At 64.3% G+C, this 56,313-nt stretch carries 54 protein-coding genes, 1 tRNA gene and 1 other RNA gene (2 of these 56 cut by a window edge); 22 read left to right on the top strand and 34 right to left on the bottom strand.

The window, feature by feature from the left end:
• From xacF to HAH_RS01375, 6 genes are all read left to right on the top strand, one after another.
• Nucleotides 1-5: the 3' end of a 2,5-dioxovalerate dehydrogenase gene (xacF, locus tag HAH_RS01400; protein ID WP_014039292.1), read on the top strand. The gene continues 1,441 nt to the left of window position 1, outside the view; 5 of the gene's 1,446 nt are visible here — the last part of the coding sequence; its start codon lies off the left edge, out of view; the stop codon is at nt 3-5.
• Nucleotides 6-730: 725 nt separating this feature from the next.
• Nucleotides 731-1,813 carry a D-xylose 1-dehydrogenase Gfo6 gene (gene gfo6 / locus HAH_RS01395; protein WP_014039291.1) on the top strand — a complete coding sequence of 361 codons (1,083 nt, stop codon included), beginning with the start codon at nt 731-733 and terminating at the stop codon, nt 1,811-1,813.
• 44 nt (nt 1,814-1,857) lie between these two features.
• Nucleotides 1,858-2,718, top strand: a complete 861-nt coding sequence (locus tag HAH_RS01390; RefSeq protein WP_014039290.1) for an MBL fold metallo-hydrolase — start codon at nt 1,858-1,860, stop codon at nt 2,716-2,718.
• A 183-nt stretch (nt 2,719-2,901) separates the two neighbouring features.
• Nucleotides 2,902-4,077, top strand: coding sequence for a mandelate racemase family protein (locus HAH_RS01385; protein WP_014039289.1), 1,176 nt, complete (start codon nt 2,902-2,904; stop codon nt 4,075-4,077).
• 152 nt (nt 4,078-4,229) lie between these two features.
• Complete coding sequence (locus HAH_RS01380) at nt 4,230-5,537, top strand: DUF7405 family protein (protein ID WP_014039288.1); 1,308 nt, start codon at nt 4,230-4,232, stop codon at nt 5,535-5,537.
• 87 nt (nt 5,538-5,624) lie between these two features.
• Nucleotides 5,625-6,782 carry an iron transporter gene (locus HAH_RS01375; protein ID WP_233425841.1) on the top strand — a complete coding sequence of 386 codons (1,158 nt, stop codon included), beginning with the start codon at nt 5,625-5,627 and terminating at the stop codon, nt 6,780-6,782.
• Between the two features lie 293 nt (nt 6,783-7,075).
• Here HAH_RS01375 and HAH_RS01370 read toward each other — a convergent pair whose 3' ends face one another.
• Complete coding sequence (locus HAH_RS01370) at nt 7,076-8,764, bottom strand: bifunctional metallophosphatase/5'-nucleotidase (protein ID WP_014039286.1); 1,689 nt, start codon at nt 8,762-8,764, stop codon at nt 7,076-7,078.
• 313 nt (nt 8,765-9,077) lie between these two features.
• On the bottom strand, nt 9,078-10,004 hold the full coding sequence (locus HAH_RS01365; protein ID WP_044951612.1) for a nucleoside hydrolase: 927 nt from the start codon (nt 10,002-10,004) through the stop codon (nt 9,078-9,080).
• 342 nt (nt 10,005-10,346) lie between these two features.
• Between HAH_RS01365 and HAH_RS01360 the strand changes: the two genes are divergently transcribed.
• Nucleotides 10,347-13,802: a CehA/McbA family metallohydrolase gene (locus HAH_RS01360; RefSeq protein WP_023843085.1), complete on the top strand. Its 3,456-nt coding sequence runs from the start codon at nt 10,347-10,349 to the stop codon at nt 13,800-13,802.
• A gap of 3 nt (nt 13,803-13,805) precedes the next feature.
• Nucleotides 13,806-14,525 carry a hypothetical protein gene (locus HAH_RS01355; protein ID WP_014039283.1) on the top strand — a complete coding sequence of 240 codons (720 nt, stop codon included), beginning with the start codon at nt 13,806-13,808 and terminating at the stop codon, nt 14,523-14,525.
• An 84-nt stretch (nt 14,526-14,609) separates the two neighbouring features.
• On the opposite strand, the gene HAH_RS01350 is transcribed toward HAH_RS01355, so the two are convergent.
• Nucleotides 14,610-14,804: a XapX domain-containing protein gene (locus HAH_RS01350; RefSeq protein ID WP_004518274.1), complete on the bottom strand. Its 195-nt coding sequence runs from the start codon at nt 14,802-14,804 to the stop codon at nt 14,610-14,612.
• 474 nt (nt 14,805-15,278) lie between these two features.
• On the opposite strand from HAH_RS01350, the gene HAH_RS01345 reads away from it, so the two are divergent.
• On the top strand, nt 15,279-16,319 hold the full coding sequence (locus HAH_RS01345) for a zinc-binding dehydrogenase (protein ID WP_044951606.1): 1,041 nt from the start codon (nt 15,279-15,281) through the stop codon (nt 16,317-16,319).
• 22 nt (nt 16,320-16,341) lie between these two features.
• Here HAH_RS01345 and HAH_RS01340 read toward each other — a convergent pair whose 3' ends face one another.
• Both HAH_RS01340 and HAH_RS01335 read right to left on the bottom strand, forming a co-directional pair.
• Nucleotides 16,342-17,553, bottom strand: a complete 1,212-nt coding sequence (locus tag HAH_RS01340) for a cation:proton antiporter (protein WP_014039281.1) — start codon at nt 17,551-17,553, stop codon at nt 16,342-16,344.
• 38 nt (nt 17,554-17,591) lie between these two features.
• Nucleotides 17,592-18,080, bottom strand: coding sequence for a cation:proton antiporter regulatory subunit (locus HAH_RS01335; protein WP_014039280.1), 489 nt, complete (start codon nt 18,078-18,080; stop codon nt 17,592-17,594).
• A 174-nt stretch (nt 18,081-18,254) separates the two neighbouring features.
• Between HAH_RS01335 and HAH_RS01330 the strand changes: the two genes are divergently transcribed.
• The gene (locus HAH_RS01330) at nt 18,255-19,028 is read left to right on the top strand and encodes a CbiX/SirB N-terminal domain-containing protein (protein ID WP_014039279.1); all 774 of its coding nucleotides are present in this window, start codon (nt 18,255-18,257) and stop codon (nt 19,026-19,028) included.
• A gap of 77 nt (nt 19,029-19,105) precedes the next feature.
• Complete coding sequence (locus HAH_RS01325) at nt 19,106-19,573, top strand: DUF2062 domain-containing protein (RefSeq protein WP_014039278.1); 468 nt, start codon at nt 19,106-19,108, stop codon at nt 19,571-19,573.
• Nucleotides 19,574-19,589: 16 nt separating this feature from the next.
• On the opposite strand, the gene HAH_RS01320 is transcribed toward HAH_RS01325, so the two are convergent.
• Genes HAH_RS01320 through cobN form a run of 3 tightly spaced genes read right to left on the bottom strand, consistent with a single transcriptional unit; the run spans nt 19,590 to nt 24,961 of the window.
• Complete coding sequence (locus HAH_RS01320) at nt 19,590-20,351, bottom strand: cobalt-precorrin-7 (C(5))-methyltransferase (protein WP_014039277.1); 762 nt, start codon at nt 20,349-20,351, stop codon at nt 19,590-19,592.
• On the bottom strand, nt 20,344-21,075 hold the full coding sequence (locus HAH_RS01315) for a precorrin-8X methylmutase (protein ID WP_014039276.1): 732 nt from the start codon (nt 21,073-21,075) through the stop codon (nt 20,344-20,346). The genes HAH_RS01320 and HAH_RS01315 overlap by 8 nt, the downstream gene beginning before the upstream one ends.
• A complete protein-coding gene (gene cobN, locus HAH_RS01310; protein ID WP_014039275.1) occupies nt 21,065-24,961 on the bottom strand; it encodes a cobaltochelatase subunit CobN in 3,897 nt (1,298 codons plus the stop codon). Before cobN ends, HAH_RS01315 begins: the two co-directional genes overlap by 11 nt.
• Nucleotides 24,962-24,996: 35 nt before the next feature.
• Between cobN and HAH_RS01305 the strand changes: the two genes are divergently transcribed.
• The 3 genes from HAH_RS01305 to HAH_RS01295 all read left to right on the top strand — a co-directional run bounded on the left by HAH_RS01305 (nt 24,997) and on the right by HAH_RS01295 (nt 28,148).
• Nucleotides 24,997-27,159 (top strand): VWA domain-containing protein, encoded by a 2,163-nt coding sequence (locus HAH_RS01305; RefSeq protein WP_014039274.1) that lies wholly within the window; start codon nt 24,997-24,999, stop codon nt 27,157-27,159.
• A gap of 69 nt (nt 27,160-27,228) precedes the next feature.
• A complete protein-coding gene (locus HAH_RS01300) occupies nt 27,229-27,435 on the top strand; it encodes a CbtB domain-containing protein (protein WP_014039273.1) in 207 nt (68 codons plus the stop codon).
• Nucleotides 27,435-28,148, top strand: coding sequence for a CbtA family protein (locus HAH_RS01295; RefSeq protein WP_014039272.1), 714 nt, complete (start codon nt 27,435-27,437; stop codon nt 28,146-28,148). The genes HAH_RS01300 and HAH_RS01295 overlap by 1 nt, the downstream gene beginning before the upstream one ends.
• A gap of 12 nt (nt 28,149-28,160) precedes the next feature.
• On the opposite strand, the gene HAH_RS01290 is transcribed toward HAH_RS01295, so the two are convergent.
• From HAH_RS01290 to HAH_RS01210, 18 genes are all read right to left on the bottom strand, one after another.
• A complete protein-coding gene (locus HAH_RS01290) occupies nt 28,161-28,829 on the bottom strand; it encodes an Rnase Y domain-containing protein (protein WP_014039271.1) in 669 nt (222 codons plus the stop codon).
• A gap of 149 nt (nt 28,830-28,978) precedes the next feature.
• Complete coding sequence (locus tag HAH_RS01285; RefSeq protein WP_014039270.1) at nt 28,979-30,250, bottom strand: outer membrane protein assembly factor BamB family protein; 1,272 nt, start codon at nt 30,248-30,250, stop codon at nt 28,979-28,981.
• Complete coding sequence (locus HAH_RS01280) at nt 30,243-30,614, bottom strand: DUF3209 family protein (RefSeq protein ID WP_014039269.1); 372 nt, start codon at nt 30,612-30,614, stop codon at nt 30,243-30,245. Before HAH_RS01280 ends, HAH_RS01285 begins: the two co-directional genes overlap by 8 nt.
• A 26-nt stretch (nt 30,615-30,640) precedes the next feature.
• On the bottom strand, nt 30,641-31,864 hold the full coding sequence (locus tag HAH_RS01275; protein ID WP_014039268.1) for a CbiX/SirB N-terminal domain-containing protein: 1,224 nt from the start codon (nt 31,862-31,864) through the stop codon (nt 30,641-30,643).
• Nucleotides 31,861-32,520, bottom strand: coding sequence for a hypothetical protein (locus HAH_RS01270; protein ID WP_011224564.1), 660 nt, complete (start codon nt 32,518-32,520; stop codon nt 31,861-31,863). The genes HAH_RS01275 and HAH_RS01270 overlap by 4 nt, the downstream gene beginning before the upstream one ends.
• On the bottom strand, nt 32,517-32,792 hold the full coding sequence (locus HAH_RS01265) for a ferredoxin (protein WP_014039267.1): 276 nt from the start codon (nt 32,790-32,792) through the stop codon (nt 32,517-32,519). The genes HAH_RS01270 and HAH_RS01265 overlap by 4 nt, the downstream gene beginning before the upstream one ends.
• The gene (gene cobJ / locus HAH_RS01260) at nt 32,792-33,871 is read right to left on the bottom strand and encodes a precorrin-3B C(17)-methyltransferase (protein WP_014039266.1); all 1,080 of its coding nucleotides are present in this window, start codon (nt 33,869-33,871) and stop codon (nt 32,792-32,794) included. The genes HAH_RS01265 and cobJ overlap by 1 nt, the downstream gene beginning before the upstream one ends.
• Before the next feature lie 2 nt (nt 33,872-33,873).
• Nucleotides 33,874-34,800 (bottom strand): precorrin-3B C(17)-methyltransferase, encoded by a 927-nt coding sequence (locus HAH_RS01255; protein ID WP_014039265.1) that lies wholly within the window; start codon nt 34,798-34,800, stop codon nt 33,874-33,876.
• 220 nt (nt 34,801-35,020) lie between these two features.
• Nucleotides 35,021-35,785, bottom strand: coding sequence for an SDR family oxidoreductase (locus HAH_RS01250; RefSeq protein ID WP_014039264.1), 765 nt, complete (start codon nt 35,783-35,785; stop codon nt 35,021-35,023).
• 158 nt (nt 35,786-35,943) lie between these two features.
• Nucleotides 35,944-36,915 (bottom strand): cobalt-precorrin 5A hydrolase, encoded by a 972-nt coding sequence (cbiG, locus tag HAH_RS01245; protein ID WP_014039263.1) that lies wholly within the window; start codon nt 36,913-36,915, stop codon nt 35,944-35,946.
• A gap of 363 nt (nt 36,916-37,278) precedes the next feature.
• Nucleotides 37,279-38,181 carry a cobalt-precorrin-4/precorrin-4 C(11)-methyltransferase gene (locus tag HAH_RS01240; RefSeq protein WP_014039262.1) on the bottom strand — a complete coding sequence of 301 codons (903 nt, stop codon included), beginning with the start codon at nt 38,179-38,181 and terminating at the stop codon, nt 37,279-37,281.
• On the bottom strand, nt 38,174-38,971 hold the full coding sequence (locus HAH_RS01235; protein WP_014039261.1) for a cobalt-factor II C(20)-methyltransferase: 798 nt from the start codon (nt 38,969-38,971) through the stop codon (nt 38,174-38,176). Before HAH_RS01235 ends, HAH_RS01240 begins: the two co-directional genes overlap by 8 nt.
• Nucleotides 38,968-39,573, bottom strand: coding sequence for a precorrin-6Y C5,15-methyltransferase (decarboxylating) subunit CbiT (gene cbiT, locus HAH_RS01230; protein WP_044951598.1), 606 nt, complete (start codon nt 39,571-39,573; stop codon nt 38,968-38,970). The genes HAH_RS01235 and cbiT overlap by 4 nt, the downstream gene beginning before the upstream one ends.
• 177 nt (nt 39,574-39,750) lie before the next feature.
• On the bottom strand, nt 39,751-41,811 hold the full coding sequence (gene uvrB, locus HAH_RS01225) for an excinuclease ABC subunit UvrB (protein ID WP_014039259.1): 2,061 nt from the start codon (nt 41,809-41,811) through the stop codon (nt 39,751-39,753).
• A gap of 49 nt (nt 41,812-41,860) precedes the next feature.
• Complete coding sequence (locus tag HAH_RS01220; protein WP_014039258.1) at nt 41,861-42,472, bottom strand: hypothetical protein; 612 nt, start codon at nt 42,470-42,472, stop codon at nt 41,861-41,863.
• 61 nt (nt 42,473-42,533) lie between these two features.
• An RNA gene (rnpB, locus tag HAH_RS15120) (RNase P RNA component) lies at nt 42,534-43,008 on the bottom strand.
• 327 nt (nt 43,009-43,335) lie between these two features.
• Entirely contained in the window at nt 43,336-45,099 is a 1,764-nt protein-coding gene (locus HAH_RS01215; RefSeq protein WP_014039257.1) for a nitrite/sulfite reductase, read from the bottom strand.
• A 92-nt stretch (nt 45,100-45,191) separates the two neighbouring features.
• Nucleotides 45,192-45,533: a hypothetical protein gene (locus HAH_RS01210; RefSeq protein ID WP_014039256.1), complete on the bottom strand. Its 342-nt coding sequence runs from the start codon at nt 45,531-45,533 to the stop codon at nt 45,192-45,194.
• 271 nt (nt 45,534-45,804) lie between these two features.
• Between HAH_RS01210 and HAH_RS19815 the strand changes: the two genes are divergently transcribed.
• The 4 genes from HAH_RS19815 (at nt 45,805) to HAH_RS01195 (ending at nt 47,291) form a co-directional block, all read left to right on the top strand.
• Nucleotides 45,805-45,951, top strand: a complete 147-nt coding sequence (locus HAH_RS19815) for a hypothetical protein (protein ID WP_008311379.1) — start codon at nt 45,805-45,807, stop codon at nt 45,949-45,951.
• Nucleotides 45,952-46,079: 128 nt separating this feature from the next.
• Nucleotides 46,080-46,757, top strand: coding sequence for a DUF7119 family protein (locus HAH_RS01205; protein ID WP_014039255.1), 678 nt, complete (start codon nt 46,080-46,082; stop codon nt 46,755-46,757).
• A 34-nt stretch (nt 46,758-46,791) separates the two neighbouring features.
• A tRNA-Lys gene (locus HAH_RS01200) sits at nt 46,792-46,865 on the top strand.
• A gap of 198 nt (nt 46,866-47,063) precedes the next feature.
• Nucleotides 47,064-47,291 (top strand): hypothetical protein, encoded by a 228-nt coding sequence (locus HAH_RS01195; protein WP_023843081.1) that lies wholly within the window; start codon nt 47,064-47,066, stop codon nt 47,289-47,291.
• 38 nt (nt 47,292-47,329) lie between these two features.
• On the opposite strand, the gene HAH_RS01190 is transcribed toward HAH_RS01195, so the two are convergent.
• The 4 genes from HAH_RS01190 to HAH_RS01175 all read right to left on the bottom strand — a co-directional run bounded on the left by HAH_RS01190 (nt 47,330) and on the right by HAH_RS01175 (nt 49,302).
• Nucleotides 47,330-48,199 (bottom strand): hypothetical protein, encoded by an 870-nt coding sequence (locus HAH_RS01190; RefSeq protein ID WP_014039253.1) that lies wholly within the window; start codon nt 48,197-48,199, stop codon nt 47,330-47,332.
• Nucleotides 48,200-48,310: 111 nt separating this feature from the next.
• Entirely contained in the window at nt 48,311-48,643 is a 333-nt protein-coding gene (locus HAH_RS01185; RefSeq protein ID WP_014039252.1) for a hypothetical protein, read from the bottom strand.
• A gap of 59 nt (nt 48,644-48,702) precedes the next feature.
• A complete protein-coding gene (locus tag HAH_RS01180) occupies nt 48,703-48,882 on the bottom strand; it encodes a hypothetical protein (RefSeq protein WP_014039251.1) in 180 nt (59 codons plus the stop codon).
• A gap of 111 nt (nt 48,883-48,993) precedes the next feature.
• Entirely contained in the window at nt 48,994-49,302 is a 309-nt protein-coding gene (locus HAH_RS01175) for a hypothetical protein (protein WP_014039250.1), read from the bottom strand.
• A gap of 79 nt (nt 49,303-49,381) precedes the next feature.
• Between HAH_RS01175 and HAH_RS01170 the strand changes: the two genes are divergently transcribed.
• A complete protein-coding gene (locus HAH_RS01170; protein WP_014039249.1) occupies nt 49,382-49,795 on the top strand; it encodes a hypothetical protein in 414 nt (137 codons plus the stop codon).
• A 175-nt stretch (nt 49,796-49,970) separates the two neighbouring features.
• Complete coding sequence (locus tag HAH_RS01165; RefSeq protein WP_014039248.1) at nt 49,971-51,116, top strand: signal peptidase I; 1,146 nt, start codon at nt 49,971-49,973, stop codon at nt 51,114-51,116.
• Between the two features lie 8 nt (nt 51,117-51,124).
• Here HAH_RS01165 and HAH_RS01160 read toward each other — a convergent pair whose 3' ends face one another.
• The 3 genes from HAH_RS01160 to HAH_RS01150 form a co-directional block, all read right to left on the bottom strand.
• Nucleotides 51,125-52,264, bottom strand: a complete 1,140-nt coding sequence (locus HAH_RS01160) for a LamG domain-containing protein (protein ID WP_014039247.1) — start codon at nt 52,262-52,264, stop codon at nt 51,125-51,127.
• Nucleotides 52,261-52,821, bottom strand: a complete 561-nt coding sequence (locus HAH_RS01155; protein WP_023843080.1) for a DUF7344 domain-containing protein — start codon at nt 52,819-52,821, stop codon at nt 52,261-52,263. Before HAH_RS01155 ends, HAH_RS01160 begins: the two co-directional genes overlap by 4 nt.
• A gap of 161 nt (nt 52,822-52,982) precedes the next feature.
• Nucleotides 52,983-53,609: a hypothetical protein gene (locus HAH_RS01150; protein ID WP_014039245.1), complete on the bottom strand. Its 627-nt coding sequence runs from the start codon at nt 53,607-53,609 to the stop codon at nt 52,983-52,985.
• Nucleotides 53,610-53,772: 163 nt separating this feature from the next.
• On the opposite strand from HAH_RS01150, the gene HAH_RS01145 reads away from it, so the two are divergent.
• Both HAH_RS01145 and HAH_RS01140 read left to right on the top strand, forming a co-directional pair.
• Entirely contained in the window at nt 53,773-54,300 is a 528-nt protein-coding gene (locus HAH_RS01145) for a hypothetical protein (RefSeq protein WP_014039244.1), read from the top strand.
• Nucleotides 54,301-54,392: 92 nt separating this feature from the next.
• Entirely contained in the window at nt 54,393-55,607 is a 1,215-nt protein-coding gene (locus HAH_RS01140; RefSeq protein WP_023843079.1) for a hypothetical protein, read from the top strand.
• A gap of 10 nt (nt 55,608-55,617) precedes the next feature.
• Here the strand turns inward: HAH_RS01140 and HAH_RS01135 are convergent, their stop codons facing one another.
• A protein-coding gene (locus HAH_RS01135) for a DUF5305 domain-containing protein (protein ID WP_044951588.1) crosses the window boundary here: on the bottom strand, nt 55,618-56,313 show its 3' portion. The gene runs 417 nt beyond the window's last position; the window shows 696 of its 1,113 coding nt (coding positions 418-1,113); its start codon lies beyond the right edge, outside the window — the gene reads right to left on this strand; it ends in the stop codon at nt 55,618-55,620.

The raw sequence follows: 56,313 nt of genomic DNA, 5'->3' as shown, positions 1-56,313 counted from the left end.
GCTAATCGAGGCGGCCACCGTCGCTGACGGTGTAGTTTCTGTTACAATAAAGTTATATAGTATTATTCTTAATATCCTGTTGCTCTTGTCCACCGCAAGAGCGAGCGTACAAAGTCATGGTCGTAGCCCAACCGGCCGACGATGGTGGAACGGTCCCAGCATCGACACTGTCTGTCCCGTACAGACGTTCCACTCTCGTTATTAGCGCCCCGGCATCCGAAGCAAGTTTCACTACCGCGAAGTGCCACTAGCCGGACCGGTCAGAATACGGCGAGAAACGGGACCGGTATCCGATTGGGCGCAGCGCCGTTCTGTCGTTGGCAGTCATTGTAGACACCCCGTGTGAACACAGCGAGCGGGGCGGAGCTTCGAAGCGGCCCCCTTGTCAAACGAACCGTGGCGCTCCGCCCTCGACAGTCCGTTCAGTATTATGGAATGTTCCCGTAACGGTTGTACTGTCGTTATTCTCGATACGGAAACCGGAGAGCGTAGACGAAGACAGTCCACAGACGGCCCGTGAAACAGTATTTTCCGCCCGGATTATCGACGGGTCGCTGTAGAATATATGCGGGTGAGACTGTCATATCGTTCCATAATACCAAACATCTATGTCATCTGCTGGGACTAGTTTACTCAACAGACGAACTACCATTCGCCACTCTGGAACAGCGGGAGCTGACACGGGCGTGCCAACACAAAAGATAATATCCAGCCAGTCGATGGCAGTGGCATGAACGTTGACGCGCTCACGGGAGGATTCGACCGTCGAGACTGGCAGGAACAGACAGAGACCAACGATCCAGTACGGTTCGCGATGATCGGCGTCGGCTGGTGGACCACCGAACAGGCGATGCCCGCCGTCGACGCGGGGGACCTCTGTGAAACGACTGTGCTGGTCAGCAGTGACCGCGAGAAGGCGGCCGATGTGGCCGCTGATTCGGAGACAGTCGAACACGCGATCACCTACGAGGAGTTCCACGACGGGGCTGCGAGCGACGCGTACGACGCCGTCTACATTGTCACCCCGAACGCGCTCCACCTCCCCTACGTCGAGACGGCGGCAGAACTGGGGAAGGCAATCCTCTGTGAGAAGCCGATGGAGGCCACCATCGAGCGCGCCGAGCGAATGGTCGAGGTCTGTGACGAACACGACGCGACGCTGATGATCGCCTACCGGATGCACACCGAGCCAGCCGTCCGGCGGGCGAAAGACCTCATCGACGAAGGGTACATCGGCGAACCGCTGTTCGTCCACGGGAATATGACCGAGCCCATCCTCGAACTCGTCCCCGACCCCGACCAGTGGCGGCTGGACGGGGAGCTTTCCGGCGGCTGTGCCGTGATGGATATCGGCCTCTATCCGCTGAACACGAGCCGATTCCTGCTGGATGCCGACCCCGTGGCCGTCCGGGGGACTGTCGCATCGGTACAGGAAGAGTTCGCCGACGTGCCAGACGAACACGGCGCGTTCCAGTTAGATTTCCCCGGCCACATGTACGCGATGTGTACAGCCAGCCAGAACGCCCATCTCGACAGTCACATCTCCGTACTCGGAACCGAGGGCAAGGTCCGCGTCGAACCGGCCTTCTATCCCTGGGACGACCGCGCGCTCCAGCTTTCTCACGAGGGAACGACGGTCGACATCGACTTCGAACAGATCGATCAGATGGAAGAAGAGTTCGAGTACTTCGCCCACTGTCTGCTGACCGACACTGAGCCCTACGCCGACGGTGAACACGGCCTCGTCGACATCAACACGATCAAGGCAATCTACGAGGCCTCCGAGACGGAGTCGACAGTCACACTCGACTGAATGCGGTACGAGATTTTTTGACCCGGCCAGGCGTAGTTCGGCGCATGGTTCAGTCAACGTGGGACGACTGGTTCGTCCACGACGAGATAGAGGCGACAGACCCCGGCGATGGCGTCGTAATCTGGTATCTCGGCTGTAACGGCTTCGTACTCCGGTCGCAGTCGACGACGCTGTACATCGACCCCTACTTCGGGACTGGCGACCCGCCGAACCTCATCCGCATGATTCCGGTACCGATGGACCCCGCCGACGCGACCCAGTGTGATGCCACGCTCGTCACACATGAACACATCGACCACATGCACCCGCCGTCGTACGGCCCGCTGGTCGAGGACCTCGGAGCGGACCTGTATGCGCCGTCGGCGTCGTACGACTCTCCGGACTACGACGGTGAGATGCGGGTGCCCGACGAGCAGCGCAACGAGATCGCCGTCGGCGACGAGTTCGCTGTCGGTGATTTCACCGTTCACGTTACTGGCACCAACGACCCCGACGCCATCGAACCGGTGGGGTACGTCATCAAGCACGACGCCGGGACGTTCTTCCACGCCGGCGATAGCCGGCCTGCCGAGGCGTTTGCCGACGTCGGCGAACAGTTCGACATCGACGTGGGCGCGCTGGCGTTTGGCACCGTCGGCTCTATCTACGAGCCCGAGCCGGACTGCGGTGTCAGAACGAAGTGGTACATGGACGAAAACGAGATTATCGAGGCCGCAAATCAGCTCCAGCTATCCCGGTTGCTCCCCTCACATCACGATATGTGGCAGGGCGAAGCCGGCGACCCGAAGGTGCTCCACGAGCACGCGGTGTCGTTCGACTACCCCCGAGTCATCGAGCCGCTGTACATCGGCTGTTCGGTTCGGCTGGGTGAGGCCGGTATTCGTCGTATTGACGCGCTGGACTGAGTGATACTGCCGGCTGTAACTATTTCAAGATATTCGCCACCCCGAGATGGCGAGATTCTTCACAGACTTACAGCTGGCAGTATGAGACCGTGGTTCCGGTGGCTGCTGTGTCGGCCGCTCAAACAGAGACGGCGTATCTGTCGCGGGGTAGCTTTAATATCCCCACCACAGTATGTCCGGCAAATGTCGCCAACGATAACGAGGATCGAAAGCCGAGAGTTCGAGTACCCCCTTAATGACGTCGGGACCGACAAGCACGGCTTCAATCTGGTCTATGCGCCGGGCGAGACAACCACGCGGAAACTGTTCGGCGTACAGATTCACACTGACGAGGGAATCACGGGCGAGTACGTCGGCGGGAACTCGCCGGCAGCCGCCCAGTACAACATCATCGCGAAGTACCTCATCGGCAAGGACCCGCTGAAACGCGAGAAACACTGGTCCGAATGCAAGCGCGCGCTCCGGAAGTACGACCGGATGGGCATCGGCCCAATCGACATCGCGCTGTGGGACTTCGCCGGCAAGTACTACGACGCACCGATTCACGAACTGCTGGGGACCTACCGCGAGCGTATCCCCACCTACGCGTCGACGTACCACGGCGACGACGCGGGCGGGCTGGACTCGCCCGAGGCCTTCGCCGACTTCGCCGAGGAGTGCCGCGACGAGGGCTTCGGCGGCTTCAAGATTCACGGCTGGGGCGGCGGCGACGACGCCCGAAGTCTCGACCGCGAAGTCGAGGCAGTCCACGCCGTCGGCGAAGCGGTCGGCGACGAGATGGACCTGATGCACGACCCCGCCTGCGAACTGGAGACGTTCGCCGACGCGCTGGAACTGGGCCGGGCGCTCGATGAACAGGGCTTCTTCTGGTACGAGGACCCGTTCCGCGACGGCGGTATCTCACAGCACGCCCACAAGAAGCTGGCACAGAAACTCGACACGCCGATCCTCCAGACTGAACACATCCGCGGACTGGAGATCAAATCCGACTTCGCCGCCAGCGAGGCAACCGACTTCCTCCGAGCCGACCCCGAGTACGATGCAGGCATCACCGGCGCGATCAAGGTGGCTCGCATGGCCGAAGCGTACGGCCTCGACGTGGAGTTCCACGCACCCGGCCCCGCCCAGCGCCACTGCATCGCCGCCTGCCGGAACTCGAACTACTACGAGATGGCGCTGGTCCACCCGGACTGCCAGAACACCCAGCCGCCAGTGTACGAGGGCGGCTACTCCGACCTGATGGACGCCGTCGACGACGACGGGACGGTCAGCGTCCCCGACGGCCCCGGCCTGGGCGTGGAGTACGACTGGGACTACATCGAGGACAACACCACCGGGAGCGTCCACATCTACGAATAGCGGCACTGTTTTTCCCGGTAAGCGCACTCCGTCCGTTTTGACTGCCGCAGTAGCGAGCCGTCTCGTCGTTCGCGGGGACAGGCCGCCGAGCGTCGTCCTGTTGGGTCCCAGGCGAATACTTATGCCGGAATCGTCCGAACGGATAGTAGTTGATGACAGACGGAGACAGGACCCTGACCCGCCGGGAAACGCTCCGCGCAGCCGTCGCCCTCGGAGGGTCGACAGGGCTCGCAGCCTGCCTCGACCTGGAGGGGCAGCCAACGGAGGCGGGAGGGACAGACCGCGGTACAGACCGGCCGGCTGGCACCGAATCGGAGGCTGAACTACCGAGTCGACAGCACGCGTGGAACGAGTTCTCTCGAACCGACGAGCACGGGAATCCGGTGCCGGCTCGGCACCATGTGTTGTTGCTGGCCGACTATGTTGGCGACGGACCGGTCAATGATGGCGACCGGACACAAGCGGAGAACGCGTTTCGCGAGCTAGAGGAGACGTATCGGTGGGGGTCTGACGGGCTTCTGTTTACTGTCGGCTACTCCCCAGCGTACTTCGACCGGTATGACGAACCGCTCTCCGAGTTGGTCGACCTGCCACAGCCAGCGGCGCTGGCCCCTTTCGAGGACCCGTCGTTCGATACCCCGGATCTCCTCGTTCATCTGGCAAGCGACCGCGCTTCGGCGGTGCTGGAGGCCAAGCAAGCGCTGTTCGGTGAGCTGGAGACCGCAAACGGGAGCGAAGTCACCGAAACCATAGACGGGACGGTCGATTTGATCGACCGACGGACAGGGTTTATCGGTGCGGGGCTCCCGGCGGAACACGACGACGTGGATGGCGTTCCGGACGGCGCGGTCCCCGAAGATGCACCGCTGTTCATGGGTTTCAAATCGGGGTTTCGACAGAATCAGGCGACGGAAGACAGCGTAACGATCGCGGAGGGGCCGTTCACGGGCGGGACCACGCAACACCTCTCACTGCTACACACGGAACTGGAACAGTGGTACAACCAAGACTCCCGGGAACAGCGCGTCGCCAAGATGTTCTCGGCGACGCACGCAGCGAAGAACCTGGTCGAGGGCGTGGGCGACAACCTCGGTGATTCGTCGCTCGTAGCGGAGACTGGCGTCGCTGACCGAGTCGAGGACGACGCATTTGAGAAGGGAGTGGTCGGGCACGCACAGAAACTCGCGCGTACACGAGATGAGGGCGGTGACCCACGGCTCCTCCGGCGCGATTTCGCGACGGTAGACGATGGCCAAACCGGAGTACACTTCCTCAGTCTTCAGGAGGGCATAACGGACTTTATCCGGACCCGGAACGCCATGAACGGCGACGACGTTGCGAATGTCGGCGGCGTCGGTACGAAGAACAACAACGGGATACTGCAATACGTTACGACGGTTCGACGCGGGAACTACTTGCTCCCGCCCCGCTCGAAACGCTCGTTCCCCCGTCCGTCGTGACCCAGCCGGCCCCACAGTCCGCCCGAACGACGGCGACGGTCTATCCCTGACAAGGTTTTTTATCCTTTCCGAGAGCAGAGGGATACCATGTCGCCCAGGAGAAACCCGACGCGCCGGGACTTCATCGCTACGAGCGGGGTAGCACTTGGGGTGAGTGTCGCCGGCTGTGCAACGGGGGATGACGCCGCGGACGAGACCCCGTCCGAGGCTGCACCTGGCGGTACCGAATCGACGCCCGAGGGAACCGAACAGGGACGGGGAAATGAGCTCCCGACAGCGTCTGCCCAGGAACGGCCATTAGTGCACATCCCGGCACATCAAGACGGGATGCGGATGGTCGGTATGGCGGAGGTAGGACCGTATATGGTGGCGATGTCCTATACACTGCTTCACGACTTCTGGATACTAACTGGCAAGGAGAAGAGTTACGTACAGATCGAGGACGGGCAGGGACTGCATCTCATGGCAACCGTGTGGGACCCGGAGTACAACCAGCGCATCCCGCTGGGTAGCCCGCCTGTCGAGGTTCGAGATGCCGCGAGCGGCGACAGTGTGACCGAAAAGTCGCTGTGGCCGATGCTGTCCCAGCAGATGGGCCCACACTTCGGGGACAACGTCGCGTTTCCGGAGGAGGGAGAGTACACGGTGCAACTCTCGTTTGACCCGGTCTCAGCGCGGCAGTTAGGGGAGTATCGCGGGCGGTTCACCGACGCGGTGGACGCCGAGTTCGACCTGCTGTTCAGAACCGACATCACGAACAACATTCGCGAGCGGTTCGTCGACGAGGCGGGACAAGCGGGGGCGCTCGAACCGATGGAGACGGATATGCAGCCCGACGGAAGGCTGGCGGATGCAGCGTCGCTACCGGGTGAACACGGCGGGATCATCGAAAGTGGTGCTGCGGAATTTGTGGTGCAGGTGCTGCGTAGGGCTCCGGCCGGAATCGACAGCTCTGGTCCGTATCTCGCCGTGTCCGCTCGAACGCCGTACAACCAGTATCCCCTCCCGTTCATGGGTCTCCGAGCAACTGTGGCCAACGCCGGCGAGGAGGTCCGCGAGCCACTGAAGGCAGCCATTCACCCCGAACTGGGGTATCATTACGGTGCCCCGTTCCCTGCTATCGCGATGGGTGACGACGTGACGCTTTCGGTCGGGGCCCCGCCACAGGTCGCGCGACATCGCGGCTACCAGACTGCGTTTCTGGAGTTCGACGACACGACGCTCACGCTCGGAGACGGGACGTAGGGGGCTACTCGGGGACACAGCGAGGAGATGACAGTTCTCACGCCAGACATGGCCTGGCCGTGTACTGTCAGCTACGATCGAGATGCAACTCCGGGCCAGAGTGCCACATCGGGAGAGAATCTGCTACCGCCGAGACGACGGAACCCGGCTACAACCATCGCACGGAAGGCGGGCGCTGGGATGCCAGACGACCGACGCCGAGAGAGCGCACGACGGCGATGCGGCCCAGTGTAGGACACGCCGCACACAGCGGCGAGACAATCATGGTCGGCCAAGCGAATCCATGTTCGTAGCTACTCTGTCTTGATTCGGCCTTCGACCGACGGCGAAATCGTCCCGTCCTCCTCGATTGCGTCCTCGACGATGACCGACAGCAGTTCGCCCTCGTTCGCGTCGATAATCCTCGGGGCGTCCTGGAACATCGTGTAGCTGTCGCCGCCTGTGGCGGTGAAGCCGTTCGTTGCGACGGTGTAGGTCGCTTCGGTGTCGAGTGGCTCACCACCGACTGTTACCTCCGTGACGCGGTCGCCCTTCGATTTGTCCGGGTCGTATGTGTAGCGCATACCGCTCACCTGCAGGAATCCGCCCCCGCCGGTCGAACTGAGCTCCAGTGCCTCGACCAGCGTTTCACCGGTGACCTCGATGGTCACCTGGTTGTTCCCGAACGGGAGGACGCTGTAGACCATTCGTCTCGTGATGTCCCCTTCGGGGTAGAGTTCGTCGGTCCGGATACCCCCACCGTTCTGGATTGCGACGTCCGCGTTGCCGTGGCTGCGGAGCGCATCGGCGATGTAATTCCCGAAGTTTGACTCCTCGGAACGCACAGTGTCCTCGCGGGCATCGAGTGGGACGGTTGTCTCTCCGATGACGACGTCGAGCTCGTCGCTGAGCTTGCTTTCGTAGCTTTCCGCGACTTCGAACACACCTGGGTGCGGTTCGACGCGGCCCTCATCAACCGCGGCAGCGGTGTCGTACACCGTCAGGCTGTGGTCGGTTCGCTCCCCGTCTTCGACAGTGAGCGTCAGTTCGCCGAGGTAGTCGTACTCGTCGTCAACAAAGGAAAGCACCGTGTCGTTCACGACTTGGGGCTCCTCGGAGAACGTCGCGGCGTGGTCGCCGACGATGGCGTCGATACCGTCGACAGACTCCGCGAGCTCGACGGCGGCCGGGCTTGCCACGTGGGACAGCACGACGACAAGATCAGCGCCGTCGTCCCGCATTTCGGTCACGACTTCCTCGACCGGGGCTTCGAGGCCCGGGACCTCCGTCGTCTCGCCCATGGTGGTGATCGTCGGCGCTTCGACGTTGATTATGCCCGTGAGCCCGACAGTCACATCGCCGGCCGAAACGAGTTCGTACTGGCTCGCTCCCTGTTCAGCGCCGAACACGTCGCCCGTTTGTGCGTTGCGGGCGTTCGCGCTCACCCACTGGAACTCGCTGTCGGAAATGCGGTCCCGCAACACGTCCGGCCCTCTGTCGAAGTCGTGGTTCCCGAACGTGTCGAACTCCAGCCCGCCCTCATTGAACGCGTCGACGATGTGTTTGCCGTCGAACTGTGCGGAGAGAATAGAGGTGGCCAGGTCGTCGCCGGATCCGACCTTTATTGAGTGGTCGTTGTTGTCCGCGATCTGATTCATCAGGTCGAAGTAGGTAGCGATGTTCGCCGCCTCTTCGAGGTCGCCATAACTGCCGTGGACGTGGGTGTCGTGGACGAGCGTCACCTCGCCCGTTGCAGGTTCAGATGTGCTCTCGGCCGTGCCAGATGAGGTCGTGGTCTCCTCAGCATCTGTAGATGCTTCGTCGGTCTGCTCGGTGCCGTTGTCGGAACTGGAAGCACAGCCGGCGATTCCCGCAACGCCGAGTGCAGCAGTAGCCGAGAGGAACTTCCGCCGGTCGACTGGTGTGTTCGTCGTATCGTTCTCCGATCGGTCCGCTGAAGCGGCTTCTAGGTCTTCTTTGTTGCTTCGTGACACAGCATACATTAGATTGAACGTTTATATAAAATGTTTGCTGGGTGCTAATTTGACGGAACTACAACAAATAATCCACACAGACGCTGGTGTGGTAATATTGCACAAAGTGAATCACAGACTTGTGCCATATTGGCATTCGGTCGGCAATAGCACAGTAGCGCAAGTTCGGACACACTCGTGCTGCAGCGGTGGAGCAGTCCGCGCCTCAGTGGTCTGGTTTCCGTGGCTTCAGGCTGTCGGCTCATCGGATTTTCGCCCCGAAGACAGTTTCACGGGTGTTATCAGGGCGTTGTAATAGCAGAACCGACACAGCAAGCGGTCGCTACTGCGTCGCGTAGGCTTGGAGGCCCGTCTCAAGGATGTCCCGGTATCGGTCGACGTCGATGTCGACAGCGACACGATTGTTGGGGTCGTTGTCGGTCGTGCCGTGCTCGTCACAGATGACGGCCCCGTGGCAGGGACCGCCGGTCGTGTCTACCTCAATGTGGTACTCCTCGAAGGTGAGTACCGATTCGTCGATGAGATCGGCGACGACGGCGGCGTCGTGGATAGCCGGTGCGTCGGCCAGCGGGTAGGTCCCGGAGTCGGGTCGGTAGTCGAGCCACTCGGCGATGGTTCCGCGGACGCCGTCGGCCGTGCGGAACTCCTCGATGAACTCGGGGGAGACGGTGGCGCGGTTGGTCACGTCCAGGCCGACCATCCGCGTGTTGGCGTCCTGCAGGACGCGGCTGGCCGCCGCGGGGTCGTTGTGGAAGTTGGCCTCGGCCATCGGCGTCACGTTCCCGGTCGTCATCGCCGCCCCACCCATGAGATAGATGTCCTCGACGAGGTCGGGTAACCGGGGCTCCTTGGCCAGTGCGATCGCCAGATTCGGAAGCGGACCGACGGCTGCGATCGTCAGTTCGTCCCCGTACTCGTGGGCGGCTTCGACGATTGCGTCGGCCCCGTGGATGTCCCGCGTGTCGCCGTCGGCGTCGGGGATGTCGCCGTGGAGCCCGTTCTCGCCGTGAATCCACTCGGCGGTCGTGAGATCGTCGACGAGCGGACGCCCACAGCCCCGGGACACCGGAACGTCGTAGCCACCGAGGCCCAGTATCGCGTGGGCGTTTCGCGTCGTGTTCTCGATAGTCGTGTTCCCGCAGACAGTCGAGAGACCGACAACGTCGATTGCATCGTGACCGAGCGCCATCGCCAGCATGACCGCGTCGTCGCAGCCAGGGTCCGTATCAAAGAAGACTTTGCGTGACATACCTCCGAAGTTCCGCCCATCGGGTCTTAAAAGCTGGTACGTACCGGTTGTGACACGGACACCGCCGGAGACAGACCTGTGGGCGATCTGTCGGGCCGTCGTCGCTACCACAATCCGTGTGTCGGAATGTGTGGCCGACAGACCAGGTGTGTCCGCCAAAGCCGTCTTATACTGCCCAAGCGGTGCGATACTGGGGGACAGCTGAGGGTTCATCCATCCCCGAAGTCCGGGCCACAGCTCAGGGGGAAAGTCGATCATTCGTTACGGAGAACAGTCAGTATCCGGCAACAGTGCGTCTATCATAAATTTTAACTATATAGTCACAATACCGTACAGGAAGTGATGGATAGAAATCACATACGGCCAGTACTACTCAGCGTACTACTCGTTTTGTCGGTTGTCAGCACCGGCTTCCTCGGAAGCGCCGCTGCTGCACCGAGCGAACAAAACGAGCTAGCAACGGCGAACAGTCAGACAGCAACACAGACGGCTTCGGCTGGTGGGGCGACCTGTCAGCTCGACGGGAGCTGTCCGGTTCCTGATGATTCCGTCGATCTCAACAACAGCGGTGCCGGCGTCGACGTGTTGATCGACGGGAGTCATCAGGGCTCGACGTTCACGAAGTTCGCAAACCGACTCAGCGAACGCGGGTACGACGTCGACACGAAACGGTCGACGACCGGCGGGCTGACCTCGTGGAACAGTTCGGCCGCGAACGGGCTGTCGGACTACGACGTGGTCATCATTCCCGTCCCCCAGACGGCCTATAGCGAGGCCGAGCAGGATGCAATCGACGAGTACGTCAGAAACGGCGGCAGCCTGTTCGTCGTCGGGGACTGGACCTCACCACTACAGGGCCACGCCGGCAAGCTCAACGACATCACCGACCCGTACGGCCTCCACTTCAACGGCGAGAGCGACAAGTGGCTCCGGAACGTTCAAGATCCGACCAACAAGACCGTCGAGGACTACGAGTGGCGGGTCATCCTGCACAACACGGGCCGCCATCCGATAATGAACAACGTCGACACCGTAGAGTACGACGGGGTCAGTCTCAACGTCACCGACACGGAAAACGGGACGCAGGCCCCGCTGCTGTACGGTGACAGCGATACCTACGAGTACACCTACTCCACGACAGAGAAAGAGTACCCCCGCGGCGAGCGCATCGTCGGTGCGGCCGCGACGTGGGACATCGGTGACAACGGCCGCGTCGTCGCCTTCGGCAGCCAGAAGTCGCTCACGACGTATCTCACCGACGAGTGGCAGGCCGAACACCAGCAGACCGATACGCGGCCGTTCCTCTTCCGAACGGTGAAGTGGCTGGCCTCGTCGGGCCACGTCGAGCGACCGGACAGGCCGGTCGCCGTCACCGGCGAGCAAATCAAGGGCGGCGAGACGCCGGCGAACGAGACCATCGTCCTGAAAAACAGCGAAGTCGCCGCCGCTATCGGCACTGAAACTAACGGTCCTTTCGGCACGTTGCCGGGCGGTATCTACGACGCCAACGCGTACGGGCTGACGACCGACCAGATCGGCGTCGCCGAGTTCGCGTTCAACAACTTCGGAACGTGGCCGAACTACGAGTCCTTCGAGCGCCAGAACGCAACCGGTCCGAACGACGCAGCAGTCGTCACCGCGACCGGCCACGTCAGTACGAACCCGAACGTTTCAGTCACGACGACGTACACGCTGCCGGCCAATTCCAGCCACATCTGGATCAACACCACGATGGAGAACGGCGGCGACCAGCGCCTTCCGGTCAATGATTCCGAGCGTCTCCAGAGCGGGGCAGCACTGAGTTCCGAGGGGCAGTCGACCTGGCTCCCCGGTTCGGGGAGAATCGAGGAGACGCGCTCGCCGCCAGTGAGTGCCGACACACTCGACCAGCCCTGGGCCGCGCTCACTGGTGACCGCGTGAGCTACGGCGTCTGGGGCGGGAACGGCTCCTTTACCTCGTACACGGGTTCCACGACCTGGATTGACCCGTGGCTCGAACACCGTCTCGACCCCGGCGAAACGCGGTCAGCGGAGTTCGCTCTCTTCGTCGGCGAGGATGGATCAAGTAGCGCGACCAGCGAGTACTACAACCAGCAGCAGGGAACCGAGACAGGGACGGTGACTGGCAGTATCGAAAGCACGGACAACGAGTCCGTCTCACAGGCCACAGTCACCGCCTCGAAGGGCGACCGCGCGTTCACCTACACCGTCGGGTCGGAGACCGGAACGTACGAACTCGAACTCCCCGCCGGTGAGTACACGCTGACGGCCGATGCCAGCGGGTTCGCAGCATCAGAGCCCAAGTCCGTCACCGTCAGCGGCGGCGAAACGACAACCGCCGACTTCGACTCGCTAGAAGGACCGGCTCCCGTCAACGTCACCGCAACGATAGACGACGAGGGCGAGGTCAGTCCCGCCGATGCCCGGATTACGGTGCTCGACGGCGGCACCGCGGTCCAGACCGTCTACACCCGGACGACGCCGGCCGGCACGGCCTCGTTCCAGCTTCCGCCCGGCAACTACACGCTGGTGTTCAACCACGGGACCGGCTACATCGCCGAACCAGTCGAGAAGAACATCTCGGTGACGCCCGGCGAGAAAGTCAGCGTCAACGCGACGTTCACCGAGGAGCTGGACCCCAGCGAACGCAACTGGGTCGGCATCGATCCCCACGCCCACAGCAGCGTCAGCTTCGACGGCAAGACGCCCATCGACAACTTCGTCGCCATCCAGAAATCGGCGGGCGTCGACGCGGTGTTCATTTCCGACCACAACGCCATCGGCGGCTGGGGCTCGATGGAGTCACAGGCCGCAGAGCGCGACATCATGTTCATCCGGAGCGAAGAGATAACCACCGGTGACCTCGGGCACTTCAACCCCTACCCGATGCACGGCGAGGAGATGGTCGACTCCGACGGGACCCTCGTGGAGTTCATCGAGGAGTCCCGGAACCGACACAACGCAACGGTGTTCCAGATCAACCATCCGGGTGACCGCTTTGTCAGCCTCGACAGTGCGCCCGGCCAACACGAGGAGTACCTTCCGATGGTCGACGCCATCGAGGCGTACAACGGTCCGTACGGCGAATCCGACGCTGCCAGCGTTCAGGGGCTGTTCACCCTCTGGAACGAGGGCTACGAGATCACGGCGACCGGTGTCAGCGACGACCACTGTTCGCAGTGCTTCCCGGCGAAATACGGCACCGCCCGCACGCGGGCATACGTTGAGGGACCCGTCACGCCTGAGAAGTGGGCCCAGTCCGTGAAAGACGGACATACGTACGCGACGTACGGTCCCGCCGTCGAGTTCACCGTCGACGACAGGATGCCTGGCGAGACCGTGAACACGACCGCCGGGTCGTCCGTAGAGGCGTCCGCAACGGTCCGGAACCTCGACGAACTGGCCTACGCCGAGGTCATCCGGAACGGCACGACGGTCTCGAACGTCACGCTCGACGGGACGAACGACACCATGAGCACTGACGTGGACATCGACGGGAACGCCTGGGTCGCCTTCCGCGTCGTCGACGAGGACGGCGACCGAGCGCTGACCAGCCCGGTCTGGATTTCGACCGACCAGCAGGCCGAATCCGGGACTGACGGCAACGGCGAATCCGGCGGCACTACGGGGACTGCGACGCCGGCGGACACCGAGGGCGAGTCAGCGGCAACAGCAGCGGATGACACTGCAACCGCGGAGTCGGAGACGACCGCCGCGTCCGGACCCGGGTTCACCGCCGTCGTCACACTGTTCGCGCTCATCGGCGCGGCGCTGCTCGCAACACGACGGAGGACCTGATCCATGCGGGACACCAGCCAGCGACGGAGTCGGCGTGGGTTCCTCGGAACCCTCGCGCTGGCTGCGGCGACCAGCGCAGGCTGTAGCAGCCTCGGCGGGACGCAGAACAGCCAGTCGGACGACATCGGGGCCGGCGGCTCGACGCCAACGCCCGCGCAGGGAGACGATGGGCCACATCACGACGAGGCGCACGGCCACACGCACACAGACGGCAGTCACGACCATGGCGAGGGACACAGCCACGGCAACGAACACGCAGGTAGCGACGACGAAGCCGACGGTACTGCCGACACCGAACTGGCCGCGTTCGAGTCCAACCTGCGGAAGTGGTTCGTCGACATCGACTCGCTCGCCGTCGAAGACAGCCGCGTCAGGCTGACGTACGTCACGAAGAGCACGCGCGGCCACGAACTCGCGGCCGGCATCGAGACGGTCGTCGTCTCGTTCATCCAGGCGTACACGGACGACTGGGGGGTCGAGGGCCTCGACGCGGAGGTGATCGAGCCGTCCGGCGACGTGATGGGCTACTGGCGAACCGAATCGCGGTGGGTCGAACCGGTCGTCGAGGGCCACGAGACGCGGACCGCGCTCCTCGAACGGACGCTCGACACGTACCACGGCCGCCTCACTCGCGATCACGATCACGGGGAGGCTGGAACCGACCACGGCGAGAACGAAAGCACTCACCAGCACCACAACGGAACCGAGCACGCGGACCACTGACGGCGGCAGTGTCGTCACTGCCGTCACTGTCGTTCTGGTAGCGAGAAGCTAGGACGCTCAGGTCCGAAAAGCGCTCTATCGTCGTCAGACCTTCAGCAACGACAGCAGGCTGACGCCGACGTCGAAGTACTCGATGAGGCGATAACCGACGAGGATTCCGAGGATACCCATGACACCGGCGAGATTCGGTGGGGCCGGAATGGGAACGTCAAGCAGTCCGAACACGACGCCGGTTGCGACGCCAGTCATCGTCGCGACGATAACGAGTGAGAGATTCATCGGTCGGTCACCGCTGTCCCACAGCGAGGAGCCACGCAGTCGCGTGTCGGAACGGCCCGAGAGCGACCAGTGGGTGTGTTTGATGTGTGTGTCATTGGTGCCGTAGAGAACGGGTTCGAGCGATAAGTATGCTCCTCATCGAGCCAGCAGTGGTGAGTAGTAGCACACACCAAGCCCAGACAGTGTTGCAAGGCCGAGAAGGACGCTCGGATATCTGAATTAGCGTCTTTTGTGTTTTTATCTCCAGATATCCACAGTATCCCAGGCTGATATGGCCGCATATACGATAGATAATAATAGAAGTCGGCTAGATAGAGAGAAGATGTGTATTCTGTAACCATACAGTGCATAGACAGAATAGAATAAGCAATAGACACAGATTGAGCGGCGCTGGTAGACCGAACACTGGCGACGACAACCAGAATAGCCTCCGGGAGGCTGGCGTTTATAAGCGAGCCACGGGAAGTGATGACGATGCAAGCCGTTCAGTTCGACAGTCACGGCGATCGTGATGTGCTCGAGTATGGCGAGTTTCCCGACCCCGAACCGGGCCGCGACGAGGTCGTCATCGACGTGAAGGCGGCCGCACTGAACCACCTCGACATCTGGACCCGTCGCGGGCTCCCCGGCATCGACCTCGATATGCCACACATCCCGGGGAGTGACGCCGCCGGGGTCGTCGACGAGGTGGGCGACGGCGTTTCGCGGTTCGAGCCGGGCGACCGCGTCGCCGTCCTCGCCGGCAAGAGCGGCGGTGGCGACGAGTTCACGCGGAAGGGCGACCCGACGCTCGCGCCTGATTTCCACATCATCGGCGAGCACGTCCGGGGTGTCCACAGCGAGTACGCCGCCGTGCCAGCGGAGAATCTCACGCCAGTCCCGGAGGGCGTCGACTGGGAGACGGCCGCCGCGTCGCCACTGGTGTTCCAGACCGCCTGGCGGATGCTCCGTGACCGCGGCGACCTGAAGGCCGGCGAGTCCGTTCTCGTTCTCGGTGCCTCCGGCGGTGTCGGCCACGCGGCCGTCCAGATAGCCGACCACGCCGGCGCTGAGGTGTTCGCCACTGCCAGCAGCCAGGAAAAGCTCGACTACGCCGAAGAACTGGGCGCGGACCACACCATCAACTACGAGGAGGCGGACTTCGCGAGCGAGATTCGGGACCTGACCGACGGCCGCGGCGTCGACATGGTTGTCGATCACATCGGCGCACAGACATGGCAGGACTCGCTCAAAAGCCTCGTCAAGGGCGGCCGGGTCGTCACCTGCGGCGCGACCACCGGCGGCAACCCGGAGACGGACATCAACCGCATCTTCTGGAACCAGTTGCAGGTCATCGGCTCGACGATGGCCACCCCGGGGCAGGCCGACGAAGTGCTTGATCTGGTCTGGCAAGGAGAGATGGAGCCGCGAGTCCGCGAGACGCTGCCGATGAGCGAGATCGCTCGGGCACACGAGATAATCGAGGACCGCGAAGGCTTCGGGAAGGTCGTCGTCGTTCCCGACAGCGAACTGTAGGGCCGCCCCCACATTTTTCTCGTTACTCCGCCCCGAAGCGGGCCGTTGCAAAGTCCTCGAAGGGAGCAGAGTACTGCATCAGCATCGTCCCGAGAATACTCATCACGAGCACGTAGGCGACAGTAAAGGAGTAGACGGCGTTGGCTAGCTCGGACGACAGCGACGTGCCTGCGCCGGTCAGTGCGACGGCGGCGATGATCAGAGAGAACTCGCCGCGAGTGACCATGCCGAGGCCGACGCGTATCGACCGACGGGGGTCGAGGTCGTACGCGCGGCCGCCCAGATAGCCCGACAGGATTTTCGTCGGCGTGGTGACGACGACAGCGGCGGCGACCAGCCCCGCGACGCTTGCGAACAATCGGGGGTCGGTCTCGACGCCGATCCAGAAGAAAAACACCGCCGCAAACGTGTCGCGGACAGGCTCCAACAGGTTCTCCAGTTTATGCGTGTGGGTGGTCGAGGCGAAGGCCATCCCGACGAAAAAGGCAGCGACAGCTTCGCTGACGCCGATAGCGAGGGCGATGCCGGAGACGAGAACCGTGATGCCGACGGCTCGTATCACTGTGAACTCATTCGAGTTCGTCTGCAGGGCCCGCTCGAACCACGGCGTCCCGTAGCGGGCCAGGAGCAGGAGCGCGACGATGAACGAGAGCGCGACGCCGACGGAGGTCACGGCGGCCCCCACGTCGGACCCGCCGGCGACGAGAGCGGCGGCTATCGTGAGATACACAGCGATGACCAGGTCCTCGAACACGAGCGTCCCGAGCAACGGGTCGGCCTCGTCGTTGGCGATCCAGCCGAGGTCGATGAGCGACTTCGTGATGATGGCCGACGAGGAGATGTAGACGATGCCGGCGACCAGAAAGGCCGCGAGCGGGTCGCGAAACAGCGCGAACCCGAGCAGGAGACCGGCACCGAAGTTGATGGCGAGGTCGATGGTCCCCGCTCTGGTGATGCGCTCCCAGCGGTCCAGCAGCCGGTCGAGATTGAACTCAAGCCCGAGGAAAAACAGCAGGAAGACGATACCGAGCTCCGCGCCGAGTTCGATGAACTCGGAGGACTCGACGACGGGGAGGCCGTAGCCGGCGACGGAGAATTGCCCCGCAACCGACGGCGACAGCACCATCCCGAAGACGATGTAGAACGGAATCACCGACTTGTTCAGCCACACGGCGACGAGGGTAGCGACCGCGACGGCGGCGAACAACACACCGATACCGAGCAGGTCAGCCACGGCGGTAGCCCCCCAACGAGCCGGCTACAGGCATCTGTCTACAGCTCTCCGCCAAGGAGCTGCTCGAACCGCTCACAGTTGTCGCGTTCGCCGATGACGACGATTGTGTCGCCGGCCTCGATTTCGGCGGTGGACGCGGGGGCGGCGATGACGTCGTCGTCGCGCTGTATCGCGACGACAGTGACGCCAGTCCGCTGACCGACATCAGCGCCGGCCAGCGTCTCACCGACCAGCGGTGAGTCGTCCTCGACTGCGTACCACTCGAGCAGCGTGCCCTCCGACAGCATCGTCTCGACATGATTGGATTCGACCGGCTGGAAGTACGCGCCTTCGAGTATCGTGCCGACTATCCGAGCCATCCGGTCAGAGAGTTCGAGCAACTTCACAGAGTCGGCGTCCTCGCTCTCTCTCAGATACAGTTCGCGAGTGCCCGTGTTGTGGGTCACGACGACCAGTTGTTGGCCACCGCCGATGTCCACCTCGTGTTTCTTTCCCACGCCGGGCAGGTCACTCTCGGTCACGTCCATAGCCCGAGATTGCGGTCCAGCATCCATAAGACCCGGTGCCCGCTGCGCTGCACAGACGGTCGTCGATAGCCGGTACGACGGGGGACCCAAAGGTATTAGTGGGTTCCTGCCAACGTTCAGGCAAGCCAACTTTCGCTAAAACAACTCAGCTTGTTTTAGCGTTAGGAGCTACCAATGCCACACGACACACTCCTGCTCATCGGTCGGGACACGTCACGCGCTACGCCCTACGAGACACACGCTCGCCGTCTGCGCGAGCGCGGGGTAGCCACCGACGTGAGGGTGCTGACCTACGACCACGAACCCCGTCGGGAGTTACGCGACGAACTGGTAGCCATCGATGCGGACCGGGTGTTTGCGCTCCCGATGACCGTCGCTCACGACCACACGACAGTCACGGACGTTCCGGCGGCGCTCGAGGAGGTCGACGCCGAGACGCATTACTGCGAACCGGTTGGGCGAAGCCCACTGCTGACCGAAGCGCTCCGTGATCGTGCCGCCGCTGCGGTACCGGAAGCTGCCGATTCGTCCGTCGCACTCGTTGCCTTCGGCTCCAGCGGCAAGCCGTATCAGCGGCAGGTGACGGAGTACCACGCCGAGCGCCTGCGCGAGCGGTCGGCCTTCGGCGAGGTCGAACCGTGCTATCTGCTGCAAAACCCCGCCGTCGAATGTGTCAGGTACAACCTCACCCACGACCACGCCGTCGCCGTGCCGCTCTTTCTCGCGCCGACCGACGCAACTGAGACGCAGATTCCCGCCAAGCTCGACCTCGACAGAGGCGGGCTCGCCTACACTGACACGCTGGGCGACCATCCGCTCGTCACCGAGGCCGTCGCAACCGCCGTCGAGACGGCACGGACGATGGCCGACACGCGCACGCCACAGACGTTCGAGGCGACGCTGGCCGCCACAAACCGGCCGATGGCGACCGACGGCGAGGGCGATTAGGGCTGTCGCGGCGGCAGTGCCGAGCTCCCGTCGACGAGAGGAAGCGATTTGTACCCACGGTACATTCTGGCACGTAGATGGTTCGCCGACGAGTAGCGCAGACGCGGGAACAGGTCAAAGAGAAGCTGGTGACCGCGCTGATAGAGGACCACTCTCCGCGAGAGGTCGCGATGAGCTTCAGCGTCGGTGTGTTCCTCACCGCGCTACCGACGCTTGGCACTGGGTTCATCGCCTTTCTCGTCCTCGCGTACCTGTTCAGACAGCTCAGCAAGGTCGCGCTGTTTGCCTCGGTGCTGATACTCAATCCGCCAGTCAAGTGGGGCGTGTACGCGTCGAGCTTCTGGCTCGGCAACCGGATTCTGGGGCCGATACCCGGGCTGTCATTCGACGGTGTGTCGATGTCGATGGGCGGCGACGTGCTGGTCCGACTGTGGACGGGGAACATTATCCTGGCCATCGTGTTCGCTGCTATCGGGTACGTGCTGGCGTTCCGTCTGATAAACGAATACAGGCGGCGGCAGCAAGAGCCCGCCGCAGTTAGCTGACCGCAGTAAAACGGCCTCAGTCTCGCCGCACGACGAACACCGACAGGTCCGAGAACCGCGTGTCGTCCCTGCCGCCACCGCCAGCATCTTTGGCAAGATCGCCGAGCGTCGTCGCGGTCCGCGCCTCGTCGTCGTGGGTGAGTCGCTCGTAGACCAGCGCCGGCAGCTCGGGGTCGCCGCCAGCGTCCAGCAGTTCGGCTGCGACGTCTTCGGGCATCAGGTCGAAGGGGCGCGGCAACACGAGCAGGTGTCGGTCGCCCACGTCGCTCCGGAGCCGGTCGAGGTCGGTGGAGAGGTCGCCGCTCTTGTGGAGCGTCACAAAGGTCGTGTCCTCCATTGGCGTCCGGGCGCGACTGGCAGCCAGTTGCAGCGAGGAGATGCCCGGCACGATACGAACCGGCCGGTCGACGGCACGCTGGACCTTCCCGACGAACTGGTAGCCCGAATGGTTCGGGTCACCCATCGCCACCGCAGTCCCACGCTCGCCGTCGGCCACGCGTTCGGCGAAAGTCTCCAGCGTGTCGAGTTCGTCCCGGTAGCCACAGGTCAGCAGGTCCGCGTCGGTCCGGTCGGCGACGAAGTCGACGACGGTTTCGAAGCCGACGACTACGTCAGCTTCGCGAATCGCCTGCTCACCGCGCGGCGTCAGGAAATCGAGGTTCCCCGGGCCGATGCCGACAGCGTGGACCGGCCGGTCGGCGTCGGGGTCCTCGGGCGCGCTCGCCGCGATGGCCGCTGGGTCCGGCCCGCTATCGAGGTCGTAGTCGTCGCTACTCATCGAGCGTGAGTTCCCCGTCTCGTACGTCTGAGGCTACGTGCACCAGTTCGTTCGTCAGCCCGGCGGCCAGTCCGCTCCCGCCGCGGCGGCCGACGTTCGTGATGGTCGGCACGCCGTGCTCGGCGGCGACCTCGCGGAGCCGCTCTCGGCTCTCGGCGGCCTTGACGAAGCCGACGGGCGTGGCGACGACGACCGCCGGGCGCGTGCCGTCCTCAATGCAGTCCGCCAGCGCGAGCGCGGCGGTCGGCGCGTTCCCGACGACGGCAATCGCCCCGTCGTAGACGCCCTGCTTGTCGAGTTCGAGCACTGACGCGGCCGTGCGGGTCATCCCGGTTTCGGCGGCCAGTTCCGCGCCGTTACCGATGGCCTTCTGGACCGGACAGTCGTGCCCGCGGCCGGTGATGCCGGCCTTGACCATCGTGATGTCGGTGACGATGGGTTGTTCATCGAGGACAGCGCGAGCCCCCGCACGGACCGGTTCGTCGTCGTCCGTCCCGGTGAACCGCATCAGATACTGGAACTCGGGGTCACCGGTCGCGTGGACGGACTTCTGGCGGATGCGGTCGGCCAACGTCTCGTCCGGCACGAGTTCGCGCACGCGGTCCATCGACGTCTCCGCGATATCCATCGCGTTCGAGGTGGTCGCGCCGAGGTCGGCGTACTCCTCGAAGTCGTCCTCGCTGTTCGTGTCGCCGTCTGTCGCGTCGTCTGTGTTAGTCGTCATCTGAGGTCACCTCTGTCGAATCGTTGCTGGAGCCAGCCCCGGCACGGGCCTCCAAATCACCGTCCACCTCCAGGTTCAGATCCCGCAGGCGGTCCTGCGTCTCGTCGTCGGCGTCCCAGAGCCCGCGGTCGATAGCTTCGAGTAGCGTGTCGGTGATCGAATCCAGCGCCCAGGGGTTCACGTCCCGGAGCCACTCCTGTCGGTCCGCGTCGAAGGCGTAGCGCTCGGCCACGTCCTCCCACAGCGTGTCGCTGACCACATCGGTCGTCGCGTCCCAGCCCAGCACCACGTCAACCGTCGTCGAGAGGTCCCCGGCTCCTTTGTAGCCGTGTTCCTCCATCGAGTCGAGCCACGAGGGGTTCAGAACGCGGGCGCGCATCGCCTTCCGGACCTTTTCCTCGTTGGTGTAGACGTCGACGTTGTCCGGATCCGAGGAGTCCCCGACGTAGGAATTGGGCTCCTCACCGGCGATTTCCGTGACTGCGGAGATGAAACCGCCGTGGAAGGCGTACCAGTCCGAGGAGTCGAACTCGTCCTGTTCGGCGGTGTCCTCGATTTTGACCGTCGCGTCGACCGAGGACAGGCGGCGCTCGAAGGCGTCGTGGGCGTCGCTGACCCGGCCCCGGGACCCCATCGCGTAGCCGCCCCACTGGACGTACACGTCGGCGAGGTCCGAGCGGTCGTCCCAGTTGCCCTCGTCGACGGCCTTGTTGGTCCCGGCACCGTAGCCGCCGGGGCGAGTGGTGAACACGCGGTGTTTCGCCGCGCTCTCGGCGTCGCCCTCGTCCATGCCGTCGGCCACGAGGTCTTCCGTTTCTTCCTCGACGTGTTTCTTCACGTAGTTCATCTCGTGGGGTTCGTCGAGGTCGACAACGGCGTCGACGGCGTCGTGGACGACCCCCGCTGCCGCCGGGAACGCATCGCGGAACAGCCCGGAGACCCGCGTCGTCACGTCGATGCGCGGGCGGCCGAGTTCCTCGAGCGGAATCGGCTCCACGTCCTCGACGCGGCCGGCGTCGGACCAGACCGGTTCGACGCCCATCAGCGCGAGCACCTGCGCAATTGTCTCGCCGCGGGTCCGAACCGTCGGCGTGCCCCAGACGACGACGCCGATTTCCTCGGGATACTCGCCCTCGTCGGTCTCGTGCCGTTCCAGCACGCCGTCGGCGACCTCGCTGCCCACGTCCCACGCCGTCTTGGCCGGGACCTTCCGCGGGTCCAGTGTGTAGAAGTTTCTGGCTGTGGGGAGCAGGTCGACACCGCCACGGGTCGGCGCGCCGGAGCCGCCGGGTGGGACGTACTCGCCAGCCAGAGCATCGGCGGTGCGGGGAATCTCGTCGGCTGCGCCGGCCACCCGGGGGGCCGCCTCCTCGCAGATGTAGGCCAGCGCCTCGCGGAGGTCCTCGTGTGCGCCAGACCGCACGCGGGCATCCCCGAGCGGTTCGATGTCGACCACGAGAAGGTTCATATTCACCTCCGAGGTGTTGTCTTCGAGTTCGCTCTCGGGCACGTCGAAGTCGTGCTCGGCCAGCGTCCGGACGAGGTCTTTGCTGGTCTCGTGGACGTGGTCGGCGGCCTCGGCGTAGGTCATCCCCAGCGCCTCGTCGTACTCGCCGGGGGCGTTGCGCAGTTTGTCGTAGTCGACGCCGAGCACGCCAGCGACGCTCTCGCGCAGGGACGGCGCGCCGGGGTTCTCGAGGCGCGTGAGCGCGACCAGGTAGTCGACCAGTCGGTCGTCGGCCGGCGGCTCGCCCATCGTGTGCAGCCCCTTCCGGATCTGCGTCGTCTTCACGTCGGTGAGGTACTCGTGGACCCGTTCGACGAGGGCGTCAATGTCGAGGTCGTCGCCAGCCACGTCACCCTCAGCGAGCGTCGACCCGGCTTCGTCAGGGCCACGTACGTCGGCCTTCTCGTCGATTTCGCCGGCGATGCCGAGTTCGACGGCGAGGTCCAGTTCGTCGACGGTCTGGCGGAGCTGCTCGGCGAGGTGCTCGCCGTCGTCGGTCCGGGCGTCTTCCATGCCGGCCTCGCGGTAGCGGTCGGCCAGCTCCTCCAGGTCGGCGAGGTCGTCGTACGTGCCGGCGTTGGCCATCACCGGGGTCAGGTAGTCGACAATGGCGGCGTAGGAGCGCCGCTTCGCCTGGGTCCCCTCGCCGGGGTTGTTGACGATGTACGGGTAGACGTTCGGGATGTCGTCGATGAGCTGGTCCGGTGCGCTCTCGCCGTCCAGCCCGACAGTCTTGCCCGGCAGCCACTCCAGACTGCCGTGGGTCCCGAGGTGAACGACAGCGTCCGTCTCGTAGCTGTTGCGGAGCCAGCGGTAGAACGCGACGTAGTCGTGGGGCGGCTGGAGGTCCGAGTCGTGGTACACTTTCGAGGGGTCCATGCCGAACCCGCGTGGGGGCTGGACCGTCACGAGCACGTTTCCGAACTCCACGCCGGGAATTGCGAACGGGCGCTCGGGCGGGTCGCCCCACTCCTCAACGACGTTCTCACGGAAGTCGTCGTCAAGCATCTCGAACCACTCGCCGTACTGGGTCGGCGAGACGGTGTCGACGCTCAGCTCGCGCACGTCCTCGGGCGCGACCCAGCGGTCGTCGAGGGTCAGTTGGGCGGTCAAGCGCTCGACAAGCGACTGGCCGCTCTCGGGCATCGTATCACCGAGGTCATACCCGCGAGCATCCAGTTCCTCCAGCAGATTCACTGTACTCTCGGGCGAATCCAGCCCGAAGGCGGTCCCGATACCGTCGTCGCTGGGCGGGTAGTTGTGCAGAACGACGGCGACCTGCTTCTCGTCGTTCGGGGTGTGGCGCAGTTCGGCCCAGTTGACCGCCAGCCGCGCGACGTGGTCGATGCGGTCGTCGATGGGGAAGTGCTGTTTCGGCGCGCTCCCGATATCGGCGTCGTCGTCGGTCCGCTCCTTACCCGAGATGGGGTGGGTGATGACGTTGCCGTCGAACTCCGGCAGCGCGACCGAAAGCGCGAGTTCGAAGCCCATCACGCCCGTATCGCTGCTGTCGTACCGGGACCGGGAGCGCATCGTCGTCACGGTCTGGATGACCGGGACGCCGAGTTTGTCGAGGAACACGTCCTCGGCGCTCTGGCCTTCGTCGTCGGCGCTGCGGCCGCGTTCGTCCATCGACAGCGAGAACATGAACGACGAGCAGACTGCATCGACCAGCGGGTTGCCGTCAGCATCGAGGAGCCACTCCTCAGTGACCTGTTCGGCGTTCCACTGGCCCTCGGCGTCGGTCGCCGGTTCACAGAATATCGGGAGCGCGTTCGCCCCTTGGGCCTCAATGGCCCGGACCTGCGCGTCGACGTAGCGGGTGTTCTCGTGGGTCCAGTGGGACTCGTAGAACCAGACGGCGACGGTCGGTTTCGCCGGGTCGAACGTCGCCCGCAGGTCGTCGATGCTCGCGCCCGGATGGTCGGGATGGTAGACGCCCTCCGTCGGCAGCGTCACCGGGTCGTCGTAGGATGGGTCGGCGTGCCCGTACTGCGCCACCAGGTAGCGCACGCAGTTGGCGACGTTGCTCGCCCCGCCCTTCTCGAGGTAGTCGTAGACTGTCTCGCGGTGCTCGTCAGGAACCGACGTGTCCTCGAAGGCGAAGGCGTCGCCCGTCGCTTTCACCACGAGCGGGACGCCGGCCTCGCGCAACCGCTCGACGGCCATCTCGTAGCCGGGCATGCTGTCCTCGGCTCCGTGGAGCCACAGGATTACGGCGTCGGCGTCTGTCAGTTCGTCGACGAACGCCTCGACCGCTGGCTCGTCGTCGAGGTCGCTCTCCGAGCGCACGACGAGGTCGGCGTCGACCTCGTCCGCGGCCCGCTGGACGGCCCCGAGTTCGTTCTCCGTCGCGGTGTAGAGTCCTAGCTGTGGCATAACGTTATTAAATCTCCGTTTGCACTAATACAAGTATGGTTGTACTCGGCGACGGCAAAAAAGCTTCGCAGGAGGCCTCCTTCGCAGCCGTGGTGGGCCAGCGGGACCTCAAAGACGGGTTGCTGGCCGTCGCGACAGACGACGACCTCGACGGCCTGCTCGTTCGCGGCGAGAAGGGGACGGCGAAATCGACGGCCGTGCGCGCCCTCGCCGACCTGCTGCCCGAGCAGCGCGCGGTCGCGGACTGTCCCTACGGCTGTCCACCGGACAGGCCGGAGGCCCAGTGTGACGACTGCCGGACGCGGGCGGACCCACCCGTCGAGACGCGGTCGGTGCCACTCGTCACGCTCCCGCTGGGCGCGACCCGGGACCGCGTCGTCGGGACGCTGTCGGTGGCCGACGCGCTCGACGGCGACCACGAGTTCGACCCCGGCTTGCTGGCCCGCGCGAACCGCGGCATCCTCTACGTGGACGAGGTGAACCTGCTGGACGACCACCTCGTCGACGTGCTGCTCGACGCTGCTGCGAGCGGCCAGAACCGGGTCGAGCGCGACGGCGTCACCGTTTCCCACCCCGCCGAGTTCACCCTCGTCGGGACGATGAACCCCGAGGAGGGCGACCTCCGCCCGCAGTTGCGGGACCGATTCGCCCTGCAGACCGAGGTGTCGGCCTGCGAGAACCTCGATGACCGTGTCGCTATCATCGACCAAGCACTGGGAGAGGACGGCGACGAGGAGATGCAGAGCGAACCCGACCGCGACCCGGGCGAGCGCCTGCGGACCGCCCGCGAACTGCTGCCCGAGGTCGCCCTCGCCCGCGAGTTCCGCGAGCAGATCGCCGAACTCTGTCGGGACGCCGGCCTCGACGGTCACCGCGGCGACATCGCCACCGCGCGGGCGGCCCGGACGTTCGCCGCGCTCGACGGGCGGACGACGGTTCTTGAATCAGACATCGAGCGCGCCGCCGAGTTCGCGCTCCCCCACCGGCTCACCTCCCGGCCCTTCGAGGACGCGCCGGACGTGGACGACGTGCTCGACGACCATTTCGAGGACGGCGAGGACGAATCCGAGGAGCAGTCCGACGACGACGGAGAAAACGGTGACGAGGAAGGTGACGCGGAAGACGATGGAGAGGAAGCGGGGGCCGGCGACGAGTCAGTAAACGACGGAGCCGATTCCGAAGGCGGTGAGGACGGAAGCGAACAGCAAGAACAGCGGCCGGACGACAGCGGTGACGCCGGCGAGGGCGGCGACGACGAGTCAGGCGAGCGCGGCGAGCAGCCAACGCCCACCTCGGCCGACAGCGACGGCGAGCGGCAGGAAGCAGAGGCCGGCGACGGCGAAGGAGCGGCCGGAGACGACGGTGGGGAGGGAGAGTCCAACCAGTCCGACGACCCGGAAAACGCCACCCCGCTGCTGCCGGGCCAGTCCCGCGCCACAGTCGGCGACAGCGGCGCACCCGACGTGGATGCCCCGTCGGTCGACACCGACGGTGGGAGCGCAAGCGGCCGTGCGAGCGCGACAGGGACGAAACGCGGTGCAACGGTCCGAACCGAGCGCGCCGGCCGGGACGATGAGGTCGACGCCGCAGCGTCGGTCCGGGCGGCGGCCAGTCGCGGGAGCGGCCATGTCGAGTCACGTGACCTTCGGAAGTCCGTTCGTGCAGGCGACGCCGAGACGCTGGTCGTGTTCGCCGTCGACGCAAGCGCGTCGATGCGCCCGGCGATGAAAGCCGCGAAGGGGACTGTGCTGGAACTGTTGAAGGACGCCTACCAAGCCCGCGACCAGGTCGCCTTTGTCACCTTCGCCGGCGAGGGCGCGGACGTGGTCCTCCCGCCGACCGAGAGCGTCTCGCTGGCGGCCCGACACCTGAAGGACCTCCCGACCGGCGACCGGACGCCGCTGCCGGACGGGCTGGCGGCCGCTCGGGAAGTGCTCGACCGGGCGGACCCGGACGCCGGCGTTGTCGTCGTCGTGACCGACGGCCGGGCGAACACCGCCGACGGGAGTCCGGTCGCAGCGACCAGAAACGCGGCGCGGACGCTCGGCGAAGCAGCCGACCGCACCGTCGTCGTGGATGCGGGCGAAGGGAGTCGCGCCGGTCTGCTCGACCTCGTTGCTGACGAAACGGACGCGTCGGTCGTCCCGCTGGACGCGCTGACCGCCGAGCGCGTCGACGCCGTCGCCAGCAAGCGATAACCCCCGGCCGGAGCTGTCTCAGGCGGAAGTTTTACAATCTTACTTGTTCTTAAGACAAACGAGATTTCAATGCAGGACGACACTGACACCGCACGCGCTACGGACAGCGTGCATGACCGTATCGAACGCGCCAGAGCGTCGCTGACCGGCCCGCAGATCGCCATTGCCGTCGCGCTGGTGGCGGCGCTCGGCTTCACGCTGCTGTTCGTGCAGGACCCGATGCTGCACGACTCGCTGCACAACTTCCGACACAGCGCCGGGATCACCTGCCACTGATGGCGACTGACTACCTCGAACGCGGCGCAGTGGCCGGCGTGGCCGGCGGGCTGGTCTACGGCCTGTTCGTCGCGACAGTCGGGAACAGCTTCACTGCCGGACTGGAGACGTTCGAACACGGGCACGGCCACGGCGGCGGCCCCGTCGTCTCCGGGCTCACGACGGCCGTCGCGAGCATCGGCGGCGGCGTCCTCTGGGGCCTGCTGTTCGGCGTCGCAGTGTTCGGGATGGTGTACTTCTTCCTCGAACCTGCAATCCCCGGCTCGGGCGCGACGAAGCGACTGGCGCTTGCGGGAGCCGGCTTTCTCACCGTCTCCGGCGCGCCGTGGCTCGTCTTGCCGCCACAGCCACCGGGCGTCGAGCAGGCGCTTGGGACAGAGACGCGCCTCGCCTGGTACGCCGGCCTGATGGCACTGGGGGCGCTGGTCGCAGTGCTCGCCGGGCTCGCGTATCAGCGGACAGCGCGCCACCACACCGCCATTCGACTCGGAGCCATGGCGCTGCCGCTCGCACTGCTCGCAGTTCCGGTCGCGCTCGCACCGGCAAACCCGGTCCACGGTGACGTGCCTGCCGCGCTCGTCGCGGCCTACCGCTGGACGGTCGTGTTCGGCCAGCTAGTGCTGTGGGCCACAATCGCAGGGGTTCACGCCTGGCTCGGGGACAGTGATACCCCAGCCGCGGACGACCTGGACTATCCCGCGACCGCGGACTAACGACGACGCGGCTCAGATTTTTCCGGCAACCGTTCCGAGATTCAGCGCCAGGCCGACGATAGCGACGACGGCGGCGATAGCGAGGTTCGTCGTCGTCCCGCCGACGCCGAACGACGCCGTACCGGCCGAGACCAGCGCGCCGAACCCGATCCCGGCAACGACGAGCGCGACACCGGTCAGCCCGACAAGCATCGTGCCGGTCGGACCGAACCGACCGGTCGACCGGCTCGCCTCGTACTGGTCGAGCGCGTCGTGCATCGTCTCCGTGACCGATTCCTCTACGTCCGTCATCTGCCCCGAAAGGTAGGTGTGCAGCGTCTTCTCGTGCTCGTCGAGTTCCGTGGCACGTTCTGACAACTGCGCATCGTACTCCGTCAGTTCGGCCTCGCGCTCGTCGAGGGCCGTCTCCCGGTCGTCGAGAGCGGCTTCGCGTTCATCAAGTCGGTACTCCCGCTCGTCCAGTTCCGCCTCTCGCCGGTCAAGCTCCTCCTCGCGGGCGTCATTCTTCTCTTCGCGCCGATCGAGTTCCGCGCTCCGCTGGTCGAGACCCATCTCCCGCTCGTTGAGCCGTCGCTGCATCTGCGCGAACTCCCGCTCACGCTCTGTAGGGTGATCGGCAGCGGCGCTGTCGTCTGCCTCCGACTGTGTCTCCTCGTGGTCCGGGTCTGTGTTATCGGCCATGCTGGGCACCCATACCGAGACGCTACGACTGTCGAATGGTTAGTTTGACACCACATAACACAGTAATCAGAGCCAAACCGGAGATATCACGTCTGAGCGAAAAGTCGTCCGAACGGGCCGTTACCGGCCCAAATCGCTACGTCGACGCGTCAGTGGCGCGAACGGGCCGTCTCGTTCTCCACCTCAACCCGATGCAGCCGGTACGCTCCGCGCTCGCGGCCCTCGTCGTGGTAGACGACCGGCTCCTCGACGGCGACAGCGGTCCCGTCCGCAACTGCGGCCGCCGTCACGACGCCGTCGGTGTCCAATGTGTCGATGGGGCCGTCTGCGACACCGAACAGCCGAAGCGCGTGGTCGTCGGCATCGCGGTCCCGGAAGTTCTGTGCACCGGGGACGGCCAGCAGCGAGCCATCGGTGCCAAGCCCGCTGGCGAAGCCGCCGACGGGCGCGTCCCAGCGACGGTCGCCATCGGGCGAGACGCCAACGGCAGTGTGCTCGGTCGGATGCCGTGCCTCTGTCTCGCGGCCCTCCTCGGGGTAGGTGTTGCCGGTCACAAACACCGCGCCCACCTCTGTCGCGTGAACGTGATTCGGGTACGCGTAGACGATGTCGCCGTCCACGTCGGTCGGCGTCGCCAGCGGGACACGCCAGCGCTCCCGGCCGCCGCTGTCGAGCCGGTAGCCACAGTAGTCGCCGTGGCTGGAGACGACAGCGCCGTCGTCCAGCAGGGCCACGTCACCGACACGCCGCTGGCCGTCGGTGCCGGGGTCCCACATCCAGCGCGGGTCACCGTCGGCGGCATCGAGGACGACGAGGCCGTGCTGGTGGTCGCCAGGACAGCGGTTGTAGGCGATTGCGACGCGGCCATCGTCGGCGTCGAGGGATATCGGCGAACCGTCGGTCCGGTACGTCCAGTCGACGGTGCCGTCGGGCGCGAACGCGTAGACGACGCTCTCGAAGTGGCGGAGGTCGTTCCCGTCGGCGTCAGTCCGTCGCTCGTACCGTCTGGCGGCGGCATAGAGCCGGTCACCGTCGGTTGCGAGGGACGCGACGAAGGGGAGTAGGAAGCGCGTCTCCTGCTGGGCCTCGCCGAGGTCCGTTCCGGTGTCGTAGCGCCAGCGCAGGTCCCCGTCGGCGTCGTGACAGCGGATCTCGCCGCGGACGCTACGCTCGCCGACGACGAGGCCGACGTCGAAGGGCACCGCCGCGACGACGCTGGGTTCCCCGTCCGTGTCGTACTGCCAGCACGGACGTGGGGGGCCGGAGTCCGCCGAGACGTCGAACGCCCGGAGGTCCCCGTCGGCGGTGCCGACGACCGCGAGCCCGTCGGTCAGCGTGACCGCCGAACGGCGGCCCTGATGCCGCGAGCGGGCCGGGGTCACGTCCCCGAGGTCAGCGGTCGGGGCGCGCTGGCTACTCATCGACCGGGAACGCCTCGTGGAGGACGTCGTGGGCCTCACCCAACCCGTCGAGGACGTCCTCGCCCTGCATGGTGATGCGCGACACCGCCCGCTCGGCGTCGCGGACCGCCACGAGTCGCCCCCGGAGGTAGTCGTACTCGGGGTCGTCTTCGGGGGTCGCGGCGATCTCCTCTTCGAGGTCCACGAGCGCGGCGTCGAGGTGGCGCTCGATGGCGGCCAGCGTCTCCGCGCCGGCGAGGGCCTCGATGGGGCCGGTCATGTGACCCTCCAGCTCCTGTTCGGCGTGCTGGCGGGCGTGGTCGTCTTCGGTACCGAGAACGTTCATGAGGCCCAGTCGGAGGGCCTCGATTTCGTAGCAGCTCATGGTTGTAGTGTTGTAAGGGTGTACTCTCAAAGCGTCTGGTCGACGAGTTCGCTCACGATGCGGTCGCGGTCAAGATGCGAGGAGACGATGTCGGCGGCGTCCTCGTCCTCGACGCCGCCGTACCAGACACCGTCCGGGTAGACGGCGACCATCGGCCCCTCGCCGCAGCGGCCGAGACACGACGACCGCGTGATGCGGGCGTCGCACTGGTCGCTGTCGCGGGCGGCCTGCCGCAGGCGTTCGAGGACCGCTGGCGCGCCGTCCTGCGCGCAGGTCTGGTTCGTGCAGACGGCGACGTGTTTTTCCGGGGCGTCGTGGACGTGCGGGTCGTCGTCGACGTTCTCGCGGTCGGCGTGTTCGGCCTGATGGGTCAGCGCCCGGAGCATCGCGCGAGCGCCGCCCTGGTCCTCCTCGTAGCCGTCCAGTTCGACCTTGTACTTGCAGGTGTCACAGGACATCTCGACGCTCCCGGTCCGGGCTTCCTGCCAGCGGTCGCCCAGCACGTCCAGCAGACGCGTGTCGGTCCCGAGCGGTTCGCCCGGCGCGGCGTCGACGTAGGGGTATTCCTCGTCGAACTCGCGTGCGCCGTCTTTGATGCGGCCGGTCAGCACGCCGTCCCCGAGCATGTACGGGATGACGACGACGGCATCGGGTCGCGTCTTGGCGATGTCGTGTAGCGTGTCATCGAGCAACGGCTCGGTGACGCCGATGAACGACGCCTCGACCCGCGAGAACTCGCGGCCCTCGTACAGCAGGCGAGCGAGCTTGTGCACGTCGGCGTTGGCGTCCGGGTCGCTGGAGCCACGGGCGCAGACGACGGCGGCCACATCGTCTTCCTCGCGGTCGACGCCCAGTTCGGCCTCGACGGCCGCCGCGCGGTCGTCCAGCAGGTCCAGCAGCGCCGGGTGGACGCCCAGGTGCGCGCCGTTGTTGATGGTCAGTTCAGGGTGGGCCTCACGGGCCTGCTCGACAGCCAGCGGCACGTCGTTTTTGACGTGACTGGCGGCAAACAGGGAGAGGTGGACCACCGATACCTGCGAGACGGCTCTGGCCAGCCCCGCGATGGCCTCGTCGATAGCCGGCTCGGCCAGTTCGAGAAAGGCCGCGTCGACCGGGATGCCGAGTCGGCCCTCCAGTTCGACCGCAAGGTCGCGGACCTGTTCGTTCGACTTCTCGCGCCGGGAGCCGTGGCCGACCAGCAGCACCGCTTCGTCGTCCAGCGTCTCCGGCGCGGTGATAGCTTCACTCATCGGACTCGTTCAATGCTTTTCTGGAGCTTGCGCCGGCGGCTCGGCGCGAACAGCCCCGTCTCTTCGCTGCCCTCGTACAGCCAGTCACCGAGGACAGGTGCCGCGTCGTCGGCCACACCGAACCAGTAGCCCGACGAGGTCTCCGAGAGCTCGTCGTAGGGCGCGTCGACCGGACAGCGGTCAAGCAGCGTCTGTATCGTCCGGAGGAGTCGTTCGTCTTCGTGGACGAAGGAGATACCGACCGCCTCGTCGTCGGACTTGAAACACACCGTGCCACAGCCTTCGAGCAGGCCGCGGAGGAGCTGGCGGTCGTAGTCGGCCAGCGCGTCGAAGCGGTAGCCGCCCGACTCGCCGTCGAACGGGAGGCCAAGCGCGGCGCTGGCACGGTCAGCGAGGCTGCCGACGACCTGCACCGTGAACTCCTCCTCCTGACGGGTAATCGAGGTGTCGTGGGCATACGCCCGCTCGACGATGCGGCGGTCGGCCCGCTCCGCACCGGCGATGGAGGCGAGCCGCCGAGCGGCCGTCTCGTCGTTCGTCCGGACAGTGATACAGCCGTCCTCGCACTCGCCGTCGCCGGTGACCCGGCCCCAGAAGTACGCCGTCTCGGGGTGGGCTGCGAGCATATCGTTTGGCGCACCGGTTTCAACGCTCATGGCTGGACCTCCTCGTGGTCGGTGCCGGCAGGTGTATCGGCGGCCCCGGCGTCCTCCTCGACGGATTCCACGTGAATCGCATCCAGCGGACAGGCCGCAGCGGCCTGCTCGGCATCGTCCCGCCGGTCGTCGTCGAAGGTGGCCTCGATTGCCGTCTGGTCGTCCGTCTCGATAGCCGCCAGTCCCTCGCTATCCTCGACGAAGCGGTCGTCGCGGACGAGACAGGCAAACACGCCGTCGCAGGCGTCGCGGTCGATAGTGATTCGGTACATTAGTAGTCGTACTTGGTTTCGTAGCCCCGCGGAGTCACCATCCGGTCGTCCCAGACGTAGGTGTCCTCGTTGCCCACGAGGAGGGTGGTGGTCATGTCCACGAGGTCAGTTTCGCCGAGTTCGGGCAGTTCGCCGAGTTCGACGATTTCGACCTGTTCGTCCTCGCGGCCAGCGGCGTGGACGACGCCAACGGGCGTCTCGGGGTCGCGGTGTTCCAGCAAGATCTCACAGCACTTCTCGTAGTTGTCCCGGCGCTTGCGGCTCCAGGGGTTGTAGATGGTGATGGTAAAGCCCTCCTTGGCGGCGGCGTGGAGCCGCGACTCGATGGTCGGCATGTCTGTGAGGTGGTCCGACAGCGAGATGGAGACGGTGTCGTTGACCAGCGGCGCGCCGACGCGGGCGGCACAGGACTGAGCTGCCGGGACGCCCGGAACCACGTCGAAGTCGAGCATCGTCGCCGTCGCGCCCTTGGACTCGATGATCTCCAGCGCGAGGCCGGCCAGCGCATACACGTTCGGGTCGCCGCTGCCGATGATGGCCACGTCGTTGCCCGCCAGCGCGCGGTCGATGGCCTCCTCCGTTCTGGACACTTCGCCACACATCGGCGTGTTGTAGATGTCGTCGGCTCCCTCAGTAATCTCGTCGGGCAGCAGTTCGACGTAGGTCGTGTAGCCGACGATGTGCTCGGCGTCCATGAGGGCGGAGCGGGCGCGGGCGGTCATTCCTTCAGGCTGGCCGGGGCCGAGGCCGACGGCGATGAGCCGGCCCGGTTCGGCGTCGAAGTCGTCAACCGTCGCGCCAACCTCCTCCTCGTCCGAGGAACCGGACGACGAGGACGCGCCACAGGAGCTACTGCTGGACGAGGACGACGATTCGGACGACGATGAGGCCCCGCACTTCGAGGCGGTGTCGTCGCCCGTGTCCGGACTCGTCTCTGTCGACGAACTCGCGCTCGCACCGCATTTCGAGGTGGTATCGGTCTCTACTTCGCTCGCGCTCTCGGAGGCGCTTCCCGCCTCGCTCGCCCCGCATTTCGATTCTGTCTCGGTACTTGCGTCAGTAGTGTTGTCAGTGCTCATTGTTAGAAATCGTCGACGTCACGCCCACCGCGCGGGGTGACGAGGAACTCCTGATAATCGTTGCGCCAGACTTCGGTCTCGTGAGTGCCGACGACGATGGACGAGCCCATGCCGCCGACCTTGTCGTCGTGCTCGGACAGTTCGCCGAGCGTCGTGATCGTCTCCGTCTCGTCGTCGAGGTTCCGGCCGGCCTCGCCGCGGCCAGAGTCGTTGACGATAGCGGCGGGCACGTCGTCCGCTCGTTCCTCCCGCAGAACATCGACGGCTCGCTCGTAGTCGCGCCAGCAGTTGTAGAGGACGACGACGAAGCCCGAGATAGCGGCCGCCCGGAGCTTCTCTTCGATTTCGTCCCAGCCGCGCCACTTGTCGGACAGCGAAATCGTACAGAAGTCGTTCGACAGCGGCGCTCCGAGGTTCGCCGCGCCGGACAGCGCCGCGGTCACGCCGGGGACGATTTCGATTGGCACGTCGTCGGCGTCGTCGGCGTCGGCCATCGTAAAGAGGAGGTCGGACTTCCCGTAGACGTTCGGGTCGCCGCCGGAGACGTGGGCGATGTCCTCGCCGGCCCGAACCCGCTCGAAGGCCTCGCGGGCGAGTTCGACCTGCTTCCCCATCGACGAGCGGATGAGCGTCTGCCGGCTGCCGTCGGGCCGCTCCAGCACAGTCCCCTCTTCGTCGGCGATCTCGCCGTCGTCGGATTTCCCATCGACCTCGGCGGACTGGGGCGGGAGCGTCCCGTCCTTCCGAAGGAACTCCTGGTAGAGGTTCGAGGCGATGATGCAGTCAGCGGTCTGGATGACGTCTTTCGCCCGCTGAGTCATGTCGTGGGGTAACCCCGGTCCGATGCCGACCACGTACAGCGTCCCGTAGTCAGCGGGACGCGTCGCCTCGGTCGCGGCCGTTGTCGACTGGCGTCCGTCGCTACTCATCCTCGGTCTCCGAGGGCCGCCGGTCGAATCTCGATACTGTGGCGCATGGTGAGTACAACGCCGCTTTCGCATAAAACAATTGTGCTTGTACTAGTCCAACCGAAGGTGTTGGGAAGGGGTAGTTTGGTTGTATACGAGCTCGGGGAAGAGTCGAGAGCGGTGGCTGTGCAACCGTACTCACGTCGACGAATCGCAGCGCAAACAGTTCGATATCCCCCGGTCAGGTGTTCGTCAGTCCTCCGTCGACTACAACGCTCTCGCCGTTGACGTAGGAGGCCATATCGCTGGCGAGGAACGTCGCCACGTCGGCTATCTCCTCGGGTTCGCCGAAGCGGCCCGAGGGGATGAGTTCCTTCAGCATCATCTTCGTCGTGTCGTCGATGCGCTCGTCCTCGAACATCTGGGTCTTGCTGTAGCCCGGATGAATGGCGTTGACCCGGATGTCGTAGTTGCTCAGGCGGTCCGCGAGCGCGTAGGTGAACAGTCTGACTGCGCCTTTCGAAGTGCAGTAGTTGACCAGCAGGCCGGTGCCGCGGATGCCGCCGGAGCTGGACATATTGATCACGGTGCCGCCGCCGTTCTCCCGCATCGCCTCGGTTGCGACCTGCGCGCCGAAGAATACACCCTTCGTGTTCACATCCATCAGCCGGTCGTAGTCCTCCTCCGTGGTCTCGTAGAAATCCGCTATCTCGGAGATGCCGGCGTTGTTGACCATGATGTCGATACCACCCAGTTCCTCGGCCGCGGTGACAGCCACCTCCAGGTCGTCGGGGTTGGTCACGTCGCACTCGACGAAGTGTGCTGTTTGGTCTGTCTCGGCTTCGACCAGTTCGTGGGTCGGTTCGCCGCCCTCGCGTGGTTCTTCCTGCAGGTCCGCGACAATAACGTCCGCGCCGTTCTCGGCGTACGTCTTGCAAATGGCCCGGCCGAACCCGCTCGCGCCGCCCGTGACGACCGCCGTCTTGTCTTCGAGTAGTGTTGTCATGCGACATTTGTCACCACAGGTCCACATAATAAATAAGTTTAGAGTTGTACAGCGGCAAGAACTCGGGACAGTTGTGGAGTCGCGGCCAGAGATGGTTCAGTAGCTGCTCGGTGACCGAAGACCGGAACTGAAACCGCAATGCCTGAGAAAAAGCGAGATTAGCGCCCGATAGCGACGGTCACAGCTTCGTCATAGCGGGTCTTCTCGGCCAGCAGATCGTGCTCGCTACCGGCGGCGATGGCCGACGCCTCGGCGATGCCCGGCCACCCGATGAGTTCCTTCGACCGCGAGGGGGTCGGTCCCTCGAACTCCTCCAACGTCTCCTTCTCGAAGGCAATGACACCCAGCCCCCACTCCTCAGCAGCGGCGAGCATGCCTTCCTCGTCGGCTTTTCGGGTGCCAGTCGCGATGAACTCCACGTCGTCGCGGTCGAGGTCGGCCTCGTCCAGCGCCTGTTCCCAGGCCGCGTGGAACTGCTCGACATCCGCGCCGGCGACGCTGCCACACCCGAGCACGACGCCGTCGTCCTTGTTGCGCTTGAGCACCGTCACGTCGTCGTCGACCAACACGGCCTTCGGGCCGTCGAGGCGCTCGATGGGGCCGAGTTCGTCGTCCAGCACGGCGAGGTTCGTCGCGACCGTCGAGTCCCCGTTGACGACGTGGGCGTCAAGCGCCTTGGCCTGCTTCTCGACGCCCTGCTTGTCGGCGGCCTCGCTCGCGGTCGTCATCGCCGGCACCGCGCCCATGCTTGCGAGGTCGTCGGCGACCTGATTCGCGCCGTGGTGGCCGCCGGTGATGGGGATGGCCCAGGTGAGCTCCTCGTCGACGACACAGATTGCGGGGTCGTCCCACTTGTCGTCGAGCAAGTGGGCCGTCTTGCGCATCGCGATGCCACTCGCCATCAGCCCGATAAAGCAGTCGTACTCGCCCCAGTGTTCCTCGAACACGTCGCCGTGGTATTCGAGGATGTCGATGGACTCGTAGCGGTCGCCGATGCCGTCGACGATGTCCTCGGCGGTGTCCATCTTCCGCTCGAACGCGACGATAGCGATATTCTCGGCTACTTCGCCGTCTGAATCGGGTGCTTTGCAACCGTGCGAACCGGAGTCGTCGTCTGTGTCAGTGCTCATGAGTTAGGTCCGGCCGGTGAAACTGCCCCAGGCGACCGGCCGGGCAGCCGCGTGGGTGATGTCTGTGAGTCAATACTCGACTGCGAGGTGACGCGAAACTGCTGTCGGCGCGCGCTGGCGCGCTCGGATGGCGCGCCGATGCTGTGCGAGGGACGAACGGCCGACGACAGTCGGGAGTGAGTCGGTTGGGGAGGCGTGTGGCTCGCGGTGCAGCGCGGTGCTGTCGGGTGGACTGAAAGGGGCCGGTCGCTCCGGAAAGACGGCCGAAGCAAGCACGCGAGCGAAGCGAGCGCGCACAGCGAGGCCCTCGACCGGAGCGACCGGGGGCTTTCGAATTGTGCTTGACCAATTTGACGAGTCATCCTAGTCGTCGGCTTCCTGCGTTCCGTCAGTCGAGTCACTTCCACGGTTCGCCCAGTCGCCATAGAGGAAGGAGCGCTCGTAGTCCTCACCACCAACAGCGTCCCCAATCACGACCATCGCGGAGGCGCGATACCCCGCGTCTTCCAGTTTCTCGCCAATGGTCGCAATCGTGCCTTCGATGACGTCCTCGTCGGGCCAGGAAGCGTGATAAATCGCCGCAACAGGCGTCTCTGGGTCGTGGCCGTCTTCGAGCAGACGGTCCATCGTCTCGCTGACGGCGTGGGTTCCCAGATAGATACAGGTCGTCACGTCGCCCATGCCGACGAACTCGGAGATGTGATCCTCGTCCTCGTCCAGTGTCTTGCCCTGCGGGCGGGTGAAGGCGACGTGGTTGGCGACCTCGTTCAGCGTCAACTGCGTGCGCATCGTCGCGCTGGCGGCGAACGCCGAGGTGACGCCGGGAACGATGTAGGTCGGGACCCCCTCGTGTTCGAGCGCATCCATCTGCTCCAGCGCGGCTCCATAAATCGCGGGGTCGCCGCTGTGGAGCCGGACGACGGTGTCGCCGGCCTCGTAGGCGTCGCGCATCAGCGGAATCAGCTCCTCCAAGTCCTTGCCGATAGAGGAGACCGTCTCGGCGTCGTCGCAGTACTCCTCCAGCAGTTCGCTGTTGACGAGCGAGCCGGCGTGGACCACGAGGTCGGCGTCGGCCAGCAGTTCGCGGCCGGCGACGGTCAGCAGCCGGGGGTTGCCCGGGCCGGCCCCGACGAATGGGATGCCCTCCTGCTCGTCGCCGGCGTTGTGCTCGTAGACGCGGTCGTCCCGGTTCCCGGCGACGGAGTCGATTGCCGTCTGTGGGTCCGTCTTGTCAGTCTCGCCAGCCTCGTTCGGTTCCTCAGTCATGCTGCACCTCGTCGCCACAGAGAGCGGCTTCGGAGCGCTCCTGTCGCACTACCGCCCCAGACCCGTTTTCGCCGCCGTCGGTCACGACGCCGCTCTCGTCGGCCGCTTCGAGGAAGGCGTCGGTCGCCTGCTCGACGCGGGTCTCGGGCTTCTCGGCGTAGGCCAGCGTGTAGTAGTCTCGCTCGTCGATTTCGCTTGGGTCGTCCGTGACAACTGTCTCGCCCTGTTCCATGAACAGCCGGCGGCCGTACACAACGTCGTAGCCGGCCTCGACCAGCCCCTCGTGGGTCGCCGGCGCGTCGGTCACCTTGAACAGGATCATCCGATCGGGGCCGGTCGGCGACGCGCCGCGGTCGGCCTCACGCAGCGCTAAGCTTGACCCCGCGGTGATTTCGACGCCGAGCGCCGTCGCGAACGCCGACATGGCGCTGACGCCGGGTACCACTTCGAGGTCGACCTCGGGGTGGAACGCCGCCAGCGTCCGCCGGAGATGGCCAAAGGTCGAGTAGACGTTCGGGTCCCCGAGCGTGACGAAAGCGGCGTCGCCGTCGCGGGCCGTCGGCGCGATTTCGGCGGCGGCGTCCTTCCAAGCCGCCCGGAGTTTCTCCTCGTCGCGTGTCATCGGGAAGTCGAGGTCGCCGATGCGCTCCTCGGGGACGTGTTCGGTCGCGACCGAGCGCGAGAGCCGCCCCGGCGAGTACACCACGTCGGCGGATTCGAGGGCGCGCTTCCCGCGGACGGTCACCAGGTCGGGCTGCCCGGGGCCGAGACCGATGCCGTAGAGCGTCATCGGTCGCCTCCGTCCTGCGCCGCAGATTCGGCCGGCGACCCGCCGTCGGCGGCAACGTCCTCGCTGGCGCTGCCGACGAGCATGTACACCGGGTTCTCCGAGTTGAAACTCGTCGCGCCGGCGAGTTCGTAGCCGTGGCTCACCTGGAACTGGACGACCTCCTCCAGAATGTCGCGCTCACGGAAGGCCTCCGTCGCCGCGCCAGCGACTTCGAGCCGCGAGACGTTCATCACGATTCGGTTGACGCCGGTCTCGACCGCGTGGTCGAGGATGGCCTCGTAGTTGCGCGACCCGCCGAGGAAGAGGGCGTCGGCGTCGTCCGGCAAGCCCTCCGGGGCCTCGGCCTCACGCAGTTCGACATCGGCGTCGACGTCGTTAGCGGCGAGGTTCTTGCGAGTCACGTCGAGTCGGTTCCCCTTGCGTTCGAGCGCAGTGACCCGCCCGGCCCGGCGCGCCGCCGTGATGGTGACGGCGCCGGTACAGGAACCGACCTCCGCGAAGTGGTCGGACCCGGTGAGAGCGAGTTTGCTAGCGAGAACGGCCCGGACCTCCGGCTTGGTGGGACCGGCCTTCGCATCGTGTGGGAGCGAGACGCGGGACATCACGCTATACAACTGCAGTAGCGCGTAAAACAATTTTGGTTGTATTAATCCAAGTCGAGATGACAGCGGCATCGGTGCCGGACAGGGGCGAGTCAGCGGGCCGATTGACAGCAGCGCGAGCGGGCAGTATCAGAGCGGTGCCCAGAACCCGGGTCAGACCAGAGTCTAGATTCCGGGTCAGAACTCCGGACCGGGTGCCGGCACGCCGTCGCTGTCGTCGCCGCCGTCCAGATCGAACTCCTCGCGCAGTTCGCGGATGCGGTCTCTGATGTCCGCGGCCAGTTCGAACTCCAGGTTGTCCGCGGCCTCCTGCATCCGTTCTTCCAGTTGCTCTATCTGGCGGGCGGCCTCGTCGGCGTCGCTCGCGCCGTCGCTGGAAATGCCGCCGGTGTCGGTCTTGCTCCCCGGCAGGTTCGTTTCGCCGACTTCCTTCTCGATAGTCGTCGGCTCGAAGCCGTGTTCCTCGTTGTACTGCTGCTGGATGCGCCGGCGGCGCTGGGTCTCCTGGATGGCTGCCTGCATGGCGTTGCTGCGCTCGTCGGCGTACAGCACGACCTCGCCGTTGACGTTCCGGGCGGCCCGGCCCATCGTCTGTACCAGCGTCGTCTCCGACCGGAGGAACCCCTCCTGGTCGGCGTCCAGAATCGCAACGAGCGACACCTCGGGGATGTCCAGCCCCTCCCGGAGGAGATTGATGCCGACCAGCACGTCGATGTCGCCAAGCCGGAGCGACCGGATGAGTTCGTGCCGTTCCAGCGTGTCCGTCTCGTCGTGCATGTAGGCGACGTTCACGCCGGACTCTTCGAGGTACTCCGTGAGGTCCTCGGCCATGCGTTTCGTGAGTGTGGTCACCAGCACCCGCTCGTCGCGTTCGACGCGCTCGTCGATTCGCTCCAGCAGGTCCTCAACCTGTCCCGTCGCCGATGCGATTTCGACGGCCGGGTCCACGAGGTGGGTGGGGCGGACAATCTGCTCAACCACCTGGTCGCTGTGTTCGCGCTCGTAGTCACCGGGCGTGGCGCTCACGTACAGCGTCTGGTCGGTCTTCTCCTCGAACTCCTCGAAGGTGAGCGGGCGGTTATCGAAGGCCGTCGGCAGGCGGAAGCCGTTCTCGACGAGGCTCTCCTTGCGGCTCTTGTCGCCCTCGAACTGGCCGCGGATCTGGGGGAGCGTCTGGTGGGACTCGTCGACGACGGTGAGGAAGTCGTCGGGGAAGTAATCCAGCAGGGTGTATGGGGCTTCGCCGGTCTCACGGTCCGAGAGGTGGACCGAGTAGTTCTCGATGCCCGAGCAGTAACCCGTCTCCTGCATCATCTCGATGTCGAACGTGGTCCGCTCCTCGATGCGCTGGGCGGCGACGTGGTCGCCCTGTCGCTCGAAGTAGCTGATACGCTGGTCCAGCAGTTCCTCGATTTCGTCGATGGCCCGCTGGAGCCGCTGTTCGGGAATCGAGTAGTGCTCCGCCGGGTGGAGCAGGGCGGCCGGTTCCTCGCTTTTGACCTCGCCCTCCAGCGGGTCGACCTTCAGCATCCGGTCGATCTCGTCGCCCCAGAACTCCACTCGGAGGGCGTAGCGGGCGTACATCGGGTAGATCTCCAGCGTGTCCCCGCGCACGCGGAAGGTCCCCTGCGTGAAGTCCACATCGTTGCGCTCGTAGTTCAGGTCGACCAGCCGACCGAGCAGGTCGTCGCGCTCGATCTCCTGGCCCACCTCGAGCGAGAGGGACATGTCGATGTAGTTTCGCGGGTCACCGAGCCCGTAGATGGCCGACACCGACGCGACGACGATGACGTCGTCCCGGGTGAGTAGCGAGCGCGTCGCGGAGTGGCGCAGCCGGTCGATCTCGTCGTTGATGGAGGCGTCCTTGTCGATGAAGGTGTCCGTCTGCTCGACGTAAGCCTCGGGCTGGTAGTAGTCGTAGTAGGAGACGAAGTACTCGACGGCGTTATCCGGGAACAGCTCGCGGAACTCCTCGTAGAGCTGGGCCGCGAGGGTCTTGTTGTGGGCGATAACGAGGGTCGGTTGCTGAATCTCCTCGACGACCCAGGAAACGGTGTTTGTCTTCCCGGAGCCAGTCACACCGAGCAGGGTCTGCCGGTCCATCCCCTGGCGATAGCCCGACGCGAGCCCTTCGATAGCCTCGGGCTGGTCGCCCGCCGGCTCGAACGGGGCGTCGACACGGAACTCGCGGTCGACATCTGGTCGGTCGATAGAGAGTGGTCCGCCGGTGTCGCTCATTACCCACACATCGGGCTGGACGGACTTGAGCCGCGTGGTTCGTGAAGCGTTAGCAGACCGGCTTCGGGTTCACGCCGAGATCTTCGAGCGTCTCGAAGTATTCGTCGTAAGCCGTCGAGATGACATCGATAGCAGCAGCCTCCGCGGCGTCCCAGTCGTCGTCGCTCTCACACACCGCATCGAGCAGTTCGGCGGCCTCGTCGCGGAGGTCCACCACGTCGCTGCCGGCGCTGCGGAACGTACTCGCCGTCTGTGGGTCCGCTTGGCCGGTGAAGAAGCCGGTGTACTGCTCTTTGACCTTCTTGTCGACGAGCGACCAGCCGACGAAGCCGCCGAGGCGTTCGACGGTCCCATCGAGGTCAGCGAGCACGCCGTGCATTGCCGGCGTCCGGTCGACCGGATCGGCGTCGATGCTATCGCGGCGCTCAGCCGTCTCGCCCGCCGCATCGGCGAACAGCACCGCCGCGTCGTCGTGGCCGTCGTCGCTCCAGGCGTCGAACGTGTCGTGAGCTGCCTGCTCGCGGGCGGCGGCCGCCGAAAGCACTACGTCCGGTTCCATCTCGCCGCGGGTGTCGGCGTACAGCGTCTTCGAGGAGCCAAGTCGGGAGAGTTCCGTCTGCTGGTCGTCACGAACGGCGTCGATAAGGTCGGCTGCGGTCATACACTGGCCTGCGGCCGGCGCGGGCTTGTAACCATCGGACCCGCCGCTCGAAGGCTCGTATGGCTGCGGGGAGTAAGCCCCCTTCTGTTCGGGCCAGCATTCGGCTGAGCGGCCACGTCCAGCGCTTGCGCGCGGCGTCGGACTACCTGTCGACGCGGCCTTGCACCGGTGAGGTTTCGCCGTTCCATCGGTCCGTCGCCGGAAGCGTGGGGCGTTTGCGGCCCACGGAATGCGTGGGGCGTCTGCGGCCCACGGGTGGAGCACGGATGTGGTCCACAACTGCGCGCCCCGGAGTCACCGGGTCGCGACTGCCCTCGGTGGGTTAACTCTCCCTCGCTTTGGCCGCGTGCCGCACCGTCTGGTGGGGCACGACCAGCCTCGCTCGGGATTCGCACACCTCATCGGTCCGGCGACGACGTGTCGTTGCTGTTCCAGAGCCGACGGTCTCCCGCCCCGGGCTTGCGCCCGGTCACCTGTCCGACAGGTGGGGGGACTTTCCTCATGGCTTGCGCCACGGGAGCCGGCCTCCCGCTGCCACTTACTGCTATGCCAGTGCGGCGAATAAGGCTTACCAACGACCTTTTTCTGCGTCGGGTTCGCGCGAAGCGCGAACCACTCCTTGAAAAACGTCGACGAAAAAGGCCGGACTCGCCACACCGCGGCGAGTCCGGGGAAACCGCTCGCTTCGCTCGCGGTATGTTCACGGTGACTTAAATTGTGTCTCATCCTCAGGCAGACCTGCCCTCCCCCGGGTCGCGCGACAGAGCGCGCTCCCGGCCACAGCGTCGGGAGAAACTGTGTGAGAAAGGCGGGTCACAGCGCAATTCGACAACAGTCGAGACGCGAATGCCCAGCAGTGCGCCTTAGTCGTCGGAGGGCAGGGGCTCACCAGAGCCGTCAGTCGGCGCAGGCGAGGACTGCATGTCGTCGTCCTCTGCGTAGGGGTACCACGTCATCTTCGTGTTGTGCATGTACGGGTCGTGGTAGTCCGTCTCTTCGGGCTCGACCATCTCGGCCAGCGTTTCCTCGTCGCGGTCCTCCACGAAGTCACGGAAGGTCTCGCCGCCCTCGCGGGCGTTCTTGAAGTTGTTGACGAGGTTCTTGATCGCGCCGGGGACTTCGTCGGCCGGGACGCGCATCTCCACCCAGTCGGCGAAGCGCGGGTCGTCGCCGAGGCCGCCGCCGAGACCGATGTCGAGCGCCTCGACCGGTTCGCCGTCCTTGCGGGTCTTCATGCCGCGCAGGGACACGTCGGCGATCTGGGGCTGGGCACAGGAGGCCGTACAGCCAGAGAGGTGGATGTGGAAGTCCTTGTGGTCCTCGGGCAGTTCGACGTTGTCCTTGAGCCAGCGGGCGTAGCGGACCTGGCGGTTCTTCGTCTCGACGATAGAGAGCGAGCAGTACTCCGTGCCCGTGCAGGCGATGGAGCCGCGCATGAACGGCGACGGCTCGGGGGAGTAGTTCTCAAGGAGGGGTTCGCTGGTGAACTCGTCGAGGTTCTCCTCGGGGACGTCAGTGACGATGATGTTCTGGCGCTGGGTCAAGCGGACCTCGCCGGAACCGTACTCGTCGGCGAGTTCCGCGAGTTCGAGCACGTCGTCGGCGCCCATGCGGCCGACCAGGACGTTCAGGCCGACGTAGTAGTTGCCGTCCTTCTGTTCGTGAATCCCGACGTGGTCGTTGTGCCCGTCCTGGGACCCGGTGTTGTAGCTGTACTGGTCGCGCATGTCCTCGCCGGCGGTCGGCAGTTCGAAGTCGACGTAGTCGTCCTGGAGGACCGAGCGCATCTTTTCCGGCCCCCACTCGTCCATGAGGAACTTGATGCGGGCGTTGAAGCGGTCCTCGCGGTCGCCGTGGTCGCGGAAGAGCGCGGACATGCCGTGGGCCACGTCGGCGGCCTGCTCCGGCGGCACCCACACGTCGATATCGCGGGCGAGGCGCGGTTCCTTGCGGGAGAGGCCCCCGCCGATACGGACGTTGAAGCCGAGTTCGCCGTCCTTCTCGGCGGGCTCGAAGGCGAGGTCGTTGATGTCGCCCTGGCCACAGCCTTCGTCACAGCCGGCGATGGCGACCTTCCACTTGCGCGGGAGGTTCGAGTAGTCGTCGTTGCCCTTGAACGTCTCGTGGAGGTCCTCGGCGACGGGCCAGGCGTCGACGTGCTCGTGTTTGTCCTTGCCGGCGACGGGACAGCCGACGATGTTCCGCCAGGAGTCACCGCAGGCCTGCTGGGTGCCCAAACCGACGGCTTCGAGCTTCTCGAAGATCTCCGGGATGTCCTCCAGTTTGATCCAGTGGAGCTGGATGCTCTGGCGGGTCGTCCAGTCACAGTAGGCCTCGCCGAACTCGGGGTTATCGACGGGGCCGGTCGCGTACTCCTTCGCGACTTCGCCGATGACTTCGAGCTGGCCGGGCTTGATGACGCCGTTTGGCGTCCCGATGCGCATCATGAAATACGACTCCTGGCCGGAACGCTGGTGGTACAGCCCCCACCATTTGAAGCGCTCGAACCAGGCGTCGTGCTCGTCTTCCGGAATGGCGTCCCAGCCCTTCTCTGCGAACTCCATCAGATGCTCTCGAATCTCGTTACCGTAGACCTCGTCCTTCCATTTCTCGACTTTACTGGGCATAGCTAATGTGTTCTTCCACAAGTCTCACAGACTTATACAACACACTTTGCCGTCAACCGTCGCCACCACTCCCCGAAACAAGAAATTGTTGCCTATTCATCGGGACGGGCAAGCCGGGTTCGCTTCTCCGGAAAATGGACGCTCTCGTGGACGACACCGTAGAATTCGCCGGAATCGGGGTCTACGACGCGGCCGACCGTCAGCCAGTCGGTAACACCGCTTTCACCGCAGGCGATACACTGACCGGCTATTCGCGCCTGAATATCCGGGTAATCCACGCCCACTTTTACGAACCCCTCGGCGAGGAAATCCGTCGTCTCACACCCACAGAAGTCGCTTCGAGCCAACAACCACAGGTCCGAGACGTTCACTTCCCGCGAGTCGTTGACGGAAATCCAGGCCCCGTCGTCGAGCTGGTGAACGTCGGTCGTCATTACATATCATTAGATTCCAGAGATACCTGAGAGCATCGGCGGTCACAAGTATCACCGGATCGGGTCGAATCCACCGCAGTCATGCGGTGAGTGTATCAGAACATAATGACCCACTATTTGGTGGGATCTGTACGAGATACAAACATATGTTGCCTGTAAGTCGCAGTGCGGGCCAAGCTTACAGGAGAGTCCGTGTTTAAGATAGTGGGGGCGTTACGAAGGAGTACGACACCACGCGGCGGCCACGCAGGTCGCTGCTGTGACAGAAACGATGACGAACGCACAACAGACCCACGACGACGACGCCGAACGCGAAGAGCCGACCACAGACCACCTCGACAACGTCGAGGATGGCTGCGGTTGCACAGAAATCTGGGAGCACATGAGCGAAGAGCGCGAGAGCGCCTCTGACGACTGATACAGACTGTTGTGACTGCGTATTAATTGCGCCGGCCCGGGTCGGCGAAATCCCGGAATGACTTACAATAGCCTGTATGACACCCCTGTACGGGATACTTTTGTGCGGTGCTCCCCAAGCACGTATCGATGCCTGAGGGGCCCGACAATTACGTTCCATCGACCGACCGTGAATCACCGGTCGGTAAACCGGTCATCCGCGGGGACCCGGCACTCACTGGCCAGCGGCCCGAGGAGGCCATCGAGTTCGATCCCGACGACTCCGAGAGCCTCGAGCTCGCCGCCAGAACGGTCGAGAAGTTCTCCGAGAACACCGCCGGCGCCGATGACAACGTGTTCATTCTGCGCGGCGCAGCCGCGTGTGCAGCCCTGGTCCGTGGTGAGGGGTCCTACAAGGCCGCTGCCGAACGGGCCGGTGGCGAAGCCTCGGTCTCGTTCATCCGGAAGTGGTCCCGCGTGCACGACCTCCCCCGGTCCGTCCGGATTCACGTCGCCAAGGGGGAAATTGCGCCGACGGCGGCCAAACACATCGCCAGAGTCTCCGGCGAGTCCCGCCTCCTGCTGGCGTGGGCCGCCCTCGACCACAACCTCACCGTCCGCCAGATCCGGTCCGTTGCCAGCAGTGTCAACGACGGCGCGTCCGTGGACGCGGCGCTCGCCAGAAACGGGTACGCGCTGGGCGAGTTGCGGACACAACTCGGCCGCGACGCCTACTGTCGACTCCGCCGGCAGGCCGCACTCGATGGGGCCTCCCCCGGAGAAGTCATCAGCGAGGCTATCGAATCGTACTTCGACGACGGACCGTAAGGTCTTAATCGCCGCTCCCCCGAGCGAATAGCGAGGGCCGGTAGCTCAGTTAGGCAGAGCGTCTGGCTTTTAACCAGATGGTCGGGGGTTCAACTCCCTCCCGGCCCGTGCAACGAACCGACAAGCACCGCGAGTCGGTGAGTGAACCGGCAGGAAGGAGTTGAACTACGGCACGAGCGAACGTAGTGAGCGAAGTGCAGGTGGTTCAACTCCTGCCCGGCCCGCTGTTCTGTGTACAAGAAGCAGCGCGACAGGACAGAGTTCGAGACCGGTTCATTTACCACCGAGACGGCGGATGGCACCAGTATGGACGGAAATACCGGTACAATTCAGCGCGCACTCGCGCAACCGCTGCGCCCGTTGGGCGTGACTGTGGGCGTACTGCTCGTCGTCGCCACGCTCGCTGCGATTGCCAGCACGCCGTGGCAGACGTACGCGTCGATGGGCGCGGTAATTATACAACTGGCGGCAGCGGTCGTGATGGGGTTGATCGGTGTCGGACTGGCGTACATCAGCTGGGCAGCCGACGCGTAAGTCAGTCGCCGAGAACAGAGCCGAAAACAGACGTCTTGTTATCCGCGGACGGGCATATACGCCATCCCTAGCATCAGCACGGCAGCGATGCCCGAGAGTATCGAGACGCCCCAGATGCCGTTCTTGCGCTCGTGGAAGTAGTCCTGCTGGTCGAGCGTCGTCTGGTACTGGTCGTACTGCTGAATCGGGACGATCTGGACGGTGCTATGGTCTGGGAAGTGCGTGAAGAACTGCTGCTCGTTCAGCGTGACGTTCCCACCCTCCGAAAGTTCGATTGTGTTCTCGCGCGGTGCGAACCATTCGAGGGTCGCGCCGTCGTCGGTCACTTCGGAGATCGTGGTCTCCTGGGTGCCGCTATCGGTCGCGTGCGGGTAGGTATCGCCGGTGGTGAACGACACCGTCTCCGGCTCTGGGAGCCATTCACTCAGCGGGACTTGCGTGTTGTTCGACCGGTAGACTACGTACTCGGTCCCGTTCTGGGTCGCCAGCGTGTTCTTGACCGAGGTGTCCTCGGCGAGGAGCGCACTGACGTTGAGTTCTTCTTCGAGGGTCACCGTACTCTCGTTGCTGTCAGTGTGCACGCGGTAGGTATCGTTCTGGTAGGTCGTCGTGGCGTTGTGCTCTAGCGTCGCTGTATACCGTGACGATTCGTTCGTCCAAGAGAGGTCAGCTGCCATGCTGCCACCGCCACCGCCGCCGTGGCCGCCACCGCCGCCGCCGGACATGTGGATGTTCGTGGCTGTGTATTCCGTTCCGTCGACAGTGAACGTACTCTCGTTGGTCAGTTCGGCGTCAGCGTCGAGCGACACCGCCGGCCGCTGACTCTCCGCGACGCCGATGTAGGCGTACGCAGCAACACTGATAACGAGGAAGAACGCGAAGTACGCCGCCGCGGCTCGTCGTTGCATATCAGGAGGGTCAGTCGCCGCGCCGTTTAATGATTACTTTTCGAGTGTCTTGATAGACGGGTGGTAGGGGCGTCTCGCCCCAGTAACGGCGGTGTCGATGTATCGCATCGATCAGGCTATATCGGACTCGCCAGCGAGAACGTCGTAGCTGTCGAGCGTCCCTGCCATCGACGGGGCATCCGGATCGTCTTTCCGCTGCGTACCGTAGTCCATCCACACGCCGCTCGTGTAACTGTACATTTCGAAGGCAGCCTCGGTCTCGACGACAATGTCGATGACTGCGTCCTCGGGGGCGTCATCGAGAACGACGGCCGACCGAACGTCGTTGTCGTGGTGCATCACCCAGACCGCGACAGCGCCATCGATGTCTTCCAGCAAGGCACTGGCTTCCGTCGGCGAGAATGGGCGGTGGGGCCAGTCGTCGACGGGTTCTGGTTTGTCCATACCAGTCGGACGGGCCGGAACGGCATCGGTGTTCCCCTGTTCAGAGAGTCGCCCGACCGTCAGTCGGCGAAGTAGCTGGTGAAAAAGCCGGACAGGAACGACGAAATAGCGACGGCCATGGCCATGTCAGTCAGGCTCCACGGCGCGTCCTCGTCGTCGGCCAGCCAGACAGTGATACCGACGCTGACGACCAGTGAGACGATCCCGTTGAGGAGGTGCTTGCTCTTGAGCAAACTCATACACCTATCCGTTGGTGCGGGGTTCGTATAGAGATTACCCACGAGCGACGTGTCGCTGACCGAAACGCGGCCGCTGAATTCGCGTGATGGGTAGTGCTGGCGCTGGGACAGTTAGCCGTCACAGCAAACCGTGTACCGAACCTCTGAGTGAACGAGCGATTCGACCTGCTCGACGACGCCGTCGACCGTCTCGAACGGTCCGAACTTGCTCACGACCGCCCCGTCCGCGCGTAACACGACTGTCCACCGGTACCCATCCAGGCTATCGTTCCGCTCGAACGCGAACTCGCGGTCGGGCAGTCGAGCGACGACTGGGCCGTCAGTAGTGACCGTCCACGACACGCTATCGGCAAGCGCGCTCTCCAGTACTGTTTCGAGTCGCCGGGCGAGTCTGGTCATCGGTTCGTCCCGTGCGTCCATACAGAAACGTAGAGGGACAGAAACATAAGCCGTTGTGACACTACACAACGTTCAAACGGCCCAAACCCGTACAGGGGGTGTGACTCAGTCGCTTCTCGTCTACGACGGCAGTACCGACCTGTTCCGGCGCGCTGCCGAGACGGTAACCCGCTGTGCCACGGACATCACGCCGGTCCCCTGGGAGTCCGACGCGATTCAGGCGTTTCTCCAGGCACAGTTCGACGACCTGCCGTTTGCGTTCATCCTGATTGAAGGCGAGTCCGTTCACGTCGGCGAAGCGGCTGTGAAGGAAGCGCTGGAAGGCCTCGATGTCGCGGCCCCTGTCGCCCGGTTGGCCGAGCAGGTGTATCCCACCGCCGCCGCGCCGTTCGGGCGTGTCGTCCACGGCCAGGTCCCGGCCGACATCCACGGGACCTTTCCACTGGACGAGGCGGCGAAAGCACACATCGCGCCGCTCCGGCAGGTCCACACGATCCCTGTCGAAACAGAGTGATCGAGACGGTCAGTGATATGGTCGACCAGAACTGGCCTGCCACGCGGTCGCCATACGACAGTGCGTCGCGCGCAGAGACCACATGCGCCGATTTCGTACGCTTCGGATAATGAGCGACTGCGTCGACTGCTCCGCTGTTCGGAGGGTTGAAAACCAGTGACCGGCTACTGCAGGTATGCTGCGGCAGGCCGTCGAGGACGCGTTCACCCTGCTTGCTGTCCTCGTCGTTCTCTCCCTCGTTATCGGGCAACTCCTCGGGCAGCCGATCCTGCTGGGGTACGTGACCTCAGGGAGTATGTCGCCGACGCTGAACACGGGCGACGCGTTCGTCGCCGTTCCTGCACCCGTCGCTGGCGAGATTGAGCCGGGGGACGTCATCGTGTTCGAAGCGGTCGAGCTACAGGGCGGCGGACTGACGACACACCGGGTCGTCGCGGAGACCGACGGCGGCTACATCACGAAAGGGGACAACAACCCCTTCAGAGACCAGAGCGGAGGTGAGCCGGTTGTCACGGACGACCGAGTCGTCGCGACAGCACTCCAGATCAACGGACAGGTCGTCCGACTCCCCGGTCTCGGCACCGCCATCAGCTCCGCTCGAACGGCGGCAGAAAGCGGCTTGGTATTGATTGGCGGGCCGGGCAACAGCGACCTGACGAGCGGGCAGGGCCTCAGTGGACTGTTCATCTCTATCGGGCTCGGGCTGTTTCTACTCGTCTTCGTCGACAGCTTCCGGGCCAGCGAGGAGCGGACCAGAGAACGGACTCGTTCGCGCGATGGGGACGCCATCAATGGCTGGACGGTTATACTCGCACTGGCAGTGTTGATTCTCGTCCCAGCCAACGCGGCGATGGTCGCTCCGAGCGGCACTCACAGCGTCACCATCGACAGCACCAGCGAGGATGTCACGCCCGGGGAGACCGTCGAAAGCGAGTTCACTGCCGAAAACGGCGGACTGGTAACGATGCTCATCATCCTCGAATCGTCGCACCCGGACGCGGCGATGGACCGTAACCGGCTTGTCGTCCAGCGCGGCGGGTCCGCGACGGCAACGCTGTCGGTGCCCGCCCCACCACCGGGCGAACAGGCGGTCGTGACCGTCGAAGAGCACCGGTACTTCCTGTTAGCACCGCCGGGCGTCATCGCGGGACTGCACCGAGTCCACCCGCTGGTGGCAATCGGGGCGTTCAATCTCCTGGTGTTAGGAAGCCTCACAGCGGCAGTTGGGGCGACCTTCGGGTTCGGAACAACGCGCGAGCGGAGCCGGGACCGGTCGGTCCCGCTGAAGCGACAGGTACGCCGCCTGCTTGGGCGTGAATGATCGCGGGTTCAGCCGGTGATATCGCCGCCGCCACCACCTGCGCTTGCCGTGCTTGAATTGTAGAGATTGCTCACCTGCTCGGCGGTGAGCGCGGCGTCGTACACCTTGGGTTCGTCCATGGCACCGTCGAATCCATAGATAGCGTTCCCGCCAGAATTGAGTCCTGTACCGATTCGAAGCGGTTGTTCGGACGCCTGCGCATCGGGGAGCGAAAACGTCGGCCCCTTTTGCGTCCCGTTGACGTACACCTTGTCCTGTGATCCGTGGGTCCACACGACGTGTGCCCATTGGTTCTTCGTCAGCGAAACACCCGTGAGTTTGTTATCGTCGGTGGTCTCGATGAGCAGTTCTCTGTCGTCCGAACCCTTCCAGCCACCACCGAAGCCGAACTGATAGCTATCGTCGCCACTGGAGTCCCATTTGCTGAACAGTCGTGTGAGGCCGCCTTGGATTCGAGGGAATACCCAGGCAGAGAGCGAGAAGTCGTCAGTCAGGTCAAGGGAATCGTCGTCAGGAACGGTGACAGCATCGTCACCATCGAAATCGAGCACTTCGCCGCGGCCCTGACTGGATGTCGCTAGGTCTGGTTCATAAAAGCGGTCGCGGTCCCTGTCAAAACTAAACTCCCGTTCGCCATCGTTGCCAGCGGCCCAGGAATCCGGGATATCCGTTCTGCTAACATCTTCGAAGTGCCACCACGACACCCTGGGGTCGCGACACTCGACTGAAACCGATCGGCTCAGTTCGATACGCTGGTCGTCGCCGGTAGCAGTGATATCAAGGTTGACAGTGGTACTCCCTTCTGAGTCACAGGCGAGCGTCGTTGTGACATCGCCGCTCTCGCCCGGCAGAAGCCTGTTCGGCGTCTGGACAGTTTCGAACGGTGGAGCGGGACCGGGGCTGACACGAACACTCGTAAGTTGCTGGTCGAAGTTGTTGGTGAGCGTTAGCAGTGTCACTTGCTGGCCGTCCATTCCACTGACTGGGCCGATGTCGATACCAAGCAGTGCATCGCTGCCGTCGGTCGCTTTCAGGTTACTGGACCGCTTTGCGTCGATGGTAGTGACACCGGCTGTTTCGGCAGCGAGCAGTCCTGCACCGCTGGCGATGAACGCGAGTGCACCACGTCGGGTCCACTTCTTGTTCATTCCGACAACTCCGGTGGCTTATCGGCTGCGCCGAGTTGCAGCCGGCGAGTCTCCGTGACGTGGTACGCCGCAGAGACGAGAAACAACAGCGTGATGACCGTCGGCCACACGAGCGACGGAACCGACGGTGGAAAGACACCGACCCAGACAGCGACGACGAGCGCTAACGAAACAGCGGCGAGTCCGAGATAGTACTCCGCCCACGGAATCGAATCCCCCGGGACGACATCAAGATACACGTCAAGGCTGTCAGCTGTATCGGTCATCGTAACTGTCCCGTTGTCGTGCGTGATGACGCCCGCGCGTTCAAGTGTCGGGAGGTGTGTCTGCTGCATTGACGTGTACACGCGGTGTCGCTCCGTGGACGTGATCTCCTGAATGCACTTGTCGTTTTCCCACGCAGCGACTTGCTCGGCAAGGTCAGAGAGTTCGGCGCACTCGTCCTCCTGTTTTATCGCGTGTAAAGCGTACCGGCGCCGTTGGTTGCTCAGTATGTCGTATACGTCATCACGCGATAGCTGTCGCTCTTCTGGCCGGCTAACCCCCACCTGTCCCATGTTTCTGTTTAGACTGCACTACTTGATAGATTTTTTGTTCGTATTTGATTGTAAATGGTAAGTAAATGTGTTTTCTACGCTAGATATCCACCGCCAGGGACAGGCGTCTGCCGGCAGCAGGGCATGGATAGATGAAGGAGTCGAACAGCAGAGCCAACCCGTTATACTTCAGTGATTGTGATTGTCAGGTCTTCGGTTTCCTGGGCGCTGTCGCCCGTTTCGAGGGTTGCAGAGAGGTCAGAAACCCCGCCCGCAGACACCTCTTCGCTGTGGGTATCGCCGCTCCCGTTGATATCGGAAAGAAGGCCGCTGCCGGTACTCAGCTCAACGTTGAACGCCGTCGAGTTTCCGTCGTCGTTGTTGACCAGTTTGAAGAACCCACTTTCATAGTCGTACGTACTGTTTGGCATCAGCCGTTCGTCGGTTCCACCGTCCTCGTATCCAAAGACGACAGATACGTCGTTCGCGATGAGGCTTACGTAGTCGGTCGAAACAGTCGTGGCGCCGTCGGTAGTAAGAGAGTCAGAACTCTTCGGAAACAGGGTCGTAGCGTCGGTAACGAGATCGTCGTTGCTATTCCGAAGCGCAACCTCATCGGCGGACGCGTCGACAAGCACGTCAGTAAATTCGGTTGCGATCTCGGAGCCGTTGCCGTCAGCGCCAACGACGTTGACTTCGACTTCACGCGTTGCGCTGACAGTGCTAAATGCACCAGAGCCGAACGCCGCGCCAGATCCGATACCGACTGTCCCGATGAGACCGAGTACGCTTCTACGGTTCAGTTTCATGTTCAGTTCGCTTATCGAGAGGGTACCACTTACTATTTTGTTGCATTAGCCCGGCTAAAGCACTCATTGAAGCCGCTAACGCTGTTCAGTACTAAGCCGCTATGCCGTGAACTAGCTTCCAATGAATCGGCGTGGCTTTCTCCTTAGTATTGGTGCAGCCAGTGTGGGGACGGGTGCGGTGTTTGGATCCGGTGCGTTCACCTCTATCGAAGCAGACCGGAACGTCAATCTCGAAGTCACCGGCGATACCGGATCGGCACAGGTGGGGTTCAGCCCGGGGAGCGGTGCCACGAGCATCGTCGGGACGGACACAAACGAGTCGGTTGATATCATCAACTTCGAACAGACGAATCTCAACGAACAAGCGAAGACCAGCTTCGAGAACGCTTTGGAGGTCGACAACAACAGCCAATCCAAGGTCAACCTCTATATTGATGACAGCACTACCGGGGTTGGGGATGACCCCACAAACGGTGAAGTTCTGGACTTCCGGGAGGGGTCCGCTGGCGTCTCGATTGTCGGCTCGGACCAGGCTATCACGCTCGACCCCGACGGCGGGAGTTCAGACGGCGGCTACAGCGACACCGTGGAACTGGACATCGTTGTCGACCTCCGAGATGACGGCGTCGATGGCGACGATCTCAGCGAGATCAGCGACGTGACCTTCGTCGTCGAGGCGGTCCAGCAGTAAGTGAAACGCGATTCCGGCGCTGGCCGCCGACCAACAGGCCCAGATACAGGCACACACGAAGATCCAACGCAGTCGGCACGACACAACCAACTATGAATCGCACTCTCATCGCTGTCATGGCAGCGGTCGTCCTCCTCGCAGGGACCGCTATGGCAACAGGTGCCTTCATCGACGGCGACGAGGTTGCACCCGACCGGAACTCCGGCGTCTACTTGGCTCCCGCTGACACGGTAAACGGGGACCAGTACGTCGAATACGACGAGACAGGGCAGCTACGCATCAGTCTTTCACCAGTGCTCCCGAACGGTCAGACCCGCGTCGATGACCTGTTCGTCGTCGGGTTTGCGGGCTACGAGGGGACTGATAGTGCCGCTACCGTCGAACTGGACAGCGAGCCGGAAACAGTTCGCATGTACCGGATGGACACCGGAGCACAAGTCGCCGGCGACACTGTCTCGCTGGAGCCCGACGAATCAGTGCGCTTTGGGCTGGCAGTGACGCCAGCGGAGCGCAACTTCACTGGCACGATATCGATCACCGCCCCTGTTCCCGAACAGCAGTCAACCGAAGGGGACGAGAGCAACGGTGGGAGCGGCGGTGGGTCAACCGGTGGCGGTGGTGGCGGTGTGCCACCCAGTAACGATGATGGGAGTGGTACGCAGGGCGGGGGCGATCCCACGACGCCGACGCCAACGCCGACGGACAGTAACTCGACGAACGAGACCGTAAACGATGACGGGAACGAGACTGAAACAGCCGCTGGCGGCGGAAGCGGTGGCAGCGGTACTGGTGTCGGGACGTCGACCGACGAACCGGCTGAGACGCCCACCACCAGCGAAGAAGAACCCGAAACCGTGGCCGGCGGTGGCGCTGAGCCCGTGCCGACGACACCCGAAAGTCAACAGTCAGCCGAACCGAACGGATTCACGCTCGGCTTCGAGCCGGCATTCGGAATTAGCTGGGGGCCGTGGGCGTTCATCGCTGGCCTGCTCGCCGTAGTGACGAACTACCTCGTGCAGACGCGATATCACGATGTCCTCCCGGTACTCCAGACGCAACCGAGTGACCGCCGTCGCCGGTTCCGGCGCGTCGCTGTCCGCGAGACCGCGATCGGTCTTGCCGGAATCGTACTCACGGTTCTTGTCGTGGCAGCTGCCTCAGGCGCTGGCTTCGGCCCAGTCTCGCAGCTGGTTGCGGCGCTCGCGTTCTCCGCTGCAGTCGGCACGGTGACCGGGTACCGGCTGGTCCCAGAACTCGATGCACTGCCCGAACTGCAAGCCGACGACGACGGCACCGAAAAGCAGTAAAACAATCCGGTCAGTCCGGTGTCTCAGCGTCACTGTTTCCCACAGTCGAATCAGTTCCGGGTTCTGGCGGAGGCGCGTACCGAAACAGTCGGTCACCAGTGTACACGATGAGTTCAGAATCGCTATCTGACTCGATGATACGTTCCTCGGTGTCTATTGCGACGTCCACGAGCCCGACGAGCGAATCAACTGAAGTCGTCCAGACGTCGTCGTCGACTGGATCAGCCCGGCCGACGGTTATCCAATCGTCAAACTCCTCACGGGCGGACTTGTATGCGAGCCATCGGCGCTCGGCGTCGGTCAGTGTGAGATAGTCGGTCGTGCGCCCGTAGACGAGGGCAGCAGCACCACTAAAGCTACCAAGCAGGAGCACTGGGCCACCGAGAGTCCAGATCGGTCCGTACGCTTTTTCCACCTGCGCTTCGACGGTTCGGTCACCACTGTTCGGCACCGGGCCAGCGTTTTCGACCCGGTAGCTGCTCTGCCTCGGGATAATCGGGAGGCGATACGTCCGAGTCGTGTCGACCGACTGCCCGTTGCGCGTCCCCGAAAGAGCCACCTGAGAGACCACCGCCATCTCAAGTCGACCGGACGTCTGACCGTGTTCCGAATCGATACGTCGAACAGTTTCGGCTGCGCGACTGACATTCAGCGAGAACGGAACCGTCAGCCGCTCACCCGCGGCCAGCGACTGCACAGTGCCTTG

Source organism: Haloarcula hispanica ATCC 33960 (genome assembly GCF_000223905.1).
Lineage (GTDB): Archaea > Halobacteriota > Halobacteria > Halobacteriales > Haloarculaceae > Haloarcula > Haloarcula hispanica.
Note: the sequence above shows the minus strand (reverse complement) of the source record. Positions and strands in the feature narration are given on the sequence as shown.

What these genes read in the sequence shown, in the direction of transcription:
- gfo6 (WP_014039291.1), top strand. Translation starts at nt 731, where the DNA reads ATGAACGTTGACGCGCTCACGGGAGGATTCGACCGTCGAGACTGGCAG.
- HAH_RS01390 (WP_014039290.1), top strand. Translation starts at nt 1,858, where the DNA reads ATGGTTCAGTCAACGTGGGACGACTGGTTCGTCCACGACGAGATAGAG.
- HAH_RS01385 (WP_014039289.1), top strand. Translation starts at nt 2,902, where the DNA reads ATGTCGCCAACGATAACGAGGATCGAAAGCCGAGAGTTCGAGTACCCC.
- HAH_RS01380 (WP_014039288.1), top strand. Translation starts at nt 4,230, where the DNA reads ATGACAGACGGAGACAGGACCCTGACCCGCCGGGAAACGCTCCGCGCA.
- HAH_RS01375 (WP_233425841.1), top strand. Translation starts at nt 5,625, where the DNA reads ATGTCGCCCAGGAGAAACCCGACGCGCCGGGACTTCATCGCTACGAGC.
- HAH_RS01370 (WP_014039286.1), bottom strand. Translation starts at nt 8,764, where the DNA reads ATGTATGCTGTGTCACGAAGCAACAAAGAAGACCTAGAAGCCGCTTCA.
- HAH_RS01365 (WP_044951612.1), bottom strand. Translation starts at nt 10,004, where the DNA reads ATGTCACGCAAAGTCTTCTTTGATACGGACCCTGGCTGCGACGACGCG.
- HAH_RS01360 (WP_023843085.1), top strand. Translation starts at nt 10,347, where the DNA reads ATGGATAGAAATCACATACGGCCAGTACTACTCAGCGTACTACTCGTT.
- HAH_RS01355 (WP_014039283.1), top strand. Translation starts at nt 13,806, where the DNA reads ATGCGGGACACCAGCCAGCGACGGAGTCGGCGTGGGTTCCTCGGAACC.
- HAH_RS01350 (WP_004518274.1), bottom strand. Translation starts at nt 14,804, where the DNA reads ATGAATCTCTCACTCGTTATCGTCGCGACGATGACTGGCGTCGCAACC.
- HAH_RS01345 (WP_044951606.1), top strand. Translation starts at nt 15,279, where the DNA reads ATGCAAGCCGTTCAGTTCGACAGTCACGGCGATCGTGATGTGCTCGAG.
- HAH_RS01335 (WP_014039280.1), bottom strand. Translation starts at nt 18,080, where the DNA reads ATGGACGTGACCGAGAGTGACCTGCCCGGCGTGGGAAAGAAACACGAG.
- HAH_RS01330 (WP_014039279.1), top strand. Translation starts at nt 18,255, where the DNA reads ATGCCACACGACACACTCCTGCTCATCGGTCGGGACACGTCACGCGCT.
- HAH_RS01325 (WP_014039278.1), top strand. Translation starts at nt 19,106, where the DNA reads ATGGTTCGCCGACGAGTAGCGCAGACGCGGGAACAGGTCAAAGAGAAG.
- HAH_RS01320 (WP_014039277.1), bottom strand. Translation starts at nt 20,351, where the DNA reads ATGAGTAGCGACGACTACGACCTCGATAGCGGGCCGGACCCAGCGGCC.
- HAH_RS01315 (WP_014039276.1), bottom strand. Translation starts at nt 21,075, where the DNA reads ATGACGACTAACACAGACGACGCGACAGACGGCGACACGAACAGCGAG.
- cobN (WP_014039275.1), bottom strand. Translation starts at nt 24,961, where the DNA reads ATGCCACAGCTAGGACTCTACACCGCGACGGAGAACGAACTCGGGGCC.
- HAH_RS01305 (WP_014039274.1), top strand. Translation starts at nt 24,997, where the DNA reads ATGGTTGTACTCGGCGACGGCAAAAAAGCTTCGCAGGAGGCCTCCTTC.
- HAH_RS01300 (WP_014039273.1), top strand. Translation starts at nt 27,229, where the DNA reads ATGCAGGACGACACTGACACCGCACGCGCTACGGACAGCGTGCATGAC.
- HAH_RS01295 (WP_014039272.1), top strand. Translation starts at nt 27,435, where the DNA reads ATGGCGACTGACTACCTCGAACGCGGCGCAGTGGCCGGCGTGGCCGGC.
- HAH_RS01290 (WP_014039271.1), bottom strand. Translation starts at nt 28,829, where the DNA reads ATGGCCGATAACACAGACCCGGACCACGAGGAGACACAGTCGGAGGCA.
- HAH_RS01285 (WP_014039270.1), bottom strand. Translation starts at nt 30,250, where the DNA reads ATGAGTAGCCAGCGCGCCCCGACCGCTGACCTCGGGGACGTGACCCCG.
- HAH_RS01280 (WP_014039269.1), bottom strand. Translation starts at nt 30,614, where the DNA reads ATGAGCTGCTACGAAATCGAGGCCCTCCGACTGGGCCTCATGAACGTT.
- HAH_RS01275 (WP_014039268.1), bottom strand. Translation starts at nt 31,864, where the DNA reads ATGAGTGAAGCTATCACCGCGCCGGAGACGCTGGACGACGAAGCGGTG.
- HAH_RS01270 (WP_011224564.1), bottom strand. Translation starts at nt 32,520, where the DNA reads ATGAGCGTTGAAACCGGTGCGCCAAACGATATGCTCGCAGCCCACCCC.
- HAH_RS01265 (WP_014039267.1), bottom strand. Translation starts at nt 32,792, where the DNA reads ATGTACCGAATCACTATCGACCGCGACGCCTGCGACGGCGTGTTTGCC.
- cobJ (WP_014039266.1), bottom strand. Translation starts at nt 33,871, where the DNA reads ATGAGCACTGACAACACTACTGACGCAAGTACCGAGACAGAATCGAAA.
- HAH_RS01255 (WP_014039265.1), bottom strand. Translation starts at nt 34,800, where the DNA reads ATGAGTAGCGACGGACGCCAGTCGACAACGGCCGCGACCGAGGCGACG.
- HAH_RS01250 (WP_014039264.1), bottom strand. Translation starts at nt 35,785, where the DNA reads ATGACAACACTACTCGAAGACAAGACGGCGGTCGTCACGGGCGGCGCG.
- cbiG (WP_014039263.1), bottom strand. Translation starts at nt 36,915, where the DNA reads ATGAGCACTGACACAGACGACGACTCCGGTTCGCACGGTTGCAAAGCA.
- HAH_RS01240 (WP_014039262.1), bottom strand. Translation starts at nt 38,181, where the DNA reads ATGACTGAGGAACCGAACGAGGCTGGCGAGACTGACAAGACGGACCCA.
- HAH_RS01235 (WP_014039261.1), bottom strand. Translation starts at nt 38,971, where the DNA reads ATGACGCTCTACGGCATCGGTCTCGGCCCCGGGCAGCCCGACCTGGTG.
- cbiT (WP_044951598.1), bottom strand. Translation starts at nt 39,573, where the DNA reads ATGTCCCGCGTCTCGCTCCCACACGATGCGAAGGCCGGTCCCACCAAG.
- uvrB (WP_014039259.1), bottom strand. Translation starts at nt 41,811, where the DNA reads ATGAGCGACACCGGCGGACCACTCTCTATCGACCGACCAGATGTCGAC.
- HAH_RS01220 (WP_014039258.1), bottom strand. Translation starts at nt 42,472, where the DNA reads ATGACCGCAGCCGACCTTATCGACGCCGTTCGTGACGACCAGCAGACG.
- HAH_RS01215 (WP_014039257.1), bottom strand. Translation starts at nt 45,099, where the DNA reads ATGCCCAGTAAAGTCGAGAAATGGAAGGACGAGGTCTACGGTAACGAG.
- HAH_RS01210 (WP_014039256.1), bottom strand. Translation starts at nt 45,533, where the DNA reads ATGACGACCGACGTTCACCAGCTCGACGACGGGGCCTGGATTTCCGTC.
- HAH_RS19815 (WP_008311379.1), top strand. Translation starts at nt 45,805, where the DNA reads ATGACGAACGCACAACAGACCCACGACGACGACGCCGAACGCGAAGAG.
- HAH_RS01205 (WP_014039255.1), top strand. Translation starts at nt 46,080, where the DNA reads ATGCCTGAGGGGCCCGACAATTACGTTCCATCGACCGACCGTGAATCA.
- HAH_RS01195 (WP_023843081.1), top strand. Translation starts at nt 47,064, where the DNA reads ATGGACGGAAATACCGGTACAATTCAGCGCGCACTCGCGCAACCGCTG.
- HAH_RS01190 (WP_014039253.1), bottom strand. Translation starts at nt 48,199, where the DNA reads ATGCAACGACGAGCCGCGGCGGCGTACTTCGCGTTCTTCCTCGTTATC.
- HAH_RS01185 (WP_014039252.1), bottom strand. Translation starts at nt 48,643, where the DNA reads ATGGACAAACCAGAACCCGTCGACGACTGGCCCCACCGCCCATTCTCG.
- HAH_RS01180 (WP_014039251.1), bottom strand. Translation starts at nt 48,882, where the DNA reads ATGAGTTTGCTCAAGAGCAAGCACCTCCTCAACGGGATCGTCTCACTG.
- HAH_RS01175 (WP_014039250.1), bottom strand. Translation starts at nt 49,302, where the DNA reads ATGGACGCACGGGACGAACCGATGACCAGACTCGCCCGGCGACTCGAA.
- HAH_RS01165 (WP_014039248.1), top strand. Translation starts at nt 49,971, where the DNA reads ATGCTGCGGCAGGCCGTCGAGGACGCGTTCACCCTGCTTGCTGTCCTC.
- HAH_RS01160 (WP_014039247.1), bottom strand. Translation starts at nt 52,264, where the DNA reads ATGAACAAGAAGTGGACCCGACGTGGTGCACTCGCGTTCATCGCCAGC.
- HAH_RS01155 (WP_023843080.1), bottom strand. Translation starts at nt 52,821, where the DNA reads ATGGGACAGGTGGGGGTTAGCCGGCCAGAAGAGCGACAGCTATCGCGT.
- HAH_RS01150 (WP_014039245.1), bottom strand. Translation starts at nt 53,609, where the DNA reads ATGAAACTGAACCGTAGAAGCGTACTCGGTCTCATCGGGACAGTCGGT.
- HAH_RS01140 (WP_023843079.1), top strand. Translation starts at nt 54,393, where the DNA reads ATGAATCGCACTCTCATCGCTGTCATGGCAGCGGTCGTCCTCCTCGCA.